The organism is Thermodesulfobacterium sp. TA1, assembly GCF_008630935.1.
GTDB lineage: Bacteria > Desulfobacterota > Thermodesulfobacteria > Thermodesulfobacteriales > Thermodesulfobacteriaceae > Thermodesulfobacterium.
The window spans coordinates 115156-172826 of the sequence record NZ_CP043908.1 but is presented as its reverse complement, the minus strand read 5'-3'; the positions used below and the strand labels follow the sequence as shown (position 1 = coordinate 172826).

The 57671-nt window shown below is 36.1% G+C and carries 55 protein-coding genes (2 of these 55 only partly in view); 31 read left to right on the top strand and 24 right to left on the bottom strand.

Going from position 1 to position 57671, the window contains the following annotated elements; all coding sequences use genetic code 11:
• From F1847_RS00825 to ppsA, 21 genes are all read right to left on the bottom strand, one after another.
• Positions 1-1441 carry the 5' portion of a flagellar hook-length control protein FliK gene (locus F1847_RS00825; RefSeq protein ID WP_150071223.1) on the bottom strand. It extends 149 nt beyond the left edge of the window, so the window shows 1441 of its 1590 coding nt (coding positions 1-1441); the start codon lies at positions 1439-1441; its stop codon lies off the left edge, out of view.
• A 187-nt stretch (positions 1442-1628) separates the two neighbouring features.
• A complete protein-coding gene (locus F1847_RS00820; RefSeq protein ID WP_150071222.1) occupies positions 1629-3077 on the bottom strand; it encodes an NADH-quinone oxidoreductase subunit N in 1449 nt (482 codons plus the stop codon).
• Between the two features lie 13 nt (positions 3078-3090).
• Entirely contained in the window at positions 3091-4560 is a 1470-nt protein-coding gene (locus F1847_RS00815; RefSeq protein ID WP_150071221.1) for an NADH-quinone oxidoreductase subunit M, read from the bottom strand.
• Positions 4561-4576: 16 nt separating this feature from the next.
• Positions 4577-6529, bottom strand: a complete 1953-nt coding sequence (nuoL, locus tag F1847_RS00810) for an NADH-quinone oxidoreductase subunit L (RefSeq protein WP_150071220.1) — start codon at positions 6527-6529, stop codon at positions 4577-4579.
• Between the two features lie 5 nt (positions 6530-6534).
• On the bottom strand, positions 6535-6837 hold the full coding sequence (gene nuoK / locus F1847_RS00805) for an NADH-quinone oxidoreductase subunit NuoK (protein ID WP_150071219.1): 303 nt from the start codon (positions 6835-6837) through the stop codon (positions 6535-6537).
• A gap of 8 nt (positions 6838-6845) precedes the next feature.
• Positions 6846-7388, bottom strand: coding sequence for an NADH-quinone oxidoreductase subunit J (locus F1847_RS00800; RefSeq protein WP_150071218.1), 543 nt, complete (start codon positions 7386-7388; stop codon positions 6846-6848).
• A 2-nt stretch (positions 7389-7390) separates the two neighbouring features.
• Positions 7391-7942, bottom strand: a complete 552-nt coding sequence (locus F1847_RS00795; RefSeq protein ID WP_150071217.1) for an NADH-quinone oxidoreductase subunit I — start codon at positions 7940-7942, stop codon at positions 7391-7393.
• Positions 7943-7955: 13 nt separating this feature from the next.
• Positions 7956-8936, bottom strand: a complete 981-nt coding sequence (gene nuoH, locus F1847_RS00790; protein ID WP_150071216.1) for an NADH-quinone oxidoreductase subunit NuoH — start codon at positions 8934-8936, stop codon at positions 7956-7958.
• 9 nt (positions 8937-8945) lie between these two features.
• Positions 8946-10175: an NADH dehydrogenase (quinone) subunit D gene (nuoD, locus tag F1847_RS00785; protein WP_150071215.1), complete on the bottom strand. Its 1230-nt coding sequence runs from the start codon at positions 10173-10175 to the stop codon at positions 8946-8948.
• A gap of 3 nt (positions 10176-10178) precedes the next feature.
• Positions 10179-10691, bottom strand: coding sequence for an NADH-quinone oxidoreductase subunit C (locus F1847_RS00780; RefSeq protein ID WP_150071214.1), 513 nt, complete (start codon positions 10689-10691; stop codon positions 10179-10181).
• Positions 10692-10695: 4 nt separating this feature from the next.
• A complete protein-coding gene (locus F1847_RS00775) occupies positions 10696-11211 on the bottom strand; it encodes an NADH-quinone oxidoreductase subunit B (RefSeq protein WP_150071213.1) in 516 nt (171 codons plus the stop codon).
• Positions 11202-11555: an NADH-quinone oxidoreductase subunit A gene (locus F1847_RS00770; RefSeq protein ID WP_150071212.1), complete on the bottom strand. Its 354-nt coding sequence runs from the start codon at positions 11553-11555 to the stop codon at positions 11202-11204. The genes F1847_RS00775 and F1847_RS00770 overlap by 10 nt, the downstream gene beginning before the upstream one ends.
• A complete protein-coding gene (locus F1847_RS00765) occupies positions 11556-11984 on the bottom strand; it encodes a 4Fe-4S dicluster domain-containing protein (RefSeq protein WP_150071211.1) in 429 nt (142 codons plus the stop codon).
• 115 nt (positions 11985-12099) lie between these two features.
• Positions 12100-12801: a hypothetical protein gene (locus tag F1847_RS00760; protein ID WP_150071210.1), complete on the bottom strand. Its 702-nt coding sequence runs from the start codon at positions 12799-12801 to the stop codon at positions 12100-12102.
• A gap of 8 nt (positions 12802-12809) precedes the next feature.
• Positions 12810-13250, bottom strand: a complete 441-nt coding sequence (locus F1847_RS00755; RefSeq protein ID WP_150071209.1) for a CoA-binding protein — start codon at positions 13248-13250, stop codon at positions 12810-12812.
• Between the two features lie 19 nt (positions 13251-13269).
• Positions 13270-14031, bottom strand: a complete 762-nt coding sequence (gene tpiA, locus F1847_RS00750; RefSeq protein WP_150071208.1) for a triose-phosphate isomerase — start codon at positions 14029-14031, stop codon at positions 13270-13272.
• 19 nt (positions 14032-14050) lie between these two features.
• Positions 14051-15220, bottom strand: a complete 1170-nt coding sequence (gene pgk / locus F1847_RS00745) for a phosphoglycerate kinase (protein WP_150071207.1) — start codon at positions 15218-15220, stop codon at positions 14051-14053.
• 12 nt (positions 15221-15232) lie between these two features.
• Complete coding sequence (gene ribE, locus F1847_RS00740) at positions 15233-15709, bottom strand: 6,7-dimethyl-8-ribityllumazine synthase (protein WP_150071206.1); 477 nt, start codon at positions 15707-15709, stop codon at positions 15233-15235.
• Positions 15710-15727: 18 nt separating this feature from the next.
• Entirely contained in the window at positions 15728-16057 is a 330-nt protein-coding gene (locus tag F1847_RS00735; protein WP_168194227.1) for a septum formation initiator family protein, read from the bottom strand.
• A 2-nt stretch (positions 16058-16059) separates the two neighbouring features.
• Positions 16060-16851 carry a hypothetical protein gene (locus F1847_RS00730; RefSeq protein WP_150071204.1) on the bottom strand — a complete coding sequence of 264 codons (792 nt, stop codon included), beginning with the start codon at positions 16849-16851 and terminating at the stop codon, positions 16060-16062.
• Positions 16848-19283: a phosphoenolpyruvate synthase gene (ppsA, locus tag F1847_RS00725; protein ID WP_150071203.1), complete on the bottom strand. Its 2436-nt coding sequence runs from the start codon at positions 19281-19283 to the stop codon at positions 16848-16850. The genes F1847_RS00730 and ppsA overlap by 4 nt, the downstream gene beginning before the upstream one ends.
• A 105-nt stretch (positions 19284-19388) precedes the next feature.
• On the opposite strand from ppsA, the gene smpB reads away from it, so the two are divergent.
• The 4 genes from smpB to F1847_RS00705 are packed head-to-tail and all read left to right on the top strand — an operon-like array spanning position 19389 to position 24620.
• Entirely contained in the window at positions 19389-19838 is a 450-nt protein-coding gene (gene smpB / locus F1847_RS00720) for an SsrA-binding protein SmpB (protein ID WP_150071202.1), read from the top strand.
• 11 nt (positions 19839-19849) lie between these two features.
• Positions 19850-22849: an AAA family ATPase gene (locus F1847_RS00715; protein WP_150071201.1), complete on the top strand. Its 3000-nt coding sequence runs from the start codon at positions 19850-19852 to the stop codon at positions 22847-22849.
• The gene (locus tag F1847_RS00710) at positions 22846-23478 is read left to right on the top strand and encodes a molybdenum cofactor guanylyltransferase (RefSeq protein ID WP_150071200.1); all 633 of its coding nucleotides are present in this window, start codon (positions 22846-22848) and stop codon (positions 23476-23478) included. Before F1847_RS00715 ends, F1847_RS00710 begins: the two co-directional genes overlap by 4 nt.
• On the top strand, positions 23460-24620 hold the full coding sequence (locus F1847_RS00705; RefSeq protein WP_150071199.1) for an HD domain-containing phosphohydrolase: 1161 nt from the start codon (positions 23460-23462) through the stop codon (positions 24618-24620). The genes F1847_RS00710 and F1847_RS00705 overlap by 19 nt, the downstream gene beginning before the upstream one ends.
• On the opposite strand, the gene F1847_RS00700 is transcribed toward F1847_RS00705, so the two are convergent.
• The gene (locus F1847_RS00700) at positions 24617-25339 is read right to left on the bottom strand and encodes a DUF72 domain-containing protein (protein WP_150071198.1); all 723 of its coding nucleotides are present in this window, start codon (positions 25337-25339) and stop codon (positions 24617-24619) included. The two genes, F1847_RS00705 and F1847_RS00700, sit on opposite strands and share 4 nt — an antisense overlap.
• 66 nt (positions 25340-25405) lie before the next feature.
• Here F1847_RS00700 and F1847_RS00695 point away from each other — a divergent pair, with 66 nt between their 5' ends.
• The 6 genes from F1847_RS00695 to F1847_RS00670 all read left to right on the top strand — a co-directional run bounded on the left by F1847_RS00695 (position 25406) and on the right by F1847_RS00670 (position 28977).
• Positions 25406-25681, top strand: a complete 276-nt coding sequence (locus F1847_RS00695; RefSeq protein ID WP_150071197.1) for a hypothetical protein — start codon at positions 25406-25408, stop codon at positions 25679-25681.
• The gene (locus F1847_RS00690) at positions 25678-26298 is read left to right on the top strand and encodes a hypothetical protein (RefSeq protein ID WP_150071196.1); all 621 of its coding nucleotides are present in this window, start codon (positions 25678-25680) and stop codon (positions 26296-26298) included. The genes F1847_RS00695 and F1847_RS00690 overlap by 4 nt, the downstream gene beginning before the upstream one ends.
• Positions 26280-27107, top strand: coding sequence for a 1,4-dihydroxy-6-naphthoate synthase (locus F1847_RS00685; RefSeq protein WP_150071195.1), 828 nt, complete (start codon positions 26280-26282; stop codon positions 27105-27107). Before F1847_RS00690 ends, F1847_RS00685 begins: the two co-directional genes overlap by 19 nt.
• Positions 27108-27797 carry a MotA/TolQ/ExbB proton channel family protein gene (locus F1847_RS00680; protein WP_150071194.1) on the top strand — a complete coding sequence of 230 codons (690 nt, stop codon included), beginning with the start codon at positions 27108-27110 and terminating at the stop codon, positions 27795-27797. It abuts the gene before it with no gap.
• Between the two features lie 67 nt (positions 27798-27864).
• Positions 27865-28188, top strand: a complete 324-nt coding sequence (gene trxA / locus F1847_RS00675) for a thioredoxin (protein ID WP_150071193.1) — start codon at positions 27865-27867, stop codon at positions 28186-28188.
• Positions 28189-28242: 54 nt separating this feature from the next.
• Positions 28243-28977: an outer membrane protein assembly factor BamD gene (locus F1847_RS00670; protein WP_168194226.1), complete on the top strand. Its 735-nt coding sequence runs from the start codon at positions 28243-28245 to the stop codon at positions 28975-28977.
• 7 nt (positions 28978-28984) lie between these two features.
• Here the strand turns inward: F1847_RS00670 and F1847_RS00665 are convergent, their stop codons facing one another.
• Complete coding sequence (locus F1847_RS00665; RefSeq protein WP_150071191.1) at positions 28985-29212, bottom strand: hypothetical protein; 228 nt, start codon at positions 29210-29212, stop codon at positions 28985-28987.
• Positions 29199-31955: a preprotein translocase subunit SecA gene (secA, locus tag F1847_RS00660; protein ID WP_150071190.1), complete on the bottom strand. Its 2757-nt coding sequence runs from the start codon at positions 31953-31955 to the stop codon at positions 29199-29201. The genes F1847_RS00665 and secA overlap by 14 nt, the downstream gene beginning before the upstream one ends.
• Before the next feature lie 112 nt (positions 31956-32067).
• Here secA and truD point away from each other — a divergent pair, with 112 nt between their 5' ends.
• The 21 genes from truD to F1847_RS00560 form a co-directional block, all read left to right on the top strand.
• Positions 32068-33237: a tRNA pseudouridine(13) synthase TruD gene (gene truD / locus F1847_RS00655; protein WP_150071189.1), complete on the top strand. Its 1170-nt coding sequence runs from the start codon at positions 32068-32070 to the stop codon at positions 33235-33237.
• Complete coding sequence (waaF, locus tag F1847_RS00650) at positions 33218-34177, top strand: lipopolysaccharide heptosyltransferase II (RefSeq protein ID WP_150071188.1); 960 nt, start codon at positions 33218-33220, stop codon at positions 34175-34177. The genes truD and waaF overlap by 20 nt, the downstream gene beginning before the upstream one ends.
• Before the next feature lie 382 nt (positions 34178-34559).
• The gene (locus F1847_RS09475) at positions 34560-34646 is read left to right on the top strand and encodes a hypothetical protein (RefSeq protein WP_150072738.1); all 87 of its coding nucleotides are present in this window, start codon (positions 34560-34562) and stop codon (positions 34644-34646) included.
• A gap of 792 nt (positions 34647-35438) precedes the next feature.
• On the top strand, positions 35439-36236 hold the full coding sequence (locus F1847_RS00640; RefSeq protein ID WP_150071187.1) for an ABC transporter permease: 798 nt from the start codon (positions 35439-35441) through the stop codon (positions 36234-36236).
• A complete protein-coding gene (locus tag F1847_RS00635; protein ID WP_150071186.1) occupies positions 36233-36925 on the top strand; it encodes an ABC transporter ATP-binding protein in 693 nt (230 codons plus the stop codon). The genes F1847_RS00640 and F1847_RS00635 overlap by 4 nt, the downstream gene beginning before the upstream one ends.
• On the top strand, positions 36873-38015 hold the full coding sequence (locus F1847_RS00630) for a capsular biosynthesis protein (protein ID WP_150071185.1): 1143 nt from the start codon (positions 36873-36875) through the stop codon (positions 38013-38015). The genes F1847_RS00635 and F1847_RS00630 overlap by 53 nt, the downstream gene beginning before the upstream one ends.
• Positions 38012-38431 carry a hypothetical protein gene (locus F1847_RS09175; protein WP_168194225.1) on the top strand — a complete coding sequence of 140 codons (420 nt, stop codon included), beginning with the start codon at positions 38012-38014 and terminating at the stop codon, positions 38429-38431. Before F1847_RS00630 ends, F1847_RS09175 begins: the two co-directional genes overlap by 4 nt.
• Positions 38344-39714: a polysaccharide biosynthesis/export family protein gene (locus F1847_RS00625; protein WP_150071184.1), complete on the top strand. Its 1371-nt coding sequence runs from the start codon at positions 38344-38346 to the stop codon at positions 39712-39714. The genes F1847_RS09175 and F1847_RS00625 overlap by 88 nt, the downstream gene beginning before the upstream one ends.
• A 38-nt stretch (positions 39715-39752) precedes the next feature.
• Positions 39753-40649, top strand: a complete 897-nt coding sequence (gene rfbA, locus F1847_RS00620) for a glucose-1-phosphate thymidylyltransferase RfbA (RefSeq protein ID WP_150071183.1) — start codon at positions 39753-39755, stop codon at positions 40647-40649.
• Complete coding sequence (gene rfbC, locus F1847_RS00615) at positions 40639-41205, top strand: dTDP-4-dehydrorhamnose 3,5-epimerase (RefSeq protein WP_150071182.1); 567 nt, start codon at positions 40639-40641, stop codon at positions 41203-41205. The genes rfbA and rfbC overlap by 11 nt, the downstream gene beginning before the upstream one ends.
• A complete protein-coding gene (rfbB, locus tag F1847_RS00610; RefSeq protein WP_150071181.1) occupies positions 41206-42195 on the top strand; it encodes a dTDP-glucose 4,6-dehydratase in 990 nt (329 codons plus the stop codon).
• A complete protein-coding gene (gene rfbD / locus F1847_RS00605) occupies positions 42192-43022 on the top strand; it encodes a dTDP-4-dehydrorhamnose reductase (RefSeq protein ID WP_150071180.1) in 831 nt (276 codons plus the stop codon). The genes rfbB and rfbD overlap by 4 nt, the downstream gene beginning before the upstream one ends.
• Positions 43023-43048: 26 nt before the next feature.
• Entirely contained in the window at positions 43049-47530 is a 4482-nt protein-coding gene (locus F1847_RS00600; RefSeq protein WP_150071179.1) for a glycosyltransferase family 2 protein, read from the top strand.
• Entirely contained in the window at positions 47520-49283 is a 1764-nt protein-coding gene (locus F1847_RS00595; RefSeq protein WP_150071178.1) for a class I SAM-dependent methyltransferase, read from the top strand. The genes F1847_RS00600 and F1847_RS00595 overlap by 11 nt, the downstream gene beginning before the upstream one ends.
• A gap of 14 nt (positions 49284-49297) precedes the next feature.
• Entirely contained in the window at positions 49298-50443 is a 1146-nt protein-coding gene (locus F1847_RS00590; RefSeq protein WP_150071177.1) for an FkbM family methyltransferase, read from the top strand.
• Between the two features lie 52 nt (positions 50444-50495).
• The gene (gene galE, locus F1847_RS00585; protein WP_150071176.1) at positions 50496-51473 is read left to right on the top strand and encodes a UDP-glucose 4-epimerase GalE; all 978 of its coding nucleotides are present in this window, start codon (positions 50496-50498) and stop codon (positions 51471-51473) included.
• Positions 51474-51482: 9 nt separating this feature from the next.
• Positions 51483-52322, top strand: a complete 840-nt coding sequence (locus F1847_RS00580) for a hypothetical protein (RefSeq protein ID WP_150071175.1) — start codon at positions 51483-51485, stop codon at positions 52320-52322.
• Positions 52323-52527: 205 nt separating this feature from the next.
• Positions 52528-53271 carry a hypothetical protein gene (locus F1847_RS00575; RefSeq protein WP_150071174.1) on the top strand — a complete coding sequence of 248 codons (744 nt, stop codon included), beginning with the start codon at positions 52528-52530 and terminating at the stop codon, positions 53269-53271.
• 279 nt (positions 53272-53550) lie between these two features.
• A complete protein-coding gene (locus F1847_RS00570; protein ID WP_150071173.1) occupies positions 53551-55320 on the top strand; it encodes a class I SAM-dependent methyltransferase in 1770 nt (589 codons plus the stop codon).
• A 222-nt stretch (positions 55321-55542) separates the two neighbouring features.
• On the top strand, positions 55543-56514 hold the full coding sequence (locus F1847_RS00565) for a glycosyltransferase family 4 protein (RefSeq protein ID WP_150071172.1): 972 nt from the start codon (positions 55543-55545) through the stop codon (positions 56512-56514).
• Between the two features lie 6 nt (positions 56515-56520).
• On the top strand, positions 56521-57671 hold the 5' portion of the coding sequence (locus tag F1847_RS00560) for a capsular polysaccharide biosynthesis protein (RefSeq protein ID WP_150071171.1). Its footprint extends 886 nt past the window's final position; the window shows 1151 of its 2037 coding nt (coding positions 1-1151); it begins with the start codon at positions 56521-56523; its stop codon lies beyond the right edge, outside the window.

The following is a 57671-nucleotide window of genomic DNA, read 5'->3' as shown; positions in this document are numbered from 1 at the left end:
ATCCTGTCCCTAAGTTGAGTTGGGTCTGAAAATCCTTAAGAGACAAACCAAGTTCTTTTAAACTTTCCCTGATTGCCTCAACGTTTGCCTGAAGTTCACGAAAGGCCTCTTCTTTTTCTACCCTTGCGACTATCATTACCTCTTTTTCATGGACCTTAATTTCTAAATCAAGACTTCCAAGATGTGGGGGTTCAAGCCTTACATAGGCCCTTTTTTCTCCTTCAGGAAGGACTTCTGCCGAAAACCTTTTTACAAACTCAAAAAACTGAGGGGACATTTTTTCTCCTTCTAAAAACCTAATGGTCTCAACTTTTATCTGCTGGGCTCCGTCAACCTTTAGGTGAGAAACCTGATGATAAAACAGTTGAAAACGAGTTAAATCCCCCTGTCTTTCGTCATAATTACCTTGCTTTTTGTTTAAAAAAGCTACTCCATCAGCCAAAAGAACCTCTTTCCCTTTAGTTTCTCCTATGGTGTTCTCAAAAACCTCAGAACTTTTATCTAATCCCCTTGAGTCTTTTGAAACCTTATTTAACAAACCTCTAAAACTTTCTATCGGTTCTCCGGTCAACCTTAAACCCTCAACTTTTTGGTCTTTTCCAGAGACTTCAGCCTCTACTAAAGAGCTAACCTTCCGTAAAAATATTTCTTTTAAATCGGATAAAACCTCCTGGTTATTGGCTACAAGATGTTCCTGTGGTTGAGCCCCTATCGTCTTTACAGTTTCTAAAAGTTTCGTCCTTAAATCTAAAAACCTTTTATCCGTAAATACCTCATTTCTTAATTTATCCTCAAGCTTAGCCAACAAGCCTTTAAATTCTAAATTCTCCTCTTGGGGTGAGCCTAACTTAAGCCCTGATACCTCCTTAGAGGCTATTCCCTTGGTTAAATCAGCAAGATTCTGCTTAAAAGGAACTAAAAAAGAAGCAATGTTTTGGTCTTCTTTTATCTCTGTTTCTATTTTCTGGTTTAGCCAACCAAAAAAATCTTCCTTAAGATTAGAAGAAGACAAAAGGTCTTTTAATCCTTCGTAAAGCCTGTTTTTATCCAAAGGAAACATTTCTAAGGTTAAACCAGAACCCTCAGGCAAACCCTCCTTAGCAATAAAATAAGATAAAGCTTCAGGGGTAACCCCTGTTTTATCTGCTAAGTATCCCAAAAACATACCAAACCAAAAATCTGGAAAAACCTCTTCTTGGGTTTGTTCTTTTTGAAAGGTCTTAAGATTAGGTGGAAGGTTATTTTCTGCAAAAATATAGGGTTGATCTTCTTCTAAACTCGCGGAAACAAAGGGCTGAGAGGAAGGATCTCCATTAGCAAGTAAATAAAGAAGGATGAGTTGAAGAAAGTTGAAGTCTTGGGAATCTTCACCTTGACTAAATACTCCTGAGAGAAGGATATTACCACCATAGAGGTTGTTGGGGTTAAAATTCACCTTCATCCTTTCTCTCCTAACAGGAATTTTTAAAAATTAAATTCAAAAAGCATGCCTAATTGAAAAGGATTATGACGGAAGAAAAGGTTAAGAAAAATCAGAGATTAGCTTAGGGGAAAATAAGGTATTAAGGTTAAGGCGGAAAATTTAGCCTTAACCCTTTTACACAAATCGGAAAAGATTTCCTAAAAATTTAGTAAGGATAAAAAAGAAAGGTAAGATAAAAGTAAAGGGTTTGGTATACCATATCTGCCCAAGGTTTGGGATATACTCCTATCAAAAGGATAAGAAAGGCGGTTAAACTAACAGGAAACCAAACCCCAGCCTCCCAACGATAGGAAAAGCTTTCCTCAGTCTTTTCCATATAAATAAACTTTAAAACCCTAAGATAAGGATAGGCCCCGATAACTGAAAAAAGTATAGCTAAAAGAGCTACCCAAACATAACCTGATTTTATCAAGCCAAGGAAAAGGTAAAATTTTCCCATAAAACCTGCGGTAGGAGGTATTCCTGCCAAGGAAAACATAAATATCAAGGTTAAAAAACTAATCCCAGGGGAAACCTGACTCAAACCTGCCATCTTAGGAATATAAAGAAGATCTTTTTTATAGTTGGCTAAAAACACCGCTACACTAAACATTCCTATGGTCATGACAAGATAAACCAGAAGATAAAAAAGGGTAAAACTATAGCCTATAAGGTCTCCGCTAATCAACCCTAAACCAGCGTATCCTGCATGGGCGATAGAAGAAAAGGCAAGCATGCGTATAAGATGGTCTTGTTTAATAGCCAAAACATTCCCGATAAGGATCGTAAGTAAAATTACTGGAATAAGCATCTGCCCTATCTGTGTCTTTAAAGGAATAAAAGCTACTAACAACAGCTTTATCAAACAGGCTATTACCACAAACTTAACCACCGAAGCGATAAAAGAGGTGATAGGTAAAGGAGCACTTTCATAGGCATCAGGAGCCCACATATGAAAAGGCACAAAGGACATTTTGATAGAAAACCCTACTAAAATAAACAGAAAACCTAAAAGCATATAAGAATTAGCTGCTTTACTAAACAAACTCTGGGCTATCTGCATAAAAAACAAAGACCCAGTAAAGCTATAAACCAATCCCATCCCTAAAAGTAAAAATACTGAACCTATAGCTCCAGCTAAAAAATACTTAAACGCCCCTTCCAAAGACTTTTTTTCCTGAGCAAAGTTTAAGGCTATCAAAAGATAAACAGGAAAACTCATCAGCTCCATCGCTAAATACATAGTAACCAGGTCCATCGAAGAAAGCATAAGAAAAGCACCTACCAGAGAAAGCAAAAGAAATCCATAATACTCTCCATAATTAAGGCTGGGATGATGAATAAGATAGTTTCTCGAAAGAATGAGGATTAAAAAAGCACCAGACAAGATTAAAAACTTAAAAACTGTAGAAAAAAAATCACTTTGATAACTTAACGTAAAATTGCCAAAAGGTGCGATTAGAAGTAAAAAGGCTGCTCCCAAAAAAGATAAAAGACTTAACCAAAAGGCATATCCCTTGTTTTTAAAAATTCGGTCAAAAAGGAAAATAAAACACACTACTATCAAAAAAAGAAGTTCAGCCAGGATTACCCCAAAATTAAGTTCTATGGTCATGCCTTTAAGCCTCCTAAAATCTTAAATTGCTTAGCAACTGTTCTATAGAAGATGTCATGTAGTCTAAAAAAAGGTTAGGATAAAGTCCTATCAAAAACACTAAAACCAGCATCGGAAGAAGGGATAAAACTTCATTAAGTCTTAAAGGGGCTAACCCTTCAAGATTAGGGTTGACCCTTTCAAAAAACACCCTCTGATAAAGCCAAAGCATATAACCTGCCCCTATAATAAGTCCTAACGCTGCCAGGGCTACCAAAAGTTTATTGGTAAAAAAAGTCCCTAATAGGATTAAAAATTCGCCTATAAACCCGTTGGTCCCTGGAAGACCTATTGAGGCTAAAGTAAAAATCATAAAGATAGCTGCATAAAGAGGCATTACAGAGGCAAGACCTCCATAATAACTGATGGCACGGCTGTGAGTGCGGTCATATATTATTCCTACACACATAAACAAAGCCCCGGTTACTATCCCATGGTTAATCATCTGTAAAATAGCCCCTTTCATAGCTATAGGATTAAAAGCAAAAATTCCCAAGGTTACAAAACCCATATGACTAACCGAGCTATAAGCAATAAGCCTCTTTAAATCATCCTGGGCAAGACAGGCTAAACCACCATAGAGAATGGCTATCACCGAAAGCAAAAGTAACAATGGGGCAAACTCTTGGGCTGCGTTCGGAAACATCGGCAAAGCAAATCTGATAAAACCGTAAGCCCCAAGTTTAATCAAAATTCCTGCTAAAATAACCGAACCTGCAGTAGGAGCCTCAGTGTGGGCATCAGGTAACCAAGTGTGAACAGGCCACATAGGAATTTTAATCGCAAAAGCCAAGGCAAACCCTAAAAACAACAACTTCTCTACTAAACCACCGTTTACTACCCCTAAAAGCTTAGTATAATCAAACGTGCCAAACTTAATGAAAAGATAAACGATAGCGATTAACATAAAAACTGAACCAAAAAAAGTATAAAGGAAAAACTTAAGGGTAGCATATATCCTTCTGGGCCCACCCCAAATACCGATAATAAGATACATCGGGATAAGCATAGCCTCCCAAAAAACATAAAAAAGTAGTAAATCAAGAGCACAAAGGGTGCCTACAATGGCTATGTTAGTAAAAAGTAGGGCTAAATAAAACTCTTTTACTTTATCTTTGATTGAGTTCCAAGAAATGGTTATACAAAGTAAAGTAGTGAGAGCGGTAAGGGGTAGAAAAAGAATACTTATCCCGTCTACTCCAAGGAAATAATAGCTGTTTAAAAAGTCTATCCAAACTCTTTTTTCTACAAACTGAAACCCAGGATTCTGGAAATCAAAAGAAAAAAGAAGCAAAAGAGATAAGCCGAAATCTATAATCATCGTAAAAAGGGCTATACATTTAGCTGTATGTGCAGAATTTTTCCCTAAAAAGAAAATAGGTAAAGCTCCTAATAAAGGAAGCCATAATATCAAGGAAAGCAAATTATTCTGTAAAAACTCCATAAACCTTCCTCCGCCTCTATCTTAAACAAAAATACAAAATAAAGTAAAGAATAACACCTACCAAAATAAAAGTATTATAATGATTCACCACCCCTGAATGCACTATCCTTAAACCAGAACCTGCAAGGCTTATCAATTTGGCAGTGCCGTTTATAGCCCCTTCTATCAAAATACCGTCTGAAATCTTATTTACTATCCATCTTGCTGTCCACAACGTAGAACGCACAAAAAGTACATCATAAAGTTCATCAAAATACCACTTACCATAAAGAAACCGATAGACCGAAGGTAATTTTTGTGATAACCAAAACTGAAGACAAGATTTTTTAAGATAAACTACCCAAGCTAAAAAGATACCTAAAAAAGCAGCCATTACTGAAAGGGCCATCAAAAGATACTCGGTATGATGGTCTATCGGTAAGGTTTTAGGGTGCCCTAAAACCGGTTCTAAAAAGTTTAAAAACACCGGGTTTCCACCTAAGGAATGAGGCACCCCTAACCAACCAGCAAAAACCGCTCCTACAGCTATTAAAACCAGAGGGATTATCATGACCCTTGGAGACTCATGGGGATGAAAATCCTTTCTACCGTTATATTCTCCAAAAAACACCCGAAAAACCAACCTAAAGGTATAAAAAGCGGTTAAAAAGGCTACCAAAAGTCCTACCCCCCAGACCAACTTACCCCAAGGGTATTGAGAAAAATAAGCCATCGCAAGGATTTCGTCTTTGCTAAAAAATCCCGAAAGCCCTGGAACCCCAGCTAAAGCCAAGGCACCGATCAAAAAAGTAGCAAAGGTATAGGGCATATATTTTCTTAAGCTCCCCATTTGTCTTATGTCGTTGGTATGAACTGCATGGATCACACTTCCTGCACCAAGGAAAAGCAAGGCTTTAAAGTAAGCATGGGTAAAAAGGTGAAAAATACCTGCTGCAAAGGCTCCTACTCCACAGGCCATAAACATATATCCTAATTGAGACATGGTAGAATAGGCTATAATCCGCTTTATATCAAACCTAGTAGGGGCTATGGTTGCAGCCATAAAGCAGGTGAATACTCCTACCAAGGCTACCATCCCCATAGCGTAAGGAGAAAGCTCAAAAAGACCATGTAGCCTTGCTACCATAAAAACCCCTGCGGTAACCATCGTAGCTGCATGGATAAGAGCAGAAACCGGAGTTGGGCCTTCCATCGCATCAGGAAGCCAGGTATGTAGCGGAAACTGAGCACTTTTACCCATAGCCCCACAAAAAAGTAGAAAGGCTATCAAAAAAGGTACATGTATCTCTAAACCCAAAAACTCTAAATACTTTTCAGAAAGCAAAGGAAGCTTTGTAAATATCTCTTGGTAGTAAAGGGTCCCGGTAAAATAAAACAGGGCAAACACCCCAAGAGCAAATCCAAAATCCCCCACCCTGTTAACGATAAAAGCCTTTTTAGCTGCGTTGGCTGCGCTTTTTTTCTCATACCAAAAACCTATCAAAAGATAAGAACAAAGACCTACTGCCTCCCAACCTAAATAAAGTTGAAGGACATTGTTAGAAAGAACCAACATCAACATACTAAACGTAAAAAGGGAAATGTAAGAGAAAAACCGATAATAACCAGGATCTCCATACATATAACCAATGGAATAAACATGAATAAGAAAAGACAGTGAAAGAACCATCGTAGTCATTACGATAGAAAGAGGGTCAACCAAAAAACCCAAACCCACTTTTAGATCAGAGGCTGAAATCCAAACATAAAGGTCAAAATCAAAAACCTTCCCTGAAACAACCTCAAATAAAACCTTAATAGAAATCAAAAAGCTTATAAAAATAGCTAAAACCGGTATCTGGTGTGCCTTTTCTTTTAAATATCTTTTTCCAAAAACTAAGGTAAAAAGACTCCCTAAAAGGGGTATAAAGGGTATCAAAAAAACCCAAAAATTGAACTGGGTTATCAACTCATAAGGATGTTCTGCCATAAAAACTACCCCTTATAATGGTTTATTTCATCCGTGTAGATGGTTTTAAGTTTCTTATAAATCAAAACGACCAAAGTTAAACCTATCGCAGCCTCAGCCGCTGCCATCGCTATGATAAAAAACACCATAACATAACCGGTTATGTCTTTGTTAAAATGGGATAGGGCTGCAAAAAGAATGATAAGAGCATTAAGCATAATCTCTACCGAGACTAAAACCACGATGATGTTTTTTCTCATCAAAAACCCAAAAAGGCCTATCAAAAACAAAATCAAAGAAAGGACCAAATATGCCTCAAAGGTTAACATTTTTACCTCTAAGCCTCCTCTGTAGTTTTAACTTTTCTTACCAAAAAAACCGCTCCTAACACCGCTACCAACAGTATCACCCCGATGATTTCAAAAGGTAAAAGATAGTAGTTAAAAAGGTAATGGGCTATCCACCAAAGATTGTCCTTTTCTAAAGGATTAAAAGGTAAGGCCCCCTGTTTAAACTTCTGAGCTCCGTAGATTAAATATAGATTAGCTATCATAAAACCTGCAAACACCAAAAAAACCAAACAACAAAGACTAAACCGTCTAATAAATATGCTTTGTTTGGTCTCTTTTTTTAAGTTTATCAAATAGACTATAAACAAAAACAGCACCAACACCGCCCCTGCATACACGATCAACTGCACAGCCATCAAAAACTCTGACCCAAGGGTCAATAACAAAAAGGCTTGATGAACCACCATCACTAATACTAAAAGTATGGTGTAAACCGGATTTTTAGACAGAACTGCAAGCCCACTTGAAACTACCATCACTAAAGCTAAATAACCAAAAAGAATCATATCTAAATCTATTCCTAACCCCATGTTTAAACCCCTTTAAACTTTCTTTTTACTACTGGGAAGAACTCATCTGGAATACCTTTAGGCCTCCAGAAGGGATTAAAATAAGGCCTATCGGTTTTAGCGATAAACTCATCCCAGTTTTTAAGTAGCTTTTCTTGGTCAAAATAAAGATCTTCTCTACTTTCTCCTACATACTGATAAAACTCAGTAAGCACCAAAGCATTCACAGGACAAACCTCTACACAATAGGCACAATATACGCATTTAGAGGCGTCTATGGCATACTGAGCCAATTTTTTTCTTTTTTTACCGTTTTCTTCTACCTCTATAGTTTTAATATAGATGCACTTAGAAGGACAAACCCTTTCACATCTATGACAGGCAATACAAATAGGACTTTGGGTTAATTCATTCCTTACCAAAGCGTGTCTTCCCCTAAAACCTAAATAAGGTTGAGGGACCACCTTATCATAACATTCTATGGTAACCGGTTTGGCAAACAAGAGCTTTTTTAGGGTTAAAGCTAAGCCTTTTAAAATTTCTATCAAGAAAATTTTTTCAATCAGTTTGCCCACCTTTAACTTCCTCCTAAAAAACCAGTTTTATCAAAGCGGTTAAAAAAAGATTTGCCAAACCTAAAGGAATGAGCACCTTCCAGCCAAGGTCCATAAGCTGGTCGTAACGGTATCTGGGAAGGGTAGCCCTTATCCAAATGTAAAAGAAAAGCAAGGCATAAAGCTTTACCACAAACCAGAAAAAAGGTATATAGGGAACCTCAAAAGGACCTGCCCATCCTCCTAAGAAACAGGTTACCGCAAGGGCACTCATCACAACCATTCCAAAATATTCTGCCAGATAGAAAAGAGCAAATCTCATCCCTGAGTATTCTACAAAATATCCTGCCACAAGCTCTGTCTCAGCCTCAGGAAGGTCAAAGGGAGTGCGGTTACATTCAGCCACAGCTGAAACGATAAAAACAAAAAAACCTATCAACTGAGGAATAAGATAAACCTTAAAAGGAGAATTTATCTGAGCTCTAACAATATCTCCTAAGTTAAGGGATCCAGCCATCAAAACCACGCTTAAAAGTGCAAGGCTCATCGCTATCTCATAGCTGATTACCTGAGCACTTGCCCTAAGCCCTCCTAAAAAGGCATACCTTGAGTTAGAAGCCCATCCTGAAAGGATAACCCCGTATGCGCTTAAAGAACTTAAGGCTAAAATGAATAAAATACCTACGTTGATGTTGCTTATAACAAAGTTTTCCCACAAAGGAACCAAAGCCATTCCCGTACCTGCACAAACCAAAGAAATAAAAGGAGCCACATAAAAAATCGGTTTATCTACCTGAGAAGGTATAAGGTCTTCTTTGGTAAGAAGCTTTAACATATCGGCTATAGGTTGGAGAAGCCCTCTTGGGCCTACCCTGTTGGGGCCAAGTCTCTGTTGCATCCTGGCGATTATCTTTCTTTCCGCATAAGTCAGATAAGCTACATGTAAAAGGCTTACTATCAGTAAGATGATCGTACCTACCAAAAACCAAAAAAGATTAGTCCAAAGGTCTTCCATATCTCCTCCTTACCTGTCAGAATCCCCTAAAACTATGTCAAGCGTCCCTATTATGGCCACTAAATCAGCTATCATATGTCCTTTGGTCAGATGAGGAATAGCAGCAATATGCACAAAAGAGGGGGTTCTAATTCTTAATCTCCAGGGTTTACTGGAACCATCGCTAATTACATAGACAGAAAGCTCTCCTTTTGGGGATTCTATAGAAGCAAAAGCCTCACCTAAAGGCGCTATTTCTTTTTCTTTAGACTTAAACATAACCCCAAGCTTAGGATGAGGTTGGGGAAAAACCTCCCTAAGTTTCTCTGGCATAAGAAGGTCTGGTGATCCTTCGGCTAATACCGGTTCACCTTCGGTTTCAGGAAGTTTTTCCAAACATTGTTTAATAATCCAGTTAGACTGACGAAGCTCTAACATCCTCACTTTATAGCGGTCATAGGTATCTCCTTTTTGCCCCACAGGAACCTCAAACTCAACCTCAGCATAAGCATCATAAGGCCTAAATTTTCTTACATCATAAGCTACCCCAGAACCTCTTAAACAAGGACCGGTAAGCCCCAAATTAAAAGCCTCTTCTGGAGAAACTACCGCTATATCTCTGGTTCGTTTAAGCCAAATACGGTTTGTGTCTATCAGGGTTTCATAATCTGAAATCCTCTTAGGAAATTCCTCTACAAACCGAGAAAGCTCTTTAACCACCTCTTCATCAAAGTCTCTTCTTACCCCACCCACCCTTATATAGGTATGGGTAAGCCTTGCCCCACAAATCCTCTCATAAATGTTTAACAACCATTCTCTATCTCTAAAACAATAGAGAAAAACGGTCATCGCCCCTATATCAAGGGCATGGGTTGCCAACCAAAGCAAATGGCTACATATCCTTGCCATCTCAGAAACGATCGTTCTTATAAGTCTTGCTCTTCTTGGCACCTCAAGCCCCATAAGCTTTTCAAAAGCAAGAGCAAAGGCTACGTTGTTAGCAGCAGAAGAAATGTAGTCTAATCTATCGCTTAACACGATGGTTTGATTGTAATTAAGATTTTCTGCCAGTTTTTCTATACCACGATGGAGATACCCAATAATAGGATCACAGTCAACTATCGCTTCTCCCTCTAATTCAAGAAAAAGGCGCAAAACTCCGTGGGTAGAAGGATGTTGAGGCCCCATGTTAAGGTAAAAAGGCTCTTCCCAACCGTCTTTTCCCTTTTGTTTTTTGTTAACCTCTAATATTAAAGACATCCTTTAGCCTCTCCTCTTATGTTTCTCTACTAAATTTTTATAAGGTTCCCATTCCTCTTCTTCAGGGAAAAGAGGATAGTCTTTCCTTAAAGGATATCCTTCCCAGTCTTCAGGCATAAGCACCCTTCTTAAATCTGGATGTCCTTTAAACACAATACCAAACATATCAAAACACTCCCTTTCAAACCAGTTAGCCTCCTTCCAAAGTGAGGTTATAGAGTATTGCCAAAGGTCCTCTTCTGGGACCCTCACTTTTAACCTTAAGAGTTTCTTTTCTTCAAGGTTATACACATGATAAACCACCTCAAACCTTTCCTCAAAATTTTTAGATTTATATCCTAAGTAATCAACCCCGCAAAGGTCTATCAGATGGATAAAACCTTTTTCGTTTTTAAGCCAGGTTAAAAGGTCTAAAAATCCCTCTCTTCTACATATGATTACTTCACAATCTATCCCGTAAAACCCCTCTAACACTACTTCTGGAAACTTAGCCTTCAATTCCTCATAAATGTGCATAAACCTATCTCCAATAACCCCATTTTTTAGTCTCTTTCTTAATCTTTTCTTGCAATTTTAATAAAGCATAAATCAAAGCCTCAGGGCGAGGTGGACAACCAGGTAAATAGATGTCTACCGGTAAAAACTGGTCTACCCCTTGGGCTACCGCATAGGTTTGGAAAACACCCCCAGAACAGGCACAACTACCCATAGCTATAACATATTTAGGCTCTGGCATCTGATCATAAACCCTTTTTACGATAGGTGCCATTTTTTTGGTTACCGTACCTGCAACTATCAAAAGGTCTGCTTGACGAGGGGTGGCCCTAAAAATGATACCATAACGGTCAAGGTCATAGTGGCTCGCACCGGTTGCCATCATCTCTATCGCACAACAGGCAAGCCCAAAGGTAAGGGGCCACAATGAACCAGCCCTAGCCCAGTTTATCACCTTGTCTAAGGTAGTAACCACCACCGGAGCACCAGGAACCTGCCTAACCCCAGGGGCTATCTCTACGGTATACTTTTCTACTCCCATTTCAAGGCTCCTTCTCTCCAAGCATAAACATAAGCTACCAACAATAAAAACACAAAAACTACCACCTCAACAAAACCAAACCACCCAAGGTCTTCAAAAACCACCGCCCAAGGATAAAGGAAAACCAATTCTACATCAAAAACTAAAAAGATAACCGCTATTAAATAAAACTTTATCTTAAGCGGTATCCTTGCATCCCAAGAAACGTCTATTCCACATTCGTAAGGTTTAAACTTGTCTGAATTATACCTTCTTAACGCTAAAAAATTATTAAGAATAACCAATAGAGCTCCAAGAATAAAAAGTAAAAATCCAAACAGAAAAATCCCCTGGTATCCGCTCATCTATTCCTTTTCCTCCTTAGACTTAGGGGTTTCTTTTATCAATTTTAAAGCTTGGTTAGGGCAAGCCTCTACACAATAAGGTAAAAATCCTGAAGCTACTCTTTCTACACAGAGGTCACATTTATTTATCCTACCTGTTTTTTTGTTATATTTAGGCACACCAAAAGGACAGGCTTCCTCACAATTTCTACAGCCTATACATATCTCTGGATAAAGCTTAACCACATCACCATCTTTCTCTATAGCACCTACAGGGCATACCGACGCACATTGAGGCCTTTTACACTGCAGACAAGAAAAGTAATAAAACTTACCCTCAACCTCATAAATGGCACAATTGCTTAAACCTCCATGGCTTTCTGCACAAGCCTTAACACACTCCCCACAACCAGAACACTTTTCAGAATAATGCTTTATTTTATACTTCATCCACCAACCTCTCTATCCTCGGAATAACGTGATTTTTATAATTAAATCTCTAATCTCTACCATCCCTTTTTAAACTGATTGTTAAATATTTCACATATCTTAGGTAAAACTAACTTTAAATCTTAATTACCAAAATATCTTCTTGTTCATGGTTTTGAACGAGTCTACATTGTTCATAGAAGCACATAAAAAGCAAGGCTAAAAAATAACAGACTACCTTTAAAAGGTCTACCCTCTTAGTCCTTAAAAACTCCTTAAAATAAAATGAGGGACGTTTTTGTAGAAACTGATGAACCTCCTCTATGTAATCTTCTATCGAAAGATGGGGTAACCTTTCTAAAACCTCGGTCTTTAAATTTTCTCTTTCAAGCACCCGAATAAAGGCCTGAAGAAGAAGGTTAAGCGCCTGCTGAGTTTCTTCCTTACTTAAAACTTCGGTAGGGTCTATATGAATATCCGGGCTTTGGGGTAAGAATATCTTTTCTTCAAGCACTCTATCAAAGGGTATAAGTTGATAATAACAAAACTCCCTTTTTCTAAAAAACTCTTCTTCCTGAGGAGACTCTTCATCAGGGTTCACTTCTTCCTTAGGAGGGGTGTTTAGCAAAAGACAGCTTTTCCAGTAAAGCGCCTCAGAAAGTTTTACTATAAGCTCTAAAAATAGACCAGAAAACAGTTTGGGTATAGGAACTGTGGCTAATAAAGACACAAAGTCTGAAAGATTATACTTAAGGACTTCTTGTTTGTTTTTGGTAAAGACCTTCCTAAAATTCTCTAAATCAGCGTATACCTCAACCTCACGTAAACCTTCGGTCATCTATGTACCTACTTTTTCCCTATCATATGGACTTTCTTAAAACACTTGTTCATTACTACCTTTATCCCGTTAGCCTCAGCAAGTTTTTTGGCTTCTTCGTTTATCACCCCTTCTTGCATCCAAATTACCTTAGGTTTTAAAGGTATAGCTTCTTCTACTACAGGTAAAATCATCTCAGGTTTTCTAAAAATAATTATTACTTCAGGATGAAATCCTTCTGGAAGTTGAGACAAAGAAGGATATACCTTTTTTCCAAGGATCTCTTCTCTTACCGGGTTTACAGGAATTACTTCAAACCCCTCTTTTAAAAGGTATTCCATCACTTGATAGCTTGGACGCTCAGGATTATGGCTTGCCCCTACTATCACCAGTTTTTTATATTTTTTAGGTATTTCTAATACTTCTTGGGGTAAGTCCGTATAATCAGGTATAGAGCACTGTTCTGACATAAAAATACCCTCCTTTTCTTTAAAGGGTTACGCTACAGATTTTTAAAAATTTTTCAGGGTCTAAAGAAGCTCCACCTACTAAAACACCGTCTATGTTAGGTTGGTTAATAAGGCTTGCGATGTTTTCTGGAGTAACGCTTCCTCCGTAAAGGATCCTTATTTTGTTGGCTATTTCTTCGCCATAAAGCCTTAAAAGTGAGTCCCTTATAAAACTATGGACTTCTTCTGCCTGTTCAGGGGTTGCAGTAATCCCTGTTCCTATGGCCCAAACAGGCTCATAGGCTATTACTAAATCTCTTTGAGAAAGTTCTTTAATTCCCTTTAAACCTATTTCTACCTGTCTTTTTACTACCTCTAAGGTTTTCTGGTTTTGTCTTTCTGCTAAAGTCTCTCCTACACAAAGGATCGGGGTTAAACCTAACCGAAAAACTCCTTCTACTCTTTTAGCCACAAGCTCATCGGTTTCACCAAAAATATGTCTTCTTTCCGAATGCCCCAATATAACATACTCGATCCCCAGTTCTTTTAGCATCATAGGAGAAATTTCCCCGGTAAAAGCCCCTTTTTCTTCCCAGCAGGCATTTTGAGCTCCCAGTTTTACCGGTGAACCCTCGGTTAGTTTTCTTGAATAGGCTAAAGCAGTAAAAGGTGGGGCTATCATTATTTCTTTTCCTGAGAGGTCTATTTTTTCTAATCCTTTAAGAAAAACCTCAAAATAGGCCTTAACTTCAGCCAAGGTTTTGTGCATCTTCCAGTTTCCAGCTAAAAGGATCTGCCTCATATCTCAAACCCCTATTCTATTATTTGGTTAGGGCTATAATTCCAGGCAGGTCTTTACCTTCTAAGTATTCTAAGAAAGCCCCACCTGCCGTAGAAACATAAGAAAATCCAGTTTCCACACAGGCATGTTTTATGGCAGAAAGGGTATCCCCTCCTCCTGCTATGGTAGTACAGGTAAGAGAGGCGATTTTTCTTGCTATCTCAACGGTTCCTTTATCGAAAGGTGGTTTTTCAAAATAGCCTAAAGGTCCGTTCCAAACCACCGTCTTAGCACCGTCAAGACTTCTACAGAAAAGCCTTACCGTTTCTTTTCCTATATCAAAAACCTTGTCTTCTTTTACGATTTCTTTTAAGCTTTTATCCAAAACTTGTCCGTTGTTTTCTATTACTACATCTACTGGGAGATAAATCTTAACCTCTTTTTCTTTGGCTTCTTTCAATATTTCTTTAGCTACTTCTATATACTCTTCTTCTAAAAAGGAATCCCCGACAGAAAACCCTTTAGCAGCAAGAAAGGTATTAGCCATCGCCCCGCCGATGATAAGCTTATCAAGTTTGTTAAGTAAAGTCTTTAAAACCCCTATCTTGGTAGATACCTTGCTTCCTCCAACTACCGCATAAAAAGGCCTTTCAGGCTTTCCCACTATCTTAGAAAGATACTTTAACTCTTTTTCCATCTGAAACCCTATCCCCTTTTCTTTAACCAAAAGAGGAACACCAACTACCGAGGCATGAGCTCTATGAGACACAGAAAAAGCGTCGTTAATATAGATGTCTGCAAACTTAGCCAAGGCTTTAGCAAACTCTGGGTCGTTTTTAGTTTCTCCCTCATAAAACCTAACGTTTTCTAAAAGCAAAACCTCTCCTTCTTTAAGGTTCTCTAATTCTTTTTCTACTTCTAAGCTTAAAGGGTCTTCTAAAAATTTTACTATCCTATCTTTTAAAACCTCTTTTAGATACTCATAAACCGGTCTTAAGGAAAACTCAGGCACTCTTTTACCTTTAGGCCTTCCTAAATGAGAACAAAGTACTACCTTTCCGTAGGAATGAAGCACATGCAGGATAGTAGGAAGACTTTCCACAATACGAGTATCATCTAAAATCTTACCATTTTCTAAGGGGACGTTAAAATCAACTCTTATAAAAACTTTTTTACCTTTAAGGTCAAAATCCCTCAAGGTCTTAAGCATAGTCCTTACCCCTTAAATTTGGTTTATCTTTTTTAAAAGGCTTATCATCTCAAGAGCACTTAAAGCTACCTCAGCCCCTTTATTACCTGCTTTGGTTCCAGCCCTTTCTATGGCTTGTTCTATCGTATCTGTAGTAAGAATACCAAAGATTACTGGCACCTCAGTCTCTAACATCACCTGAGCAACCCCTTTTGAAGCCTCTGCAGCTACGTATTCAAAATGAGGGGTAGCTCCTCTAATCACAGCCCCTAAACATAGGACCGCATCAAACTTTTGTGTCTTAGCTAATTTTTTGGCTACAAGAGGGACCTCAAAAGCCCCTGGCACCCAGGCTATATAAATATTTTCTTCTTTTACCTTATGCCTTTTTAACACATCTAAAGCCCCTTCAAGTAGTTTCTGAGTGATGAACACATTAAAACGGCTTACCACTATCCCTACTTTAACGTCTTCTCCCTCAAAAAAACCCTCTAACACTCTATAGTTCATACATGCCTCCTAATTATATTAAGGTTTTTTTTCTTCTTGAGTTGGGTTGATAGAATAGATAATGATCTTTTCGCCTTCTTTTATGTACCCATATTTAGTCCTTAAAATTTCTTCGTAAGGTTCATCGTTAGAAGTTAATTTTTTTATCTCTCCTTCGTAGTAAGTATTCTCTTTTTTTAGGTTTTCTATCTCTGCTAATTCTCTTTTAATCAAAAAGTTTAGGGTTAAGAAGGTGGAAAAAGTAAGGCCTAAAAGGACCAAAAGCAAAGTGAAAAAAAACTTTTTTAACTTACTTTTTTTCTTTTTACTGTAAGGGCGGATAAAGATTTGCGGTTTTTTCTTTTTCATGGTTAAAACCATTGCCAAAAAGATGGCTGAGGCTGAGTAGGTAAAGTTGTATCAAATGCAGGTGGAGTCTGATGGGAAGAAGTTTTTGTTTTAGGTGGAGGTAAAGATACTTGAGGTTGATGAATCGAAGGCTGTTGAGATAATACCACCCCAGGAGGTGGGGGAGGAGAAGGGATAAGAACGGTTATCTTAAATTCACTTTCTTTAGCAAAAAGGTTTGAAAACCAATCTGAAACTTTTTCAAAAGGGTTGATCCTGCTTAAAAAGGATTTCTTTTCTTCTATCACTTGAGGCTTGGTAGTCTTTTTCTCTGTTGAAGGGATAGAAACTGCGGAAGGATTGACTCCAGACGGATACCCCCCAGAGATAGGATTGATAGCAGGAGTTTGAGGTTTAGGCTCTAAAATGGCTCTTCTTATCTCCTCACAGTAAAGGGCTATCTTAGGAAAAAGCCCATCCCTTGGAACCTTCTCTTCTTTAACCAAAACCTCTTCTGGCTCAAGTTTTAAGTTTGTAAGTTTTAATTTAATTTCTACGTAATCTTTCTCAACCTTTAGCCCTAAAGAGAGGAGATAGTCTAAACCTGAAAATCCTTCTTCCTTGTTTAAAAGCACTGTTTTTACTTGAGAAGGCACCCACAGTCTATGATAAAGCTGATTTTCTAAAGCCTCTTTTAAATAAGTATATTCTGAGGGTGCCTCAAGCTTTAAAGGCAATATGCCTATCGTTACTTCTGCTAAAGAACAAGCACAAAACCATAAAAACCAAAAACAAGTAAGCCAAAGGCTTCTCACTTTTTCTTTTTCAACTCCTTTTCTTTTTCAGATACTAAAAGTCTGGTCTTAACTATGGTGTCTGGTGAAAGACTCATAGAATCTATCCCACATTCTACTAAAAATTCAGCAAAATCTGGGAAATCACTGGGGGCTTGACCGCAAATTCCCACCTTTCTGCCAAACTTATGGGCGGTCTTAATGACTTGTTTTATCAAGGCTTTAACAGCTGGATTTCTCTCGTCATAGATATGAGAAACTAATTCAGAGTCTCTATCTAATCCTAAGGTAAGCTGAGTTAAATCGTTTGACCCGATAGAAAAACCATCAAACACTTGAGAAAACTCTTCGGCTAAGATAACATTACTTGGGATTTCGCACATCACATATACCTCTAAGCCTCTTTCTCCCTGTTTAAGCCCATATTTTTCCATCACCTGAACAACTTTTTTTCCTTCTTCTACTGTTCTACAAAAAGGCACCATCACCTTAATATTGGTAAGCCCCATTTCATCTCTGGCTTTTTTAATAGCCTTACATTCTAAAGCAAAAGCAGGCTCAAACCTCGGATCATAGTATCTGGAAGCTCCTCTCCAACCTAACATAGGGTTATGTTCTACCGGTTCATAAAGATAACCCCCTACTAAATTGGCATATTCATTGGTTTTAAAATCTGAAAGTCTTACGATAACATCCTTAGGATAAAAAGCAGCGGCTATCATAGCTATACCTTGTGCCAGCTTATCAACATAAAATTCTGCCTTTTCTTTGTAGTTATAAGCTCTCTCCTCTATTATATGGACTACTTTTTCTATTTCTTTATCTTTTTTGGCTTCTTCTTTAAGTTTTTCATAATTAATCAAAGCCAAGGGATGTATACCTATATGAGAACTGATGATAAACTCTATACGAGCAAGGCCTACACCATCGTTTGGCAACTGGCATTGAGAAAAGGCCTGTTCGGGAATACCTACGTTCATCATAATTTTAGTCTTGGTTTCAGGAAGGTTCTCAAGGTCTATTCTTTCAACTTCATACTCTACCAATCCTTCTAATACCCTACCTACCTCCCCCTGAGAACAATCTACGGTAATCTTATCCCCGGTCTTAATAAGTTGGGTAGCTTTCTCTGTCCCTACAATACAAGGAATGCCAAGCTCTCTTGAAACGATGGCTGCATGGCAAGTTCTTCCACCTCTGTCAGTGATGATAGCTGAGGCCTTTTTCATGATAGGTTCCCAGTCAGGATCTGTCATCTCAGTTACTAAAATTTCACCTGTCTTAAAATTAGCAATATCATTTAAACTTAAAATAACCCTCGCTTTCCCCTGACCTATCTTACTACCTACCGCCTTACCGGTGCAAATGACTTTACCTTCTCCCTTTAGTTTATAAACCTCATAAAATTTAAACTCTTTTATAGCGTGTACAGTTTCAGGCCTTGCTTGAACGATATAAATCTCACCAGTTCCTACAGTCTTTCCATCTCCGTCTTTAGCCCATTCTATATCCATCGGCCTTCCATAATGTTCTTCGATAAGCATCGCCCATTCAGCAAGTTGCAAAATCTCATCATTGGTAAGCACAAAACTTAATCTTTCGTCTTTGGTAGTTTTTACAGTCTTTATAGGATGTTTAGGATCATCTCCGTAAATCATCTTAAGGTGTTTAGACCCTAATTTTTTAGACAATATAGGGCGAAAACCCTGTTTTAAAGTGGGCTTAAACACATAGTATTCATCAGGAGTAACCTTACCCTGAACTAAGGCCTCACCTAACCCCCAAGTTCCAGTAATATAAACCACATCTCTAAAACCACTTTCTGTATCTAAAGTAAACATAACCCCTGAGCAGGCAGCATCACTTCTTACCATCTTTTGGATGGCTACTGAGATATAAACAGAAAAGTGGTCAAATCCTTTGTCCTCTCGGTAGGAAATAGCTCTATCGGTAAAAAGGGAAGCAAAACATTTTTGCACATATTTTACTACGTTGTCTACCCCTCTTATATTAAGGAAAGTCTCTTGTTGCCCGGCAAAAGAGGCATCTGGAAGGTCTTCGGCTGTAGCAGAGGACCTTACCGCTACGTCTACGTGTTTTCCATATTTTTTTTCAAGCTCAGCATAAGCCTCTCTTATAGCTAATTCAAGTTTTTCAGGCATTTTGGCCTTAAGAAGAAGGTTTCTTATCTTTTTTCCTCTCTTCTGTAGGTCTAATACATCATGCGTATCAAGCCCTTTTAAAATTTCTTTGATTTTATCGTCTAAATGGTTTTCTCTTATAAAATATCGATAGGCCTCAGCAGTAACCGCAAAACCATAAGGTACCTTGATGCCTTTTTCAGTAAGATTAGAATACATTTCTCCCAAAGAAGCGTTTTTACCTCCTACCAAAGGCACATCATCTTTAGAAATCTGGTCAAACCATAAAATCAAAGCTTTTTCAGCAACCATAACAAACCTCCTAAAAATACAATCTTTGCAAAACCCTTTAAAAGGATATTAGCAAAATTATTTCTCTTGTCAAGGCAAACTATCTGTGTTATTTTAATAAAACATATGAAAGTAGTGTGTACAAACAAAAAAGCGTATCATCTATATAATATAGAAGAAACTTACGAGGCTGGTATTCAGCTTCATGGGTGTGAAGTAAAATCTCTAAGATTGGGAAGGGCAAACCTTAATGATAGTTTTGCTAGAATCGTCAACGGAGAAATCTTTCTTTATAACATGCATATAAGCCCTTATCCCCATAGTCGGGAAGCTCAAAACCTTGACCCTACACGCACAAGAAAACTTTTGCTTAAAAAATCAGAAATCAAAAGATTAGCAGGAAAGGTCCAAGAAAGGGGTTATACTCTTATCCCTCTCAAGGTCTATTTTAACGAAAGAGGACTGGCTAAGGTTGAGTTGGCTTTAGCTAAAGGTAAAAAAATTTATGACCGCCGAGAAGATATTAAAAGAAGAGACCTTGAAAGAGAAATATCTAGAAAATATAAAATAAAATAAAATAAAATCATATGCGTCCTCTTTTCCTTTCTATCAAAGGATTGGGTCCCTACCTAAGTGTTCAGATTAGTGAAGAGGTTTTTAAAGAATTAAACGAAAATCGTTTGTTCTTGATCTCAGGAGAGATAGGGGCAGGAAAAACCACGCTTTTTGATGCTATTGTTTATGCCCTTTATGGAAGCACTACGATAAACAAACGAGACCCTAAATCCCTTATCTCAACCCTTACCAAAAACCATTCTGAAGTTATTCCTGAGGTAGAGTTTAAATTTTTTTTAGACGGTCAGGTCTACAGAATTAAACGCAGGTTCCCTTATGAAGGTAAACCCAAAAAAGTAAGCCTCTGGATAGAAGAAAGTTTTTTTTCAGATAAAGAACAAGAAATTAACCATAAAATACAAGAATTAATCGGGCTTAACGCCGATCAGTTTAAAAAGGTTTTTTTGATACCCCAAGGAGAATACCGTAATATCCTTCTTACAAACACAAACGAAAGAGAAGAGCTTTTCAAAACGATTTTTGATACCTTTATGTTTGTCAACTTGGAGGAATTTTTAAAACAAAGACTAAAGGACCTTAAAGCCCAACTCCAATCTCTTTTAGACCAGGAAAAACAACTTAAAGAATTAGTAAAGGTTGAAAAAATAGAGGACCTTGAAAACAAAATAAGAGACAAAAAAAATCGTCTTTTAAGCTTAGAATCTCAAGCTAACAAGCTTGCCAAAGAAAAAGAATTTCTAACCTCCCAAATATTAGAGCAACAAAACCTTTTATCCCTTATAAAAAAATATCAAGAAATCCTTAAAACACTTAAAAACCTTGATGCCCTTGAAGAAGAAATAAAACAAAAAGAAAAAAGATTAGAAATTTTAAAAAGAATAAAAGAATACCTTCCCTTTTATGAAAACGTAAATAGATTAAAACAGGAAATTTTAGATAAAAACATAGAAATTAAAGACCTTTTAGCTAAAGAAAAAAGCTTGTCTCAAATTTTAGTAAACCTTTCTAAAAAGTTAGAGTTTCTCTTAGAACAAGCCCCTGAGATAGAAAAACTTAAGATAAAGGTTGCAAACCAAAAACAATTAAAAGAAAGAATCGTTGAAAAAAACTTTTTAGAAAAGGAGGTCAAAAAACTTTCTTACGAGGTAGAAAAAAAAGAACAAGAGGTCCGGTCAATCCAAGAAAAAATTAAAAAACTAAAAGCTCATTTAGAGGAAATATATGAAAAAAGAAACCTTTTACTTAAAATTCAAAGTCTTCTTAAAGATGAAGAACGATTAAGAGATTTAGCCCAAAAGTTTAACCATCTAAAAACAATTTTAGAGAAAAAACCAGAAATAGAAGAAAAAATCGCATCTATTTCTCAAGAAATACATCGGTTAGAGCGGGAGAAAAGAGACCTTGAGATTAAAAACTTAGCTTTAGCGGTATCCCAATTTCTGGAAAAGGATAAGCCTTGTCCTGTATGTGGTTCCACCCATCATCCTGCCCCTATCAAAGATGAAAATTTTACTGAAAGGTTAAAAAAAATTGAGTTGGCATTAAAAAATAAAAATGCTGAGTTAGAAAAGACTAAAACCTATTTTGATAAGCTTGAAGGAAAACTTGAACACCTTAAAAAAGAACTTCTCCCTTATAAAGATAAAGAAGAAGAAATACTCCAAAAATTAACCGAAATAGACACTCAAAAAAGTAGACATTTAGACCTTATTTCTTTGTATCAAAACCATCCTTCTTCTATCCAAGAGCTTGAATCTCTATCCCAAACCTTAAAAGAAACCCTTAACCAAAACGAAGAAAAGGAAAAAGAACTTTCTGGTGAGTTAGAAAGTAAAAAACAGAAACTGTTAGGTTTAAAAGGACGTCTTGAGGGTTTGTTAAATGATTTAAAAGGTCAAGTAGACACGTTAGAGGCTTTAAAGGCTAAGATCGATCATGAAGAAAAAATAATCGCTAAGTTTGAAAATCAAAAAAAACAAGTAGAACAAGACCTAAAAAACTATAGCATCGAGAAAACCGCCGTAGCACAAGACCTAAAAAACCAAAAAGAGTTCTTACAACATTTGCTAAAAAACTACAAGGACCAAATACTTAAAATTTTGCCTTTAAAAAGGCAAAACCTTATAAAACAACTTTATGAGTTCGAAACCCTTAAAACCGAAATAGCTAAAATCCAAAATTTAGAAGCAGAAATAAATGAGTTTTATCAAAAAAAAGAAAAACTTAAAGCAGAGAAAGAAGAAATAGAAAGAGAGCTAAAAATTCTAAGCCAAGAAACCTTAGAAGAATTAGAAAAAAAAATAGCTCAAGCTTTAGAGGCTTTAAACCAAAAAAAGAAAAACGTAGAGGACCTTTTTACCAAGGTCAATCAAGAAATAGGGATGGAGATTAACGAAATAGAAAAGTTTGAAACCATTCTAAGCTCCTATCAAGGCTTAGAAAAAAACCTAAAAAAAACCGAGCAAGAATGTAGGGTTTTAGGCAAACTGGTTGACCTTATCTCAGGGAAAAACCTTAAAGGAATTTCTTTTCATTCCTTTGTAGTTTCTATGTTCGCAAAGCTAATTTTTCAGAGGGCTAACACTTATTTATGGGAGTTTTCCTTTGGGCGTTATAAATTTTTAGAAGAGATCTTTCTACAAAAAAGAGGATCAATTGAGATTTTTGACTACTTTACCGGAGATAAAAGAGAGGTTAAAACCCTATCAGGAGGAGAATCTTTTATCGCTACCCTTGCCCTTGCCCTTGGGACTTCTGACGTCATCACCTATCTTTTTAAAGCCAAACCTTTTGAATCCCTTTTTATAGACGAGGGATTTGGGAGTTTAGACGAAAATACTTTAAATAAAGTGATAGAAATTTTACTAAATCTTTCTGAGAAAAGCGGAAGGATTATCGGGATCATTTCTCATCTTAAGGAGATGAAGGAATCTTTTCCTTTGGTATTAGAGGTATTAAAAGACCCTGTCTCCGGCAGTAAAATCAATCTAATAAGAAAACTTCCCTCATGAAAGTAGTGGTATTGGCTGGAGGCAAAGGAGAAAGAATAGGAGGAGAAAAACCGTTAAAACCTTTTTTAGGAAAACCTTTAGCTTACTGGGTTTTTGAAATTGCTAAAAAGGTTGAATTACCGGTATATTTTTCGGTAAAAAATAAGGACCAAGCTCAAAAAATAACTGAGGCTTTAGTAGCTCTGGGGGTTTCTCAAAAAGATTTTACTTTTATCTATGATAAAAATCCTAAGATAGAGGGCCCTATTTCAGGGATATGGTCTGGGGTTTCAGCTTTTAACGAAGGAAGCGTGCTTTTTTTAGCAGTAGACCAACCTCTGGTAGAACTTAGCTTTCTTAAATTTTTAACCTCTCTTTCTGAGATCTTTTGTCATGGGTTTGTCCTTCTTTCCCAAGGACAAGAAAAAATAAAACCTTTTCCTGGGGTATATCCTGTATGGCTAAAAGATGAAATAGAAACTTTTTTCACTATGTCTCCTAAGTATAGCCTTTTTAGATTTTTTAATCATCTTATGAATAAAGGGAGAGTCTTAATATTAAAAGACAGTCTGGTAAATCCCAAAAATTTTATTAATTTAAATACTTTGGAAGACCTAAAGGAAGCTGAAAGATGTTTTTGCCAGAGATAGAAGCGCCTGAACATACCAAGGTTTTTTTAGTAGATGACGACGACCATATTAGAACCTCTTTAGCCGAGGTTTTAAGTTTAGAAGGATTTAAGGTTTTTTCTGCGAAAACTGGGCAAGAGTTTTTGGCTAAGCTTGAGGAAGTAAACCCAGACATCGCTCTAATAGACTATCTATTACCTGGATTGGACGGTCTTTCCTTGTGTAAAATTATCAAAAACAACAATCAAACCTTTGAAATAGGGGTAATCATCATTACCGGGGTAAACGATTTAGAAACTAAAATTAACTGTCTTGCAGCAGGAGCAGACGATTTTTTAACCAAACCGATTTTTATTCCAGAGCTTTTCGTAAGGATAAAAACTTTAAGTAAAAATAAAAAATATCGTGAGTTTTTAAAGACTTACCAAGCCAACCTGGAAAGAGAGGTAATTCAAAAAACCAAAGAAATTCAGAAAATTTATTTAGGGTTAAACGAAGCACATGAAGAGATAAGAAAGCTTTCCTTAGAAATTATTCATAGGCTTGCTAAAGCTGCAGAATACAGAGATGAACACACAGGATCCCACATTCATAGAATAAGCTTTTACTGTAGTAGGATCGCAGAAGCCATAGGACTTTCCCAAAGTCAAATAGAAATCCTTCAATACGCCTCTCCGCTTCATGACATAGGTAAATTAGGTATTCCTGACAAGATCCTTCTTAAACCTGGCCCACTTACCCCAAAAGAATGGGAAATCATGAAACTTCACACGATTATAGGGGCTAAAATTTTAGAAGGTTCTAACATAAAATACCTTAAAGCCGCTCAAAAAATCGCCCTTTATCACCACGAAAGATGGGATGGGAAAGGTTATCCTTGCGGGTTAAAAGGTAAAAAAATACCTCTTTTTGCAAGAATAGTAGCCATAGCCGATGTGTTTGATGCCCTCACTTCAAACAGACCTTACCGAAGGGCTTTACCCTATGATATAGCCTTACAGATCATTAAATCCGAAAAAGGGACTCGGTTTGACCCTGAACTGGTAGATGTCTTCCTTAAAATCAAACCAGACATCTTAGAGATTAGAACCCTTTTCCAAGATGAAGAAATACCACATCTTTTTAAGCTCTATCAAGCACTCGCTGAAGAAGACCTATCCTAAACCTCTACAAGGGACTTAAAGGTTAAAGCATCTGTAACCGCATGCCCTAACGCTGTGTTATCAAAATAAACAAAAAGCTCTTTAAACTCAAACCTTTTTAAGCTTTTAACTAAAGCTTTTAACTCCTCTTCTTTATACTTAGAAACGTAAAGTTTTTCTCTTCCATGCAATCTAACATACAAAAAATCTGTAGTCTGTACCTCATACCAGGAAGGATATCTTTTCCCGCAATCAGAAAAACAAAGACATATCCCTTTTTCTCTAACCATATCTACAAACTCTTCTGTATGAAAAGACTGATTTCTTATTTCTATAACCATTAAATAATCAGAAGGTAAAACCTTTAAAAAGTTTTCTATCAAATTCTTCTCAAACTTTAAAGACGGGGGAAACTGAAAAAGTAAAACTTTAGCCTTTTCTTTTAAAACAGCTATTCTTTTTAAAAACTCCCTTAAATCCTCTAAAACCTCTTTTAATCTTTTTACATGGGTAATAATCTTGGGTGCCTTTAACGAAAAGACGAAATCCTCCGGGGTTTCTGCATACCATTTCTCAAACGTCTTAGAAGAAGGAAGTCGGTAAAAGGTAACGTTAACCTCTACGGTGTTAAAATGTTTAGCGTAAATAGAAAGCCAGTCCTTAGGCTTACTTTCTACTGGATATAAAATACCTTTAAACGAATAGTAACTCCAACCAGAAGTTCCTATATAAGCCTTCATTTTTGATTGCTATTTTTTATTTTTAAAGGTAAAATGTTTTTTAAAAATGGGAAGTGGCATTTTGAGGTGAAAAAAAGTTTTAAAAATTTAAAAGATGTAAAACTTTTTACCAAAAAATTTTTAAAAGAAAGACTTAAAGGCCTGCCTGAAGAGGCAAAGATAGAGGTAGAGGCTGTGGGATTAAACCCTCCTCAAGTAAGAATATATCTTCCCTTCTATTCTGAAGGAAATCTTATCCGGTGCAACGAGGTAGATTTTATTTTAGAAGAACTTTTATCCTTAGGAATTCATGGGGAAATAGTCTACCTTGATGATAACCTTGAGTTAGAAGCCTTGAAATGAAAAAGATTTCTTTTCTTGTACCTTCAGAATTTGAGGCTTCTTCTATTTCTGATTTAGATATAGAATATAGTTTAACCGGGATAGGAGTGGTTGAAGCTTCGGTGACCTGTACTCTTCTTTTCCAGAATAACCTAGACAAAAGGTTTGTGCTTATAGGATGGGCAGGTGGCTATCCTAATACCGGATTAAGGGAAGGGGACGTGGTGATTGCCTCTAAAGAAGTATGGGTTGATTTTGGAAGAAAACATAAAGACCGCTATGAAAGTCTCCCAGAAAAACTGAAGGTAAGTCAAGAAATAGAATTTCCTTCAGTTTTAGTATCAAAGGTAGAAAAACTGCTTAAAAACAAGGGGCTGAGAACCTTAGTTGGACCTATGGCTACTGTTTGTGCAACCTCTTACGACCCAGAACGAAGCCTTTTTTTTAAAAATCGATTTAAAGTGGTTGCAGAAAACATGGAAGGCTTTGGGGTAGCTAAGGCTGCAGAAAAACTGGGGATTGAGCTTTTAGAGGTAAGGGTAATAAGCAATCTTTTAGAAGCACCTGACAAACCCTGGGATTTAAATAAAGCTTCTCAGGTCTTAAGAGAGGTGGCTAAATGTCTGAAAAACCTTTAACCATAGCCCTTTCCCCTTGCCCTAACGACGTTTTTATCCTTTCTGGGCTTTTATTAAAAAGGATAAACCCAGGGATAAACTTAACCTTTCGGTTTGAAGACATAGAAACCTTAAACCGATTAGGAATTGAAGGCCACATACCGGTAATTAAAACCTCTTTTGCCATCTGGGATAAACTTTATCAGACCTATGAACTTATGCCTGTAGGGGCGGCTTTAGGATTTGGGGCTGGTCCTTTGATAGTAAGCCTTAAACCTTACAGCCCAGAAGATTTTCCCAACCTTACCATAGCTATCCCTGGAGAGCATACCACCGCACATTTGCTTTTTCGATTTTTTTACCAAGGTGAGATAAATAAGGTCTTCGTCCGTTATGATCAAATCATACCTTTTCTTTTAGAGAAAAAAGCTGACTTAGGGGTTTTGATTCACGAAGGTCGTTTTGTTTACCAAAAGCATGGTCTTTATCAAATTTGTGACCTGGGAGAATATTGGGAAAGACAAACAGTGGCTCCGGTGCCTTTAGGAGGTTTTTTTATCAAAAAAGACCTATCCCCTCAACTCAAACAATCCTTAGTAAACGCCTTTAGAGAAAGCCTTTTGTGGGCAAAAGAACACTGGAAAGAGGTGCTACCTTTGCTAAAGTTTTACGCCCAAGAACTTGATGAAGAAGTGATAAAACTTCACGTAGACACCTACGTAACAGAACACACCTTTAACCTAAAAGAAGGTGCTTTAAAAGGGTTGACGTATTTAAAAAACCTTCTAAAAATAGAAAAAGACATCAACGAATTGGTTTGGAGAGGATAGATGGAATTTTGGAAACTTTTTTCTCAAACAGGGTATGTAGGCAAAGCCGTACTTTTACTATTAGTCTTTTTTAGTATCCAAAGTTGGTATTACATCATCGCCAATTATTTTAGGTATAAATCCTTTGCCAATGATCTTGAAGACTTTAACAAAAGCCTTGAAAGCACCAAAGATTTTTCAGGTTTAATCAAATTGGTTAAATCTTTAGACCAAAATTTAATTTCTAAAGGGATTAAAAGGATGGTAGCAGGTTTTGGTGAAATATACGATTATTACTTCAGGACGGCTACTCCCAAAATTGCTGACGAGCGTTTCAAGATAAATCTTGCTGAAAAAGAGCTTGAGGAGTTGATTTCCTTAGAAAAAGAACGGATGCTTTTGAACCTAAATAAGGGTTTAGGTTTTCTTGCCACAACCGGTAATGTGGCACCATTTATAGGACTTTTTGGCACGGTCTGGGGTATTATGAAAGCCTTTCATGATATTGGATTAAAAGGGAGTGCCAGTTTAGCTACAGTAGCCCCTGGCATAGCTGAGGCCCTTATCAACACTGCTATGGGGCTTTTTTGTGCTATACCGGCTGTCATGGCTTATAACTATTTTCTCATAAAAAATGAAAAATTTAACAAAGAGCTTGAGACCGTTCTTAAAAAACTTTTTTTGGTTTTAAAAAGAGGTTTTTTAGGATAAAAAGGGTTGCAGTTTTAGGGTTTTAGGTTAATGTATTTTTTTACTAAAATATTTAAAGGAGGTTAACATGGGGGCACCAAAGGTAACGGACGAAACTTTTGAAACGGAGGTTCTCCAATCACCAATCCCTGTCTTGGTTGATTTTTGGGCTGCTTGGTGTGGCCCTTGTAGGGTGATTGCACCAATAATCGATGAAATAGCAGAGGAGTTTGAAGGTAAAGTTAAGGTAATGAAATTAAACGTAGACGAAAATCCTATTACCCCAGGAAAATATGGAATAAGAGCCATCCCCACCCTTATCATCTTTAAAAACGGAGAGCCTGTAGAGGTAATCGTAGGGGCTGTTTCTAAAAACACCATAGTAAACGCCTTAAACAAAGTTTTAGCTTAAAGGTATATGCTTAAAAGCCTTAAACCAACCTTTATCCTTTTATGGATTTTTAGTTTGAGCATATTGATTAGTCTTTATGGATGTGGAACGGTTTCTAAGATCGGATCTCAAATCTCTTCTAAATTTGGAAAAGAAATTTCTCAAAAATCTAGCAAAACCGAAGAAGAAGACTTAGGGACCTTATTAAGAGATGCAGAAAGATTTTTTAACAGAGGAAGCTATGACCTTTCTTACGAGTACTATAAAAAGATAAGAGACCTTTATCCAGGAAGTCCTCAGGCTATCTTGGCTGAGTTGAGGATGGCTGACTCTAAGTTCTGGGAAGGTGAATACTTAGAGGCCCTTTCTCTTTATGAATCTTTTGAAAAATTCTACCCTAACAATGAAGCCATACCTTATGTTATCTTTCAAATAGGCACCTGCTATTATAAACTTAGGCTCACTTTTGACAGAGACCAATCCTATGCCAAAAAGGCAATAGAAACCTATCAAAGGCTATTACAATCTTATCCTCAAAATCCTTATCGGGCTGAAGCAGCTAAAAGGATTAAAGAACTTCGAGAACAGTTAGCTAAACATGAATTTTACGTAGCTCAATTTTACTACAAGATAGGGTATTACCGGGCGGCTTACAACCGAGTCCTTTATATCCTTAATAACTTCCCTGATACTAATATCTACCAAGAGGCTAAAAAAGTAGTTACTCTTTATTATCAGAAAGCCTTATTTGAAACTAAAGAACTTGCCGAAGGCACTAAAAAAGACTTCTGGGGAGATAGATTTCCTTAAAAAACCTTTATTCAGGTAATTTTAACTCAATCTCTTTAGGGGGAGGAGGAGTTTCTCCTCCTTCTGGCTCTTCTATAAGAGGTTGTTTCATAAAGTCTTCAACCGATAAAAAAGGCTCTTTTGCTGGAGACGGAAAATCCCCCAACACCTCTAAAATAAGGGTCATGGTATTACCGCATTTTAAACATTGTGTATACTCTTCAGAAAACACATAACCACATTTAGGACATTTCACTTTTTCCCTCCTCTTCTAAGTTTTTACCGCAACATTTTTTATATTTTTTACCACTACCACAAGGGCAAGGGTCGTTTCTTCCCACCTTTTGCACCCTTACTGGTTGAGATTTTTCAGGATTTGTCTTTTCTTCAAAAACATCCTCTCTTTTGTATTCAAGCTTCTGAGTATCTACCTCTTCCTCTAACTCAAGCACCCCTTCTATCTCTGACGCTTCTTTTATTTCAACCCTAAAGAGATAAGAAAGGGTTGTCTCTCTTATCTTTCTCATAAGTTCTACAAACAGATGAAAAGCCTCTCGTTTATACTCTTGTAACGGGTTTTTCTGCCCATAACCCCTTAAGCCTACACTATCCCTAAGATGGTCAAGCATCAACAGATGTTCTCTCCATAGATTATCTATCGTATTTAACAAGAAATACTTTTCAATAGCCCTCATGTTATCAGGTCCGATGACCTTTTCCTTATTCTCGTAAAACTCTAAAAGGGTATTTTTCAAAAATTCTAAAACCTTTTCTTTAGAATGTTTCCCTTCACCAAAGGTTACATTAAAGGCAAAAATCTCTTTTACCCTTTCTACCAAACCTTTTAACTCCTCATGAGTAAGCTCCTTTCTTTCTATAAAAGCCTCTTCTACCAAATCGTTTGTCGTCTCTTCTATCATTGAAAAAATCCAGTCTTTTACAGAATCACTTTTCAACACCTCTTTTCTTTGAGCATAAATAGTTTCTCTTTGTTGGTTCATAACATCGTCATACTCAAGAAGATGTTTTCTTATCTCAAAATGATAGGCCTCTACCTTTTTCTGGGCTTGTTCTATAGCCCTTGACAACCAAGGATGCTCTAAAGGCTCTCCTTCAGGAAGCCCTAACTTTTCTATAAAACCTTTAAGCTTATCTGAACCAAAAAGACGTAAAAGTTCATCCTCTAAGGAAAGGAAAAACTTAGAAGCCCCTGGATCTCCCTGTCTTCCTGCCCTACCCCTTAACTGATTGTCCACTCTTCTCGATTCATGTCTTTCTGTGCCTATAACGTAAAGTCCTCCTAAGGCTTTAACTTTTTCTGCATCTTTTTGACATTCTAAATATCTTTCGTATAAAACTTTAGCCCAATATTCTTTATATTTTTCTGTAGGGTCTATCCCTTGTTTAGCCATGGCTAAAACTTCGTTCCAAGCTCTCTCATCTATTTCAGAAAGGTCATATCCTTCAGCCTCAAGTTGAGCCTTAGCTAACCCTTCAGGATTACCTCCTAAAAGGATGTCTACCCCTCTACCAGCCATGTTAGTTGCTATAGTAACCGCATAGGACCTACCTGCTTGAGCGATGATGGCTGCTTCTTTTTCGTGATGTTTAGCATTAAGCACTTGATGAGATATTTTCTTTTTCTTTAACATCTTAGATAAAAGTTCGCTTTTTTCTATGCTGGTTGTACCTACCAAAACCGGTCTGCCTTGCTTGTAGGCCTGTTCTATCTCTTCTACCACTTTTTCAAACTTTTCTTTCTGAGTCCTGAAAACTACATCAGGGTAGTCTATTCTTATCATAGGTTTATGAGTTGGTATCACCACTACGTCTAAGTTATATATCTGTTTAAACTCTGCAGCCTCAGTTTCAGCGGTTCCGGTCATTCCTGCTAATTTTTCGTACATCCTAAAATAGTTTTGAATGGTAATCATCGCTAAGGTCTGGTTTTCTGCTTCTATCCTTACCCGCTCCTTAGCCTCTATTGCCTGATGAAGTCCATCACTCCATCTTCTACCTGGCATAAGCCTTCCGGTAAACTCGTCTACGATGATAATCTTGCCATCCTTAACCACATAGTCTACATCCCTCTTAAACAGATGATGAGCCCTTAAAGCTTGATGTATGTGATGCACTAATCTAACATAACGAGGGTTGTAAAGGTTTTTTATTCCCAATAATTGTTCGCATTCAGCAATCCCCTCTTCGGTTAAAGTAGCGTTTTTAGTCTTTTCATCTACGGTAAAGTGTATATCCTTTTTGAGCTTTCTGACGATTTCGTCTACAAAATAATAAATGTCCGTAGATTCTTCAGAAGGACCCGAGATGATAAGCGGGGTTCTTGCTTCGTCTATCAAGATGGAGTCTACCTCGTCTATGATGGCATAATGATGACCTCTTTGCACCATATCTTCTAAGGAATACTTCATGTTATCACGAAGGTAGTCAAAACCAAATTCACTGTTAGTTCCATAGGTAATATCACACTGATAAGCCTTTTTACGCTCTACCTCATCCATTTGATTTTGTAAATATCCTACGGTAAGACCCAAAAACCGATAAACCGGTCCCATCCACTCGGCGTCTCTTTTGGCTAAGTAATCGTTTACCGTAACGATGTGAACCCCTTTTCCTGTTAAAGCGTTAAGATAGGCAGGAAGAGTAGCTACTAAAGTTTTACCCTCACCTGTCTTCATTTCCGCGATCTTTCCTTGATGTAAAACCACCCCTCCGATAAGCTGAACGTCAAAGTGTCTCATACCCAAAACACGTCTTGCTGCCTCTCTAACCACAGCAAAAGCTTCGGGTAAAAGTTCGTCTAAGCTTGCCCCTCTTTCTATCCTTTCCTTAAACTCTATAGTTTTTCTGGAAAGAGCCTCATCAGAAAGCTTCTTAACCTCTGGTTCTAAACTGTTTATCCTGTCCACGATAGGTCTTATTTTCTTTAATTCTCTTTCGTTTTTAGTGCCTACAATCTTTGACAAAAGCTTAGTAATCATTCCCTTCCTTTTCCTCCTACTAAAAAATATTTACTTAAATTTAATACTTTTTAAACATAAAACAAGCATCTTACTAAAACCTCACTTCTATGATATATTGGAAAAAGCTATGATGAAAATCAAAGAAAGCTTAGAAGATTTTATCGTCTCTGAGGTTGCAGAAATCTTTCCAGAAGGAAAGGGTGAATTCTCTTTATATTTATTAAAAAAATACAACATCTCTACTTGGGATGCTTTAGGGAAGATAGCCAAATTCATTCGCATTTCGATGAACTCTATAGGATTTGGGGGGTTAAAAGATAAAAAGGCTATAGCTCAACAGTTTATCACCATCAAAAACGGTCCTAAAAAAGACATCAAAACCAAAGAATTTGAGTTAATCTATTTAGGGCAAACCACCAAACCTATGTCAAAAGACCTTCTTTTAGGTAACCGTTTTGAAATTAGAGTAAAAAACTTTCGTGTAGAACCTAAACGATTGGATAAAGAAATAGAGTTAGTAAAAAAATACGGATTAGCTAATTATTTTGATGACCAAAGGTTTGGTTCAGTAAAAACCTCTAAAGAGTTTGCTGCTAAGGAAATCATTAAAGGTAACTATGAAAAAGCCCTTTATTTAATGTTTGCCGAAGCCAGCCCTGTAGAAATAGAAAAAAACAGAAAACTTAGAGATTGTCTTAAAAAACATTGGGGTGACTTTAAAAAATGCTTAGAGTTTGCCAAATTGAGTTGGGAGAAAAACCTTTTTCAATTTTTGGCAGAACATAAACCCTCTAAACGCACCTTTAAAAGGGCTTTGAACTTAGTAGACCAAGAATATCTCTTTTTTCTTGGAAATGCCTACCAGAGCTTTCTTTGGAACGAAATCTTAAAAGAAATCCTGCAAAAACTTGGACTTAACCATTTTAAAGCCCCTTATCTTTTAGGCGATCTTTTCTTTTACCGAGAGGTCCCCGAGAACAAATGGGAAAGTATAAAAACCCTAAAACTACCCCTTCCTTCCCCTAAACTTAGGTTTGATAAAAACAGCTCTTCTATAGACATCCCAAAATTCTACGAAAAGGTCTGCCAAAAGGAAGGACTTGAAAATGTTTCTCAACTAAGAAGTTTTATCAAAGGCTTGGTTTTCAAGACCTATCCCAGACCGGCGGTTATCTTTCCAGAAAATTTAGTTTGGGAAAAACTAACCGACGATGAGGTAAAACTGATTTTCTTTTTAGAAAAAGGGTCTTACGCCACCTTGGTGGTGAAGAGGCTGTTTTATGGTTATACGCATTCCTAATTGGTTAGGGGATGCCTTGATGGCAACCCCTGTATATCACAACCTCTGTCAACATGAAAAAATTTATCTCTTAGGACCTCAGTCTATCGTAGACCTTTTCAAGTTTTTCCCCAACACCGAAGTTCTTTATTATGAAAAAGGCAACTTCAAGAAAAACCTTAATCTTCTAAAACCTTTTAACCACCAAACAGGGCTTCTTCTTACCAATTCCTTTTCCTCTGCCTGGCTGTTTTTTAGGGCTGGACTAAAGGAAAGATGGGGTTATGCCAAAGATTTGAGAAGTTTTCTATTAACCAAAGCAGTCAAACCACCTAAACTAACCCTTCATCAAAGGGATTACTACCTTTATCTCTTAGAAGCTTTAAAACTTCCTTGCAACCACAGAGACCTTTCTTTGCCCTTAGGGAAAGAGGCTATAACTAAGGCTAAAAATTTTTTAAAAGGGCTGGAAGAAAAGCCTTTTATCATCCTTGCCCCTGGGGCAGCCTACGGACCGGCTAAAATGTGGCCTAAGGAATACTACCAAAAACTTGCTAAAAACTTAGTAAAAAAGGGATGGACGGTAGTGGTTGCAGGGGGAGAAAAAGAAAAAAACGTAGGAGACTTTATCCAAACAGAAGTAAAAGAAGTGTATAACCTCTGCGGAAAAACCGACTTAATAACCGTAGCAGGTATGTTTGCTTTAGCTGAAGCAATAGTTTCTAACGACTCAGGGCTTATGCATCTTGCTGCTACTCTTAAAAAACCTCAAGTAGCCCTGTTTGGGTCTACAGACCCCGAAAAAACAGGCCCTTTAAACCCCAAAGCTATAGTTTTACAGCACAAAATGCCCTGTAATCCTTGTTTTAAAAGAACCTGCCCTTACGGGCATTATAAATGCTTAAGTTCTATCTCAGTAGAAGAAGTTATAGATGCCTTAGAAAGGTTGATAAAAAGATAAATGGCTGGGGGAGGAGGACTCGAACCTCCACTCGTGGATCCAGAGTCCACTGTGCCATCACCGAAAGCCTGTAAAATAAAGGCTTTTAACACCTGACCTCCTGCCACACCACTTAACCACACCACACATCACCTCCTAACCTATTAGAAACAAGATTAATGTATGTATATACAAAAATCAAGTTTCTGTATTGCCGAAATACAGGGAAATATACTGAACCCCATAAGGACTGGACACACCAGAGTTGTAGAGGTTAAACTCTCTTGTTAGGTAGGGATAAAATATTAAGACAGGAGGTGTGAGATGAACAGAGGTAATGGACGGCAGAGGAAAAATTAACAATATTCCTTGAGGGGCTAAAGGAAAAAGGTCAGTAGCTGATATATGCAGGGAGCATAAAATCAGCCAAACCTTATATTACCGATGGAGGGATAAATTTCTTGAAGCTGGCAAAAAAAGGACCTATTAAAAACAAGATAGAGGCAATAGAGATGCTTAAGAAAGCTTGATATACGATTAGAGCTGCCTGTAAGGCTTTAGGAATATCAAGGGAGAGCTTTATGCTGCCAAAAAGGTAAAGGTTGTTGAATGGTTAGCAGAAAGTCCAAAGGATGAAGAACTTTTGAGGAGGATAAAGGCGATAAAACCAGAGCATCCTTTTTGGGGACATAGGCAAGTTACCGCCTGGTTTAAGTTAGAGAGGGTTTAAAGATCAATCACAAAAGGGTTTATATGCTCATGAGAGAGCATAGATTACTTGCCACGCAGACAGTTCATAAGGTGAAGAGGACAGCTCAAGGGAGGAAACCAAGGGCAGAGAGACCGAGACAGTATTGGAGGAAATTGGCTCAAGGTGTGAGGGGTAGAGGGCTTAAGCTTATAAGTTACAATGACTCTCAGCTAACAGCGGCTTCTTTTATGAGAGATATGGCAACACTTGTCATAGAGCAGATATTCAAATAGTTTACTACAATCCAAAGGGCAATGGAGAATACTGAGAGAGTCAAAAGCCTGATAAAAGAAGAGGTCATCTGGCTTAATGAATTTGCGACCTGACCTCTACAACCTTAGGGTATAAAAACTGTCTTGACAAATGGGGTACAATACAATAAACTCAAGGAGATTAAGAGGATTTAATGAAATTGAATTGGGGAACTACCATGCCTTTCTCGAAAAATTTTTTAAACAATAAAAGAGACACTATGATATTGACTTTTGAGGTATTTACATTATAAAAAAATTTAAAAATTTATTATAGCTTATGCTTAAAGAGATTAAGCAGTTACAAACCGTTGTTTTTGCTATATTTTTGAGAGAGCTTAAAACCCGTTTTGGCAAGTATAGGCTTGGATACCTTTGGGCTGTGCTTGAGCCTCTTTTAACCATTACGCTCTTTGTTGGGATCAGGGGAATTTTAGCAGGCTCTTTAAGAGGAGGAGCAGACAAAATCATATATCATGTGGACTATCCCTTATTTCTCGCTGCAGGAATCATCCCCTTTTTTATGTTCAGGCATACTGTCAGTCAGGTAATGAACTCAATTGAGGCTAACCGAGGGCTCTTTGCCTATCAACCTGTAAAACCAATAGATGCTATGATTTCAAGATGGATACTTGAGGGGGTTATTTTTGTTTTTTTATGGGTTATCGTATTTTCTATTCTCCATTTTATTGGGTTTAGAACAGAAATAAAAGACCCTCTTGGGTTGATTTTTCTTTATCTTCTTTTTTATTTTTTCTCTCTTGGCATAGGAATTATCTTTTGTATTGTTGTAAACATCTTTGACGAACTTAGAAATTTTGTCCCCCCTTTTATGTTATTCCTTTTTTTCCTTTCTGGAATATTTTTTTCAATAAATATGATCCCTCAAAAATTTCAAATCTATTTGCTATGGAATCCTATCCTTCATTTTATAGAACTTAGTAGAGAAAGATTTTTCCCTTTCTATCAAGCAGATGTATGTAGTTTTGAATATATAATAGTTTCTACAGCTATTTCGCTATTTTTAGGACTTAGTCTTTACAGGCTAAAAATAAGAGAGGTGCTTGCTTCAGAATGATTGAGCTTGTAAACCTTACGAAATCTTATCGCACAAAGTTTGGAAGGCACTATGTTTATAGAAACGTGAATGCAGTTTTCCCGGAAGGTAAGAATATAGGAATTATTGGGCCAAATGGAGCTGGGAAATCTACTCTTTTAAGACTCATTGGAGGAATTGATTATCCAGACAGTGGTTATATACTTACCAATAAAAAAATTTCCTGGCCTGTTGCCTTTTCCGGCGGTTTCCAGGGAAGTTTAACAGGGAAAGAAATCGTTAAGTTTGTTTGTAGAATTTATGGTGTAAATGGTGAGATCAAAGAAATAATAGACTTTGTTCAAAACTTTACCGAACTTGGTGACTATTTTGAAATGCCCATCAAAACTTACTCAGCAGGAATGAAGGCAAGGCTTGCCTTTGCATTAAGCATGGCATTTGACTTTGATTATTACCTTATAGATGAGGTTACTGCAGTTGGCGATAGCAACTTTAAAAAGAAGTGCGATCAAATTTTAAAAGAAAAGCTTAAAAAATCAAACGTGATAATTGCTTCACATAGTATAGAACTCGTGAAAAGATTTAGTGATATAATAGCAATACCATACCAAGGTAATTTAATTTTATTTACTAACATTGGTGAGGCGGTAAAGTTTTATGAAGAGATTAGAAATTCTTCAGCAATTCCAGAACTGGCAAAAAAACAATAACTTAAAAGAAGTTTTTAAGAACTACCCTCTTTTCTTTTTAATGGTTGTATTACCTATTTTCCTTGTTAGTTTCTATTATCTTTTTATAGCGTCAGACAAATACGTGAGCGAAGCAAAAATCACTATAAAACAAACAGGTCAACCCACAACTTCTTTTAATATTCCCTTATTCGGCATAGGTAATCCTGTTTCAAGAGAAGACGCAATGTATTTAAAAGCATACATTTTATCGTATGATATGCTTGATTATCTTGATAAAAAGCTAAATCTTAAGAAAATGTATCAAAGCAAAGATATTGATTTTATTTCGAGACTTTCTTCAGATGTGAGTCACGAAGAATTTTTAAAATATTATCAAAAGCACATAGTTAAGATAAGTTATGATGATATATCTTCAATCCTTACCATACAAGTTTTTGCTTTTAAACCTGAAGATGCAAAAATGATTGCTGAGGCAATTCTTGAGCAATGTGAAAGGTATATTAATGGTATATCTCATAAAATTGCAAGAGAACAGATGAATTTTATTGAACAAGAACTTGCTTACGCAAATCAAAAGATGCAAAATGCTAAAAATACGCTTCTTAATTTTCAAAATACTTACAAGGTTCTTGATCCCACTCAGGAAGCCCAAGCTTCAGCATCTTTGGTTGCCCAGTTGGAAGTTCAACTTGCGCAGCAGGAGGCGCAGTTAAGAAATTTGCTAACCTACTTAAATGAAGATTCCTTTCAAGTTCAGGCTCTTAAAAATCAAATTAAGTCTTTAAAGGAGCAAATAGAAAAGGAAAAGTCAAAAATGATAGGGGGAGACAGGAAGCTAAATAAGCTTTTAGCTCAGTACTTAGAGCTTAAGCTCAACGTTGACTTTGCAGTTGATGTATACAAGGCAACACTTTCCGCATTTGAAACCACGAGAGTTGAGGCATCAAGAAAGTTAAAAAATCTTGTCGTAATTTCTTCACCCAACTTACCAGACGAAGCTCTTTATCCAAAAAGAGCTTACAACATAGCTTTAGCTTCCTTACTAATTCTATTATTTTACGGAATAACAAAATTAGTTATAGGTATAATTAAGGAGCATAGAATATGAAAACTTTAATTCTTACAACTTTTTTTATTTTTGTAAGTTTAGTTTTTTCTGTTTGTGCTCAACAGCATTTTCCAACTCAGATTATTCAACAAATAGCTCCATTTAAAGTGCAACAACCTGAACAAGGACAACCTCAGACTGTTCAACCCCAAGCTCAACCACTCCAGGTTCCTTCTCCTGCTTTAATACCACCAGCACAACTACCACAACCTGTTCAAATAACAGTGTTTGGTGAACAACTTTTTCTTGGAAGATTTGCTACAGAGCAGTTTGCTGGTTTTAATCCAGATTATCAGATTGCAATTGGTGACATAATTACAGTAAGGATATGGGGGCTTTTAACTACGAAGGTAGTCTCACGGTTGACCCACAAGGAAACGTATTTATACCCCATGTTGGTCCAATTAAAGTTTTAGGAATTAAAAATGCTGAGCTCAACGATTATATCGAGCAAGCAGTAAGAAAGGTTTTTAAGAGAAACGTAGGTGTTTATGCCTCCTTAGAGACCTCTGTTCCTGTAAAGGTTTTTGTGACAGGTTTTGTGAGAAATCCTGGACTTTATGGTGGACTTTCTTCTAACTCTATTCTTTACTACCTTGATCGGGCAGGAGGTATTGATCCTCAACGAGGGAGCTTTATTGACATTACTATTCTCAGAAACAATCAAGTGAGGGCTAAAGTAAACCTTTACGACTTTCTTCTAAACGGCAAGCTCAGTTTAATTCAGATGGCAGATGGAGATGTAATCTTCGTTGCTCCAAAAAAGAGTTCCTTTTCTGTATCAGGAGTGGTTTATAATCCCTTTCAGTTTGAATTCGAAGGAGAATTCATCACCGGTGAAGAAGCGATGAAACTTGCAAAACCTAAACCAGAAGCAACTCACATAACCATTACCAGAAAACAAGGCCTTGAAAAATATACTGAGTATTATTCTATTAATGAGCTTGATAAAATTAAAATTTACAACGGGGATGAAGTAACTGTTCTTTCCGACAGGTATCCTGGGACGATACTCGTAAGGATTGAAGGCGCTCATTCAGGACCCCATGCATTAGTATTACCCTATGGTGCTAAATTAAAAGACGTTTTACCAAGAATTGTTCCCAATGTAAGGAGTAACCTTGAGGCGATTCAACTGTTTAGAAAGTCTGTTGCCCAAAGACAAAAAGAGATGATACTTGCATCTCTCCAGCAACTACAAAGTTACGCATTAACAGGGAGAGCTGAAACTCAGGAAGAAGCCACTTTAAGAACTAAGGAAGCAGAGTTAATCATGAGGTTTGTTGAAGTGGCTAAAAATGTTGAGACAAAAGGACAAGTAGTCCTTGGATCTCTTGAAGAAGCAAAAGAAATGCTTCTTGAAGACGGAGATGTTATTGTTATACCAGAATACAAATCTTTCGTCATGGTTCACGGTGAGGTAAGATTCCCAAATGCGATAATTTATACACCTGGAAAAGACGTTGATTATTACATTAAGCAAGCTGGTGGTTTTACCCAACGGGCAAACAAAAACGTTGTGATAGTGCTTCATCAAAACGGAAAATTTGAAGAGGGTGAAAAGGCAAAAATAGAGCCGGGAGATGAAATATTTGTCCTACCGAAGATTGAGGCAAAAAGGATAGAAATTGTAAGAGGGATAACGCAGATACTCTATCAAATTGCAGTTTCAGCAAGAGTTTTACTGTTAGCCTGGTAAAAACATAGTGTATTACATAAAATGGAGCGTTTTGCAAAATGGTTGGAGTATTATTAGCAGGGGGCTCAGGGACAAGACTTTATCCGGTCACTCTAACCGTCAACAAACACTTTTTGCCCATATACAACAAGCCAATGATCTACTACTCCCTTTCCCTGCTTATGCTTGCTAAGGTAAGAGATGTCACAGTAGTGATCAATCCTCAGGATAAGGATAAGTTTGTGGGTCTGCTTGGCTATGGTGAAGCACTTGGCATGAATATCAAATACACTTCCCAGCCAGAACCCCTTGGACTGTCCCATGCGGTAAAGATCGCCTGCGAAAACCTTGAGGAAAAGGACTGCTCCTTAATGGTGGTGCTTGGGGACAACATTCTGTACGGACATGGTTTGCAAGAGGTCTTAGAAAAAGCTAAAGACCACGTAATAAACAACGGCGGAGCTTATGTGTTTGCCTACCACGTGTCTGACCCAAAGAGGTTTGGCATAGTGGAGTTTGACGAGCAGGGTAACGTCCTGAGCATAGAGGAAAAACCCGAACATCCAAAGTCCAGCTATGCGGTAATCGGTGTTTATATGTTTGACTCTACTGTTTCGGAAAAGCTCCAAAGGGTAAAACCTTCTGCGAGGGGAGAATACGAGATCACGTCCCTTCTTGAAGAGTATTTAAAGGAAAGAACTCTTAAGGTTAGTCTTCTTGGAAGGGGTTTTGCTTGGTTTGATGCGGGAACACATGATAGCTTCCTTGAGGCAGGGGAGTTTGTTTCTACCGTAGAAACCAAAACGGGTTTAATGATAGGCAGTGTTGAAGAGATCGCCTACAGGAACGGTTGGATAGACCGAGAACAACTTCTAAAGCTTGCCAAAAGGTGCGCAAAAACTAAGTACGGAAAATATCTAAAAGCTTTGGCGGAGGAAGAAATCCATGCCTTTTGAATTTGAACCCTTACAGATTCCTGAAGTAATACTGATTAAACCAAAGCTTTTTTCCGATGACAGAGGATTCTTTCTTGAAACCTATAAAAGGTCCGACTTTGAAAGGGCAGGAATTGGTTTTGATTTTATTCAGGACAACCATTCTGGGTCCAAGAAGGGAGTTTTGAGAGGTCTACACTATCAAAAGCGTCCTGCGGTTCAAGGAAAGTTGGTAAGGTGCATAAGGGGTGTCATATTTGACGTTGCGGTGGATATAAGGATTGGAAGTCCCACTTTTGGGAAATGGGTAGGAGTCTATCTTTCGGAAGAAAACAGGCATATGCTTTGGATTCCACCTGGTTTTGCCCATGGATTTTTGGTGGTGTCCGATTATGCAGAAGTGATCTACAAAGTCTCCCACAGCGAATATTCACCTACTCATGATGCGGGTATCTTGTGGAACGATCCAGACATTGGCATAGAGTGGCCCACTAATCTTGTGGAAAGGGTGATTCTTTCCGAAAAAGACGCAAAGCTACCAAAACTAAAGGACCTTTCAAAGGAGGACTTACTGTAAATGAAGATTCTAATTACAGGTGGAGCAGGTTTTATAGGTAGTGCCTTTACAAAGTTAGCGGTAAAAAGGGGGATGGAAGTTGCAGTTTTAGATGCTTTAACCTACGCCGGAGACTTAGAAAGGCTTCGCGAAGTAGAAGGGCAGTATGTGTTTTATCATGCGGACCTAACAGATAGAGAAAAGGTATTTAACATCTTTGAAGACTTTAGACCAGAAGTTGTAGTTCATTTTGCTGCAGAAAGTCATGTAGATAGAAGCATACTTGACCCTTTAAGGTTCGTAAGGTCAAACGTGGAAGGCACTTTAAACCTCTTAGATGCTTCAAAGGAGTTTAAAGTCGAAAGATTTATCAACATATCTACCGATGAAGTATACGGAGAGTTGGGGGATGATGGACAGTTTACCGAGGAGTCGCCCTTAGCTCCCAATTCTCCCTACTCAGTGAGTAAAGCCTCAGCAGACATGCTTGGACGGGCTTACTACAGAACCTACAAACTACCTGTAATAACCCTTAGACCTTCAAACAACTACGGTCCATGGCAGTATCCGGAAAAATTTATTCCTGTAGTCATTTTAAGAGCCTTAAAAGATGAACCTATTCCAGTTTACGGAAATGGTTTTAACGTAAGGCAGTGGCTTTATGTGGAAGACTGTGCATCTGCGGTGATGGTAGCGATAGAGAGAGGAAAAGTAGGAGAAATATACAACATACCTGGACCAGATGAAAGAAGAAACATTGAGGTGGTAAAGACAATACTTAGGTTGATGGGGAAGCCGGAGAGTTTAATAACCTTTGTTAAAGACCGCCCTGGGCATGACTTTCGCTATTTCATGAGCTTAGACAAAGTAAAGAGAGAGCTTGATTGGGAACCAAAGGTAGGGTTTGAAGAAGGTATTAAGGAAACCATAAAGTGGTATATAAACAACTTAGAATGGGTAAAAAAGAAGGAAAGAGAGCTTTACGACCTTTGGGAGAAGGTTTATAAATGAGGTTTTTAGTAGTCGGTGCAGGCGGACAGCTTGGAAGGGAGTTTTCAAAGCATTTATCTTTACAAGGTTTAGAATTTTTAGCTTTAAAAAGATCAGATCTTGACGTTTCACGATTTGACGACGTTTATCGTTTAGTAAGAGATTACAGGCCAAAGGTGGTTATAAATTGCTCAGCATACAATCAGGTAGATTTAGCAGAAACCGAAGTTATAAAAGCTTTTAGTGTAAATGCCGTAGGACCTTACAACTTAGCCATAGCTTGCAAGGAAGTTAAAGCAAGGCTTGTCCATTATTCCACTGACTACGTCTTTGACGGGACAAAGCAAGGGCTATACACCGAAGAGGACGCTCCAAACCCTTTAAGTCAGTATGGAAAAAGCAAGCTCTTAGGGGAGGAGTTAATAAAACAGGTTCTTGAGGACAGTTATTTGATCTTTCGTGTAAGCTGGGTTTACGGAGAGGGGACTCAAAACTTTATCTACAAGCTTTTGCAGTGGGCAAAAGACAGAGAGGTATTGCATATAGCCTTTAACGAAGTTTCAGTGCCAACCTACACAGGATTTATAGTAGAGAAGACTCTAAAAGCTCTTGATAAGGGCTTACATGGACTTTACCATCTTGTGCCAAGAGGTTATACCTCTCGCTACGAGTGGGCAAAGCTTGCTCTAAAGCTTTTAGGAATAAACAAACTGCTAATCCCGGTGCAAAAGGAGATCTTTAATCTTCCTGCCAAAAGGCCAGACTTTTCTGCCATGAGCTGTAAAAAAATAGAAAAAGAGCTTGGAGAAGAGTTTGAGGAGTGGATGGAGCTGTTTAAACAAGTGTAAGGAGGTATAAGGAGGTAAAAGACCTTATGAACAATAAAGCTTTTTTAAACAGACTAAGAAAATCTTTAAAGAAAATCTTCCTTAATAAGTCAAAGATGAGTAAAGGTGAAAAATTAATGTTTAATGAATTTGATCCTGAATGGTTCAGAAAACAATACAATATTAATGAAACTGATAAGAGAAAATTATTTGAAATTTACAAGAAACTTGTAAAGACACATCAAGTATCTCCTAATCCTTTTTTTGATGAAAAATCATATCTTCAGAATAATCCCGATGTCAGAGAAGCTGTCTTAAAAGGACAGTTTCTTTGTGGCTTTGAACATTTTGTTTTATACGGTAGAAATGAAGGAAGACGTGTTAATTATGTAAATAATGTAAATTTAGATTTTGTTTCGGATTATGAAAATGTTGAATTAATAAAGGAAATTTTTTCTGAAGAGGAAAAGCTGGTTGGATATATTGATCATATAAGAACCTTTTACATTTATGGGTGGATAGTTGATAAAGAAAATTTAGACGACAATGTAGAATTCGTTGTTTCAATAGATGGAAAACCTGTCGTTAAGGGTGTAGCAAATTTGTTTAGACAGGATCTTTTGAATGCGGGAATAGGAAATGGAAGGTATGGGTTTAAAATTGGTTTGCCCTTAATTTTTTTTGATGATGATGACCATCTTATAACTATAAGTGTAAAAGACAAAAAAATAATTTCAAAAACTTTCTTCCTAAATCAGTTACCTTTTACTATGTTTTATATTTATTTATACAATAATAACTCTCATTTTGACACTTCTAAGGAATCACTAACCAAAACAAAAATTATAATACAAAATTCTTCACAACAACAGGAAGTATATGCTAATTCAGTGTTGAGATCGTATGATTTTATAGAAGTTATAGAAGTAGAAGTTCCTTCACTTATTTGGAATTTTTTTGAGGATGAAGAACTAATTATTAGAGTTGTTGCTAATGAAAAGGAATTTAAAACATTCAAGCTGAAAAGGGAAGAAATATTAGAAAAATTTGAAAAATTCCTTGCTGAAATTGATACATTACCGTTGGATGATTTTGAAATACAATATAAAGTGCTTCATACATTGGAACATTTATCATGTTCTAATTTGGTTAATGAATTATCAGAACAAGCTAAAATTTCTTTGTGTAGATTAATAGAGAGATTGAACCTTTGGTATCTTTTTAAAGATAAAATAGATCTGACTACTTTTAGCCAACTTTTTGTTAAATCTTTTAAACTTGATAATAAGTTTTTATTGCTAAATAAACTTTTAAAACAGCTCAACTTAGAACTTGTATTGAATTTTAAAGATAAAAATATAGGACCAGAACATAGTAATTTGGTTTATTCCATAGTTCAAAAACAAATTCTTCATAATCCTACGACTATTTATCTTTTTATGCGTTTTCCTGAATTAAAATACTACATTTGTTTAACACTGATTAATTTATTTTGTTTGTTTGAAGCAGATTTGAATTTTCTAAATAAAATTATGCCGTTATCTCAGGTAAAGGAAAAGTTGAAAAATTCAAAAGATGCCTTTAGCTTATCTTTAAGAATGAGTTTGGAAATAAACGATGAAAATTTTGAAGCTGTAGAGCAAATTTTATATGAACTACCTAAATCTAAAGGTTGGCTTAATGCTCCTTGCATTTTATACACAATTAAAAAAGTAAAGGAAGCTTTCTTAACTCAGAAAATTGATGCAAAAGCTTTAGATAAACTGATTTATGCTTATATTTATTTCTTAGATAACTTTGAGAAAGAGGATCGTTGGTTCTCTAGGCTATATAATGTTAATTTAATCCAAGGATTAGTAGAGATTCTTCATCTTTATTATTATCTTCCAGAATGGACAAAAAAGGATCTAATTGAAGCAACTATTAGAGTTTATGGACTGTGTCCAGAATTTTGGCGTTTGTATAAACTTAATAACCTTAAAATTAGTGAATTGGAGATTTCATTTAATAGGTTTAATAATATCGCCAATTTTTGGGAGAAAGATAGTTTTGAAGAACAGGACACTTACTATTTGAACTTATATTCAGATTTGATATTCTTTAAAAGGTATAATAATGTTGATGTTTATCAAATTCTAAGAGAAATATTGATATATATACTTAGCAACAAAAGCTTAAAAATGGAAATTAAGAAGCTTTATCTCTCCCTTTTGGATAACTATGAAGATTTGGTAGGTATTTTATCCCATCCTTTAATTGATGAAGAGACCTATAATGAACTTATCTCAACTTATCATTCAAAGTTGCCAGGAGAAATTCTAAAACTTTATCCCGTCCCTAAATCTTCCTATCAAGAAAGTTTATTAGAATTAGGAAAGAGAATTTTAAACAAAGAGTTTGATTATGCGGTGAAATTGGCAGATTCGTTGTTGTATTCCACATCCTTTTCATTAGAGGACAGTCTTATCGCTGTTGATTTCTTGAATTATTATGCTATTACAACTAAGAATGAATTACTACTAGAAAGGGTTTTATCAAAGCTTATTACGATGTTAGAAGGAATTTCTGCACAGAATCCTCTCTTGTTATCCATTCTTTATAGAATATTTAATTCAGAAAACCTTAATTCTAAGAATTTGGATGCGTATTTAATAATGATTGAAGATATAGTTAAAGAAAAGCTTGGAGGGGAGTATTTAGATTTAATAGAGTTTACTAAAAATAATCCTCATCCATTTTTAAAAGATAACTACTTCTCGGATACTTTAGTTGTTGTCTATTCTTGTCAAAAAAATTTATCAACAAGGATAAAAACCATTAAAGAAACTTGGTTGAAAGACTTAGAAAAGTATAAGATTCCATATATAATTTGTGTTGGAGGTTCTGAAAAATTAGAGTTGAAAGATAATGTTTTATATCTTCCTGTCCCTGATGAATACGAATTTTTACCACAAAAAAGTTTAGCTCTATACGAGTGGATATTTTATAATACACAATTTATGTATGTCTATAAAATTGACGATGATTCCCTTTTGAATGCTGAATGGTTTTTCTCAATGTTATCGTATAGAAAACATAATTATTATGGAAGAATAGTTAAAAGAAATATCGGAGGTACCGACAGATCTTGGCATCAACAAAAATCCAAAAATATTTTATATAGAACAAAAATAGATAAGTCATACGAACCATCTATCTATGCAGAAGGTTCAACTGGTTATTCCCTTTCTCGTATCGCTATAGACAAACTTATAAAAATTAGAAAATCAGAAATTGGACAGATAATAGAAAACAATTCTATTATGGAAGATAAGCTGGTGGGAGATTTGCTTAAAACAGCAGGTATTACACCACAAAACGAGAATTACTTAACTTATATTAGAAGAAAGACCTTTGCTAATGCAACACCTGTAGGTATTTGGGAAAATAGATATTTTTCTTCAAAAATTTTCCCTGCTGTTATGGTGCATTTAGATAATGAAGAAGATATCAAAAGAGCGTATGAAGTATCAAAAACCAATCAATTAAAGCCTTATAAGGTTTATCCAACTTGTCATGCTACTGCTATATTTAGTAAGGAAGTTTATGATTATTATGGAAATGGACTTGAAATGCTTTCAAGTAAGAACAACTTGATAAAATGTATCTCTGAAGACAGACACTTGATAGCTGTTGTAAGAAACGAGAAAAGTATAATACATCACTTTTTGAATCATTACAGAAAGTTAGGCATTAAGGCTTTTTTCATAGTGGACAATTTATCAGATGATGGAACAAGAGAGTATTTATTAGAACAACCTGATGTTGTTCTTTTTTCAACAGATATGCCATACAAACATTCTCACTATGGAGTTCTATGGCAACAAGCTATTATGTCTAATTTTTCCAGGGGTAAGTGGGTATTGTTAGTAGATGCGGATGAGTTTTTGATTTATGAAGATTGGAAAACTAAAAGTATTAGCCAATTTATAAAAGAAATGGAAGAAGGAGGTTATGAGTGTCTCAGAGCGGATTTAATAGAATTTTATCCCAAAAAATTGGAAGATGCAGATTTTGAGAAGTTTGCTCCCTTTGATGTTTGTAAGTATTATGACAAAGAACCGTTTATTTTTACATTTTATGGAGGGTCCTTTGATACCAAAGTTTCCACTGTTTCATCGTTAAGATATAGACTTGCATCTGATGTTGCGAATCTTCATGATTTCACAGCTTCTAAATTTCCATTATTCAAATACAAACCATGGATTAGACTATCAGAGGGGATCCATTTTATAGGTGGTGTTCCTTCTTACAAGATCCTTGAGTTTAAAGCTGTTCTTGCACATTTTAAGTTTAATAATAAATTCCCTGAAAAGGTCAAAACAGAGGTGATAAGGAAACAACATTTTGAAGAAGCAAGAGAATATAAAAAGTATCTTATTGCTCTGTCAAAAGGAGAAGATATTTTATATGATCCAGATGTTAGTGTTGAGTATGTTGATAGTAAAAGTTTATTAAAAAGCATATGGAGGTTCAAAAATGACAACTAAGCCTTTCATAATCTGGACACTACGTAGGACAGGAGGAACAAACTTTACGAATTGGCTTACTAAGTTAACTGGTTTAAAATCTCCAGAGCATGAACCCTTTAACCTTGATAGGCAATATGGTTACGTATCCAAAAAATTTCTTGAAACAAAAGATTATGAACAATTAAAAGAAGAGATTTTGAGAATTTTAGAAGAGCCACAAATAATTAAGCATTGTGTTGAAACCGTTCCCGAAGAAGTTTCCTTTGCACTGGCGGAAGTGGCTTGCAAGGTAGGATATGCTCATCTTTTTCTTTACCGAAAAGACTCTACTAATCGTCTTCTATCTCTATATTTTGCCGAACATACTGGCATATGGGGACCTAATATGAAAAAGGAAATTCCAAAGGAAATTTTTGATAAAACTATTCCGATACAAGAGCTAATAGATCAAGAGAAAAGGGATAGATTCCAAATTTATGCTATTTTTACCTTTTTAAAAGAGTTAAATTCTAAGGTATTCTCAATAAGCTTTGAAGACATATACCAAATTGATGAAAGTATTGCATTTGAAAAATGCTATAAGATAATTAAAGAACTTGGTATTGCTAAGAATGAAGAACAGCTTAAAAAGGAATTTAGGTCTTTGCGAGAGCAAGGATATCAAGGGACAAGAGAATATTACAAAGAATTAAAAGGATCGGAAGAACTCTCAAAGGAAATTCAAGAACTCCCACCTTTTAGTTTAGAAGAAGAAAGTAGAAGACTTGATGTATTTACTTTTAAGCTCAAACCTGATATTGAATACATAAACTCATTAGGTTATGTTAGTTTCCCTGATGGAGAGATAAAAAGACTTTATGACAGGAGATGGATTTTGCAATATGCACCAAAGGAAGGAGTTGGAGCGGAGTTAGGGGTTTATAGAGGACACTTTGCTGAAATCTTGGTAAGGGAACTTAAGCCAAAAAGAATTTACCTTGTTGATAGATGGAGAAAATTTGGAGAGAAATTTTCGTGGGGCCAAAATAGCCCATATACTGGTTTTGGGAAGCTAACTACAAAATATGCACTTGAGGAAACAAAGTTAAGAATGTTGCCTTATTTAGATTCCAGTAATGTAGTTATAGTTGAGGGGCTAATTGAGGATTTTCTTAAGCTGGTTCCGGAGAAATTAGATTGGGTCTATTTAGATAGCTCTCATTCTTATGAAGCTACACTTAGAGAGCTAAAGCTGATCTCTCTGATATTAAAACCTGATGGAGTTATCATGGGAGATGATTTCAATCCCAACCCCACTCATCAACATCATGGTGTATTTAGAGCAATACATGAGTTTATTAAGGATGGAGGGTGGGGATTAATAGCTTGTGGACCTGCTGGTCAATGGTGTCTTAAGAGAGTGTACGGTATTAACATTAAATACCCATTGAATGCTTTAGGTGAAATAGATAATAGGTTTGTTGAGGTTTTGGTTATAGACCAAAAACCCCAAGTGTTTGAAAGGGATAAAAGATTCAGTATTGGAGGAGTAGTTATTCTAAAGAAAGAATTTAATCAAACCAATTTTAAAATCTTAGCTCAGGACGCGGAAGGAGAGAAGGATGTAAAATGGTTTATAAATTCACCATATTATGCCAGTTTGTATCCAGAAAATCCAAATGCACAGAAAGCTCGGTTTTTAGCAGAAAATCTTATTATTAAAGAAGCGATCAAATTTTATTTGGTAGACTTAAAAAATAATGAAAGAGCTTTACTTTTTGAAATAACCTAAAAGGAGGTTCTTAGATGGTAGATATGAGCTTTGAACTTTTTCAAAGGAAAATAGAAGATACTGATTTGATACACTATGCTACTGTGGATTTTATAAATCCATCTAAAATTACAAAAGGGGCTTCTGTTACTTTGGGTGGGGTTGTAGTATTAAAAAACAGTGCCCCAAAGAGTTGTGAGTTGTTTTTGGATGTGAAAACAGAGAAAATAAAGGTAAATTGGGGGATAGAATCTCCTAAAATGAGGCAAATGTATCCAGACAGTATAAATTCTTCTCACAGCAGGTTCAAGGTGAATTTTATTTGGCCTAAAGGGGTAGACGCTGTAGCTTTAATTTTAAGGCTTCCAGACGGCATTTCGATCCCTTTGATTGAATTATGTTTAGACAAACCAATTGAGATTAAAGAAATTACTATTGAACCTAACAATAGACTAATCTTTGATATTGGTGCATATAATGGTAATGATACTGCATATTATTTAGCTAAAGGTTTTAGAGTGGTAGCAGTGGAGGCAAATCCTGAATTAGCAAAACTATTAGAGGAAAGGTTCTTCACACATATTAAAGCAAATAGACTTATATTAATCAATAAAGCTATTCATTACAGTCAAACTGTAGTAGAATTTATTGTTAATCCAGAGCGTTTAGAATGGAGTTCTGCAAGTGGTGCTAGTAAAGCAAAAACATCAAAAAGTTACGCATTAAAAATACCAGCAATTAAACTTTCTGATTTGATAACTATGATTGGTGAACGTCCATATTACATAAAAATTGATATTGAGGGAGGTGAGCATGATGCACTTATGTCTTTAAGAGAGATTCCTAAAGATTACCTTCCAAATTATATCTCTATTGAATTAAATCCTAAGCTATGGGATAACATAGAAATTTTATACGAATTAGGATATCGAAGATTTCAATTAGTAAGACAGGGCAAACCTTTTCTACCTGCTCCAAGATGGCCAAGCCAAGAAGGATTAGATTTTAGGTGTGTTTTTGGGTATGATATGAGTGGTCCTTTTGGTTTAGATCTTCCAGAAAATAAATGGGTAGGATTGGCAGATATTATCAGACAAATAATAGAAGCACAAAAAAATATGGCAGATAGAGTGTCTAAAGGGGAGCGTCCAGGCTGGTATGATTTACACTGTTCATTTTAGTAATTAAGTTTTAAAATTAAAGTTTATGTTAAATTTGAGAGGTTAATTTAAGATGGATAAAATTATTGTTACTGGAGGTGCTGGGTATATTGGTAGTCATGTGGTGAAAATGCTCGGTAAAATGGGATACGATGTTTTAACAATTGACAATCTCTCAAAAGGTCATAAAGAAGCAGTTTTATATGGTAAACTTGCAGTAGTTGATTTATCTAACAAAATGGAGGTAGAAAAAATTATTAAGTTCTTTAAACCTGATATAGTGATGCATTTTGCTGGTTTTATAGAGGTTGCTGAATCAGTTTTAAATCCAGCAAAGTATTATGAGAATAATGTTCTTAACACTTTCAATTTATTGGATATTCTTGTCAAAAATAATGTTAATAAGTTTATCTTCTCTTCATCTGCTGCAGTTTATGGCAACCCTCAAGAAGTTCCCATAAAAGAAACCTGTCCTACAAATCCTATAAACCCATACGGCTATTCAAAGCTATTTATTGAGAAAATGTTACAAGATTTTGATTATGCTTATGGATTAAAGTATGTTTCTTTAAGATATTTTAATGCTGCAGGAGCTGACCCTGAGGGACAAATAGGAGAATCACATAATCCTGAAACTCATCTTATTCCTTTAGTGCTTAAAGCAGCTAAAGGAGAGATAGAAAAAGTTAAAATTTTTGGGACAGATTATCCTACAACAGACGGCACATGTATAAGAGATTATATTCATGTGTGTGATTTAACAGAGGTTCACATATTAGCTCTTAAATATTTGTTTGATACCAATCAAAGCGCTATTTTTAATTGTGGTTATGGATATGGATATTCTGTGAAAGAGGTTATAAGTAAAGCAAAAAAAGTAACAGGTATAGATTTTCCTGTTGAGGAAACTCATAGAAGAGAAGGAGACCCTCCTATTCTTGTGGCAGATAGCACTAAACTTAAAAAAGAATTTAATTGGGCTCCTAAATTTGATGATCTCGAATATATAATTAAAACTGCTTGGAATTGGGAAATGAATAGAAAATTTTAGGGGGTTAAAATGGTTAAAGAATTAATAATTCATATTGGCCTTTATAAAACTGGAACAACTTCAATTCAAGAATTTTTATATAAAAACAAAGATAAGCTGTTTAATGAGTTTGGAATATACTATCCCAATACTTATGGACTAAAATCCCATAATTTATGTGCTCATATTTTAAGGAATTATTATCCTGAACATTTAGTAAATATAGTAAACAAGACGGGATTAACTAAAGATATTTTGTTAAAACAATTTAGAGATGAATTAGATAATGTGAAACCAAACACAGTTTTGATTTCATCTGAAGTACTATCAGGATTTACTAATCTGATAAATGAGATAGTCCAAGTAGTAAGTCCCAAAATACTTAAACTGATTGTATATTTAAGAAGACAAGATAAAAAACTTGAAAGTTTATACTCTGAACAAGTTAGAAATTTAGATTCTAAGGCCTTCCCTTTATCTCCTTTTCACATAGGTTCTTTCTCTTTAGATTATCACAAATATTTAAAAAAATTAGAACATATTTTAGGTTTAAATAAAGTAGAGTTAAAATTAATCCCTCGTATTTATTCGAGAGATTTTGATAGAAGTTGGGATGCTGTTAAAGATTTTTGTAAGGTTTTAGATATTCCAGAATTAATTATTTTGGAATCAGACATAAAAGAGAATATATCTTTGTCTCCAGTTTCTATAATAGCGCTGAAAAGAATTAAAGAAAAATATTCATTACCAATGAATTTATTTTCAAAAATAGTTTCATACTTATATAAATATGACAATGAAAAGCCAAGCAAATTAAGATCTTTGTTTTCATTAGAAGAAAGAAAGAAAGAAAATATTAAATTTTTATAATGAACCAAACAATTTATTATTTAAAGAATATTTTAACCAGGAGAACAAATTTATATTATCCCCTGAAGAAGAATTTTTCTACCAAGAGCAAGACAAAATATTAAAAGAAGAAATAGAGCTTGAAATTAATGAAAGATATTATAAGTGTTTAGCATTAATTAAAGAAAAATTTTTAATTCCAAGAGATAAAGTTTATGCTTACCAAGTGTATGGTTGCTCTGAACTTACATATGAGTTAGTAAAAGGAGGATTAGTAAAAGACTTTGTTGATGGTAGGCTTGATGTATGTAATGAAAGAGTTATTGAAGGTTGGTTGTTTGATTTAAATGCGTTAAAGGGAGAGGAAATAAGCTTTTTAATAAGGATTAACGGTATAGATGTTTATAATGGAATTTGTAATTTAGAGAGAAAGGATATAAAAGCCCTGTTTGGAGTTAATTTTAATGTTGGTTTTAGAGTTTTCTGGAAGGATTTGAAGCTTCCTAAAAGTATTTTAGATCTTCCTGACGGAGAAAATTTAGAAATTCAAATAATCCATGCAAGGACAGGCTATATTATTTCACATAAAACGGTTGCTAAAAAGCTCATTATGGATAAACCTTATGTACCAGTTAAGATTTCTAAATTAGCAATAGAAGTAGATATAGTAGAAAAGGTAGTTATAGACCAGCTTTATTTGGACTTGCTGAAAGGTAGCAAGCTGGTGGTTGGAGGAGTTGTAGTGCTAAAGCCGGAGGTAAAGGAAGAATACAGGCTTTTGTTGGAGGATGCAGAAGGTATTAAAGAGGTTCAGTGGGGACTTCCTTCACCAGGGTATGCAAATATGTATCCAGATAATCCCCATGCAAAGAATGCAAGGTTTAAAGTTGAGGGAGTCGTAGCTACAGAAGAAAAACCAATAAGGCTTTATCTTAAAAACAAAAATGGTGATAAAATATTAATTTTATGAAATTAATATATCGCTAACAATAGAGGATAAAAAAATGTAACTCGAAGACCTAATTCAAAAGATTTTAGAAGAAAGACTTGATGTATTTGGTAAGGTATCTCAGTGGAAGGCGTTAGCGTTAGTTAGAGTGTTTTAGGTGAAATAAAGAAGGAGATTGAGGCATTAGAGGAGAGATTTTTATTTCTAATTTCAGTACATTTGCCGTGTCAAGCGTAGAAAAAAGGAAGGTAAAAAGAAGTATTTTTAGACCAGCTATGAAAAAATCATAAATAGATAAGTATGCATTCCACGTCCCTTAACAAAATGAAAGCCTTTGTGGAAGGGTATCTTGCAGAATTTGAAGACGCCGAGCTTATAATAATTGATGTAGGTGCTAAGGCTTATTCTGGTAATCCAACCTATAGACCTTTCTTTAACAAGCAAAAATGGAAATACTTTGGGCTTGATTTAGATCCTGGGGTAAATGTAGATATAGTAGTTTCTAATCCTTACAATTGGAAAGAAGTGCCTGATAACTTCGCGGATGTGGTTATCAGTGGGCAAGCTTTTGAGCATGTTGAATTTCCTTGGCTCACTATAAAAGAGATTTATAGGATTCTTAAGCCATCTGGCGTTTGCTGTATTATTGCTCCTTCCTCTGGACCTGAGCATAAGTATCCATATGATTGTTGGAGGTTTTATCCTGATGGTATGAGAGCACTTGCAAAGTGGGCTGGATTTAAAGTGGTTGAGGTATTTACAGACTGGGGGCTTGGGGAGTGGCAAGATACTTTTGCTGTCTTTCAGAAACCCTCTTCAAAGGAACTTATTAATTCTCCTTTTCCGGAGTTCAACAATAAGAAAGTAGCTGAAAGAGTTTATCTTGATGCAGTAAAAACCGCTCCAAACAACCCACAGTATTACGCAAATGCGATTAATATTCTCAAGAATGATGGAAGATTGGATGAAGCTTTAAAATATGCGATTCTTGGAGTAAATTCCTTTCCACACAATGCTTGGCTTAGGTATAAATTAGCTGAAATATACGTTGAAAGAAAACAATTTAGTTCAGCGGTGGAACATGTAATCTTCTTACTTAGAGCGAAATTCATAAATCCGAATAGTGTGAAGTTAATTAATACAGTTTTGAAATCCACAGATGCATATGAAAAATCTATTATCACAAGTCAGCTTCCTGATGATTTACAAGCTCTCAGACAATTAGCCAACCATTCTTGGAATACAAATTCTTATCATTTGATGCAGGTATGTTATGAAAAATTAGCGGAAAAACTACCTGAAGACATACATTCCAAGGTTATGCTTGGGCTTTCCTACTGGGCTCTGGGCCGAGAAGAAGCTTTTAGGAAAACCTTTAAGGAGATTATTGAACTTAAACTTCAAAAGGGCATTCTTGAAAGAACAACTATAATTCAACACTTAATAAATAAGTTCGGTTTTAAAACTTATCTTGAAATAGGTGTGGAAATGGGAATGAATTTTTTCCAGATAGATGCAGAGTTAAAGCTTGCAGTAGATCCTAAATTTGTAATCCCAGGTGGCGTAAAAGATACAGAGAAAGAAAAATTCTTTACGATGACAAGCGATGAATTTTTTGCAAATCCACCTAAGGAAATTTTAGAAAGAGGCTTGGATATAGTCTTGATAGATGGCTTACACACTTACGAGCAGTCTCTCAGAGATGTAGAAAACTGCTTGAAATACCTGAACCCAAATGGGGTTATAGTAATGCACGATTGTTTGCCAGATTCACCTGCTACTGCTATGCCTACTCTTGAAGAAGCCAGAAAACATCCGGATTTTAAAGGGAACTGGACAGGAGATGTTTATAAAACGATAATTCATTTAAGAGCGACGCGAGAGGACCTTTTTGTGGCAGTCGTTAATACAGACTGGGGAGTTGGTTTAGTAAAAAGGGGTGTGCCTGAGGATAAGCTCAGTATTAGCCCAGAAAACATCAAAAAAATGACCTATCATGACTTTGCTAAAGAAAAGGAAAAATTACTTAACCTCAAACCAGTGAGTTGGTTTTTTGAATTTATAAATTAAAGCTAAAATGAGAAACTACCGTTTTTCAATAATAGATGAAAGCATTAAACAAAAATAGGTCCCTTTATCTTCCTTCATATTTTTACAAATTTTCGTTTTAGAAAAAATATAGTAAAAATTTCTTGCACAAGTGTGGAAATAATATAAAATCAAAGGAAGAAGTTGCAGCCCAAGAAAGGTGAAGTCTGACAAAGTAAATACAAATTAAAATAAACTTTGAAAATGATTTATATCATAATTGAAGAAAACATAAATCCAACTACAGATTATTACATAGTTCCTTTACTAAAAAATAAAAATTTAAATTTTATTCGATTAACTCATAAAGAATTGTCAAATTTTGTATTTAGCGAAAGAGTTAGACTTCTTATTGTGAGATACTTAACCGGAGAGGTTTTAAGGTGGATTAAAAAGAGCGTAGATATAATTGATAAAATTTACTACTTTATGGATGACGACCTTTTTGACCTTAAAGTTCTCAAAGATTTGCCTTTAAGATACGCTTTCAAGATCTTTAACAAAGCTTGGAAGTTTAAGAATTGGTTAACTACTAACACGCAAATCTTTGTTTCCAATGATTACCTTGCAGAAAAATATCAAAAATTTAATCCTATAGTCTTACCCCCTTACCCTACACACATAGAGGAAAAGGACCTTTTATTATCTCCAGAAGCTCAAAGGACTCTCGTCTTTTACCACGCTACTGCCTCTCACAAGGTAGAGTTTGTTTGGCTAAGAAACCTCTTAAATGAGTTACAATCTGAAAAGCTTTTCTTTGAAATTGTCGTTGACCAAAGGACTGCAAAGATGTATAAGCCTATCAAAAATTTATACCTCGTTCATTCTATGAAGTGGACTGAATACCTAACCTTTTCTTCCCTTAAATACAGACACATTGGGCTTGCTCCTTTGTTTGATAATCTCTTTAATAAGGCAAGATCTTATGTTAAATTCTATAACATCATGAGAAGTGGAGCAGTAGGAATATACTCGGAATACTTTCCTCTTGCTAAGAGTATAAAGGAGCTTCAAGCAGGCATCGTCCTTCCCATGGAAATTAAGGCTTGGAAGTCTGCAATTTTAGAGTTAGCAGACAACCACGAAAAAAGAAAAGAGCTCTTTGAAGGTGCAAAAAACCTCTTATATCACCTAAAAGAAAAAACCTTAGAGGACTACAAAAAAATTAATATTTAGGTCTTTATGTTTCTTACCTTTTCAAAAGAAATTTTTAGTATACCTTTTTTAGAATCCTTTCTTGAGAAAAAGGTCGTTTTGTACTCACAAAAAGTAGACCTCAATCAGGTAACTGGGGTGATAGGCTGGGGATTAAAGCCTACTGCAAAAAAAGCAAGAGATTTTGCAAAAAAACACGGTCTTCCATACTATGCCCTTGAAGATGGTTTTGTTTGTTCTTACGGACTAAGAGTTAAAGGATACCCCCCCCTTTCCCTAATCGTTGATCCAGTAGGAATTTATTACAACGCAAACACTCCGTCTTTACTTGAGGAAATTCTAAATCACTACGAATTCACAAAGGATGAACTTGAAGAGGGGGAAAAGGCCTTACAGGTCCTCATAGAAAAAAAGATAAGTAAATACAACTACGCCCCTTTTGCAGAAAGAGATATCCTGAAGGGAAAGAAAGAGAAAAGAGTTTTAGTTGTTGACCAAACTTACAAGGATGCTTCTGTTCTTTATGGAGGTGCTACAGAAAACACCTTTAGAGAAATGCTTAACAAAGCTAAAGAGGAAAATCCAGAGGCTGATGTTTATGTTAAAATTCATCCCGACGTTTTGTCTGGCAAGAAAAAGGGTTATCTTTTTGAATTAGCTAAGAAGGACAAAGAGGTCTTTTTCATTGCCGAGGACGTCAATCCTCTAACGCTACTTGAATTTTTTGACAAGGTCTACACGGTAAGCTCACAGATGGGTTTTGAAGCATTGCTTTTGGGAAAAGAAGTTCACTGCTTTGGGCTACCCTTTTATGCAGGATGGGGTATTACGAAGGATCGTGTCAACTGCCCAAGAAGAAATAGAAAAAGAACAGTCTTAGAAATTTTCACTGCAACATATTTAAAATATCCTCGTTACGTAGATCCCGTTACCGGAAGAAAAGGAACGATATTTGACGTTATTGATTTTATTCTAAAACAAAGAAAAATGGCTAACCTTTTTGGTAGAAAAAGTTACTACTTTTATAAAATGCACTTCCTTAAGCGAAATCAGCTTTTACCTTTTTTTAAAACTCCCTTTAATGAAGTGAAAAGTGTAGAAAGTCTTGCAAAGGTTCTCGTTAAAAATAAGAATACAGCTATCGTAGTTTGGGGAGCAAAAGCAAGAAAAGAGGTTGA

Coding starts and splice junctions, on each gene's coding strand:
- F1847_RS00820 (WP_150071222.1), bottom strand. CDS start 3,077: ATGACCATAGAACTTAATTTTGGGGTAATCCTGGCTGAACTTCTTTTT.
- F1847_RS00815 (WP_150071221.1), bottom strand. CDS start 4,560: ATGGAGTTTTTACAGAATAATTTGCTTTCCTTGATATTATGGCTTCCT.
- nuoL (WP_150071220.1), bottom strand. CDS start 6,529: ATGGCAGAACATCCTTATGAGTTGATAACCCAGTTCAATTTTTGGGTT.
- nuoK (WP_150071219.1), bottom strand. CDS start 6,837: ATGTTAACCTTTGAGGCATATTTGGTCCTTTCTTTGATTTTGTTTTTG.
- F1847_RS00800 (WP_150071218.1), bottom strand. CDS start 7,388: ATGGGGTTAGGAATAGATTTAGATATGATTCTTTTTGGTTATTTAGCT.
- nuoH (WP_150071216.1), bottom strand. CDS start 8,936: ATGGAAGACCTTTGGACTAATCTTTTTTGGTTTTTGGTAGGTACGATC.
- nuoD (WP_150071215.1), bottom strand. CDS start 10,175: ATGTCTTTAATATTAGAGGTTAACAAAAAACAAAAGGGAAAAGACGGT.
- F1847_RS00780 (WP_150071214.1), bottom strand. CDS start 10,691: ATGCACATTTATGAGGAATTGAAGGCTAAGTTTCCAGAAGTAGTGTTA.
- F1847_RS00775 (WP_150071213.1), bottom strand. CDS start 11,211: ATGGGAGTAGAAAAGTATACCGTAGAGATAGCCCCTGGGGTTAGGCAG.
- F1847_RS00770 (WP_150071212.1), bottom strand. CDS start 11,555: ATGAGCGGATACCAGGGGATTTTTCTGTTTGGATTTTTACTTTTTATT.
- F1847_RS00765 (WP_150071211.1), bottom strand. CDS start 11,984: ATGAAGTATAAAATAAAGCATTATTCTGAAAAGTGTTCTGGTTGTGGG.
- F1847_RS00760 (WP_150071210.1), bottom strand. CDS start 12,801: ATGACCGAAGGTTTACGTGAGGTTGAGGTATACGCTGATTTAGAGAAT.
- F1847_RS00755 (WP_150071209.1), bottom strand. CDS start 13,250: ATGTCAGAACAGTGCTCTATACCTGATTATACGGACTTACCCCAAGAA.
- tpiA (WP_150071208.1), bottom strand. CDS start 14,031: ATGAGGCAGATCCTTTTAGCTGGAAACTGGAAGATGCACAAAACCTTG.
- pgk (WP_150071207.1), bottom strand. CDS start 15,220: ATGCTTAAGACCTTGAGGGATTTTGACCTTAAAGGTAAAAAAGTTTTT.
- ribE (WP_150071206.1), bottom strand. CDS start 15,709: ATGAACTATAGAGTGTTAGAGGGTTTTTTTGAGGGAGAAGACGTTAAA.
- F1847_RS00735 (WP_168194227.1), bottom strand. CDS start 16,057: ATGAAAAAGAAAAAACCGCAAATCTTTATCCGCCCTTACAGTAAAAAG.
- ppsA (WP_150071203.1), bottom strand. CDS start 19,283: ATGGTTGCTGAAAAAGCTTTGATTTTATGGTTTGACCAGATTTCTAAA.
- smpB (WP_150071202.1), top strand. CDS start 19,389: ATGAAAGTAGTGTGTACAAACAAAAAAGCGTATCATCTATATAATATA.
- F1847_RS00715 (WP_150071201.1), top strand. CDS start 19,850: ATGCGTCCTCTTTTCCTTTCTATCAAAGGATTGGGTCCCTACCTAAGT.
- F1847_RS00710 (WP_150071200.1), top strand. CDS start 22,846: ATGAAAGTAGTGGTATTGGCTGGAGGCAAAGGAGAAAGAATAGGAGGA.
- F1847_RS00705 (WP_150071199.1), top strand. CDS start 23,460: ATGTTTTTGCCAGAGATAGAAGCGCCTGAACATACCAAGGTTTTTTTA.
- F1847_RS00700 (WP_150071198.1), bottom strand. CDS start 25,339: ATGAAGGCTTATATAGGAACTTCTGGTTGGAGTTACTATTCGTTTAAA.
- F1847_RS00690 (WP_150071196.1), top strand. CDS start 25,678: ATGAAAAAGATTTCTTTTCTTGTACCTTCAGAATTTGAGGCTTCTTCT.
- F1847_RS00685 (WP_150071195.1), top strand. CDS start 26,280: ATGTCTGAAAAACCTTTAACCATAGCCCTTTCCCCTTGCCCTAACGAC.
- F1847_RS00680 (WP_150071194.1), top strand. CDS start 27,108: ATGGAATTTTGGAAACTTTTTTCTCAAACAGGGTATGTAGGCAAAGCC.
- trxA (WP_150071193.1), top strand. CDS start 27,865: ATGGGGGCACCAAAGGTAACGGACGAAACTTTTGAAACGGAGGTTCTC.
- secA (WP_150071190.1), bottom strand. CDS start 31,955: ATGATTACTAAGCTTTTGTCAAAGATTGTAGGCACTAAAAACGAAAGA.
- truD (WP_150071189.1), top strand. CDS start 32,068: ATGAAAATCAAAGAAAGCTTAGAAGATTTTATCGTCTCTGAGGTTGCA.
- waaF (WP_150071188.1), top strand. CDS start 33,218: ATGGTTATACGCATTCCTAATTGGTTAGGGGATGCCTTGATGGCAACC.
- F1847_RS00640 (WP_150071187.1), top strand. CDS start 35,439: ATGCTTAAAGAGATTAAGCAGTTACAAACCGTTGTTTTTGCTATATTT.
- F1847_RS00635 (WP_150071186.1), top strand. CDS start 36,233: ATGATTGAGCTTGTAAACCTTACGAAATCTTATCGCACAAAGTTTGGA.
- F1847_RS00630 (WP_150071185.1), top strand. CDS start 36,873: ATGAAGAGATTAGAAATTCTTCAGCAATTCCAGAACTGGCAAAAAAAC.
- F1847_RS09175 (WP_168194225.1), top strand. CDS start 38,012: ATGAAAACTTTAATTCTTACAACTTTTTTTATTTTTGTAAGTTTAGTT.
- F1847_RS00625 (WP_150071184.1), top strand. CDS start 38,344: ATGGGGGCTTTTAACTACGAAGGTAGTCTCACGGTTGACCCACAAGGA.
- rfbA (WP_150071183.1), top strand. CDS start 39,753: ATGGTTGGAGTATTATTAGCAGGGGGCTCAGGGACAAGACTTTATCCG.
- rfbC (WP_150071182.1), top strand. CDS start 40,639: ATGCCTTTTGAATTTGAACCCTTACAGATTCCTGAAGTAATACTGATT.
- rfbB (WP_150071181.1), top strand. CDS start 41,206: ATGAAGATTCTAATTACAGGTGGAGCAGGTTTTATAGGTAGTGCCTTT.
- rfbD (WP_150071180.1), top strand. CDS start 42,192: ATGAGGTTTTTAGTAGTCGGTGCAGGCGGACAGCTTGGAAGGGAGTTT.
- F1847_RS00600 (WP_150071179.1), top strand. CDS start 43,049: ATGAACAATAAAGCTTTTTTAAACAGACTAAGAAAATCTTTAAAGAAA.
- F1847_RS00595 (WP_150071178.1), top strand. CDS start 47,520: ATGACAACTAAGCCTTTCATAATCTGGACACTACGTAGGACAGGAGGA.
- F1847_RS00590 (WP_150071177.1), top strand. CDS start 49,298: ATGGTAGATATGAGCTTTGAACTTTTTCAAAGGAAAATAGAAGATACT.
- galE (WP_150071176.1), top strand. CDS start 50,496: ATGGATAAAATTATTGTTACTGGAGGTGCTGGGTATATTGGTAGTCAT.
- F1847_RS00580 (WP_150071175.1), top strand. CDS start 51,483: ATGGTTAAAGAATTAATAATTCATATTGGCCTTTATAAAACTGGAACA.
- F1847_RS00570 (WP_150071173.1), top strand. CDS start 53,551: ATGCATTCCACGTCCCTTAACAAAATGAAAGCCTTTGTGGAAGGGTAT.
- F1847_RS00565 (WP_150071172.1), top strand. CDS start 55,543: ATGATTTATATCATAATTGAAGAAAACATAAATCCAACTACAGATTAT.